This window comes from Arthrobacter sp. UCD-GKA, assembly GCF_001863355.1.
GTDB lineage: Bacteria > Actinomycetota > Actinomycetes > Actinomycetales > Micrococcaceae > Paeniglutamicibacter.
Genome location: NZ_MOLR01000015.1, coordinates 57672 through 113977, shown reverse-complemented (window position 1 = coordinate 113977; position 56306 = coordinate 57672). Strand labels below are relative to the sequence as shown.

Sequence of the window (56306 nt, the reverse complement as noted above, 5' to 3'; positions counted from 1 at the left end):
TCGGGAAGCGGGTCGAGAGGCGGGCGCCCCAGCCGATGTGCCCGGCATCCAGCACCACGTCGGAGGCCAGCAGGTACTCCATGCGCGCCAGGTAGTCCCGGGCATCGGCGAAGCGCGGGGGGATGCCGTGCACCGACCAGCGCAGGTACTGGATGGTGCGCCAGGAAGCGAAGCCGCTGTCGGCGCCGCGCCAGAACGGCGAGTTGGCACCCAGCGCCGTGAGCAGCGGAAGCCACGGGCGCAGCGAGTTCATGGCCTGGACACCGGCCTCGAGGTCCTCGATGCCCACGTGCACATGCGTGCCGCTGACATACTGGTCCGCGGCGATGCCGGGACAGAACCGGTTGATCGCGTGGTAGCGGTCCGAGGCGTGGACGGCCGCCGGGCCCGCGGGGATCCGCGGCGGGGTACCCAGCCCGACCAGCTGCAGCCCGGCTTCGTGGGCCACCTTGGACAGGCCGCGGCGGGCGCCGGCCACCGCATCGAGCGCCTCGGCACCCGTGGTGCAGACCGGGGTGCTGCTTTCCACCTGGCAGGCCAGGAACTCCGGGTGTGTGAGGGTGCCGCCGCCGACCACGGCCATGAGTTCGTTGTGGACGTGGCGACGGGGCACAGCCGGTTGCCCGGTGGCGGGGTTGATCAGGAAGAATTCCTGCTCGATTCCGAAGGTGCGCACCGCGGGCACCGCGCTACTCGAAGGCGCCGCTGAACCGGTCGGTGGACCGGTCGAGGAGGAAAGCGGCGACCGGCGCGGCACCATCAAGGCCGGGAACCAGCGTGCGCGCGTCCCGGGACACCTTGGTGCCGGCCCCGGATTCCGGCGCGGGCCCGGGGTAACTGACGTAGCGGGGGTTCTCGGAGGCCAACCGCACGGCTCGACGGTCATCGGGCACCTGCGTGGTGAGCATGCCGTAGAACGACTCGCATTTCCCGCACCAGAACTCGACGTCCCAGCAGGGAGGCTGGACGCGCCGCCGGTCCAGCAGCAGCTCGACGTGCTCGTAGACCAGGTAGTCGCCGGAGCCACAGGAACCACAGGTGGGTGCCTCGTTGGCCGGCACCCGAGAGGGGTGCACCGACAGCTCAAGCGCGGGAGGGATGTCCGGCGCGGAGCGCAGCATGGACGGGGAGGTGCGTTTGCCAAAGGACTTCTTCATGGGAGCACTTTCGACGAACCGGCCTGAAGGGGATGGGCAACGTCATCGCGTGCCCAAACCATCTTGCTCCGCGGCGCCGCACCGGCACAATAGGCCGCCGGTTTCATCGAGCGTCCTGCCATGAAGTTCCATGGCAGGACGTTGGGAAATCTGCAACGGAAACTTTAGGAATTGATGCCGATGCGCACCTTCCCGGCGTAGACCTCCCAGCGGGCATCGAGCCGGACGTTGTCCAGCAGCCGGCGGTCGTGGGTCACCAGCAGCAGCGCGCCCTCGTAGGATTCCAGGGCCTCTTCGAGCTGCTCGATGGCCGGCAAATCCAGGTGGTTGGTCGGCTCGTCCAGCACCAGCAGGTTGACCCCGCGGGCCTGCAGCAGGGCCAGTCCCGACCGGGTGCGTTCGCCGGGGGACAGGTCGCGGACCAGCGAGGCGCTCTGGTGCGCCTTGAGCCCGAACTTGGCCAGCAGCGTGCGGGCCTCGGCCGGGTTCATCTCGGGAACCGCGAGCTCAAAGGCATTTCCCAGCGCGGCGTCCTCGGGCAGCTGGCTGCGCGCCTGGTCGATCTCGCCGATCGCCACCGAAGACCCCAGCGAGGCCGAGCCGGCATCCGGGGCCAGGTGCCCCAGCAGCAGGTTCAGCAGCGTCGACTTGCCCGCGCCGTTGGGGCCGGTGATGCCGATCCGCTCCCCGGCGTTGACCTGGGCGGAGACCGGGCCGAAGGTGAAGTCCCCGCGGGTGACGGTTGCCTCGTTGAGCGTGGAGACAACGGAGGAGGAACGTGGTGCGGCGGCGATCTCGAATTGCAGCACCCATTCCTTGCGCGGCTCGGCGACCTCGTCCAGGCGCTTGATGCGCGATTCCATCTGGCGGACCTTCTGCGCCTGCTTCTCCGAGGACTCGTTGGAGGCCTTGCGCCGGAGCTTGTCGTTGTCCGGGTTTTTCTTCATGGCGTTGCGCACGCCCTGCGAGGACCATTCGCGCTGGGTCCGGGCGCGGGAGACAAGATCCGCCTTCTTGTCGGCGAACTCGTCGTAGGCCTCGCGGGCGTGCCGGCGGTTGATGGCCCGCTCTTCCAGGTAGGAGTCGTAGCCGCCGTCGTAGACAGCGACCTGGTTCTGTGCCAGGTCGAGCTCGACGATGCGGGTCACGCAGCGGGCCAGGAATTCGCGGTCGTGGGAGACCAGCACCACGCCGGTGCGCAGCGAGGAGACGAAGGATTCGAGGCGTTCAAGCCCGGCCAGGTCCAGGTCGTTGGTCGGCTCGTCGAGCAGCACCAAGTCGAAGCGGCTCAGCAGCAGCGCGGCCAGGGCCACTCGGGCGACCTGCCCGCCGGACAGCGCGGTCATCAGGGTGTCGGTGGGCAGGGTGAGGCCCAGCTCGGCCAGCGTGGCCGGGGCGCGGTCCTCGAGGTCCGCGGCGCCGGAGGCCATCCAGTGGTCGAAGGCCGCCGCATAGGCGTCGTCGGCACCCGGGGCCCCGGATCCCAGGGCCTCGGCGGTGGATTCCATGGCGTGCGTGGCCGCGGCGCAGCCGGTGCGCCGGGCCAGGTAGGCATCGATGGTTTCGCCGGCGATGCGCTCGTGTTCCTGCGGCAGCCAGCCGATGAATGCGCCGTCCGGCGCGGAGGAGACGGTGCCGCCCAGCGGCTCGTCGACCCCGGCGAGCAGCCGCAGCAGCGTGGACTTGCCGGCGCCGTTGGCCCCCACCACCCCGATGACGTCCCCGGGGGAGACGGTGAAGCTGAGGGAGGAGAAAAGGGTTCGGTGGGCGTGGCCGCCGGCAAGGTCCTTGGCCACGAGTGTTGCAGTCATTGTTCCAGTTTAGATTCCCCGGGCGCACTCCCGGTCATCGGGTCGCGGCACGGGCGTTCAGCGCAGGTACCGCAAGCTCATCCACCCGGTCGCGCCCCGGTGCGTCGCCTGGACCCAGGGCCCGGMTTTCTTGCCGGTCAGCCGAACCATCGAGTCCCTGGGGACGGTCTTGATGATGGTGGTTCCGGTGGACGGTCCGCGGCGCAGGTTCAGGTTCGCGGTGGTCGTCTTGGTGCCCTTCACTGTTCCGGATTTGGGTGCCGAAGGCTTGGAAGCGGTGGATTTGGGCGCCTGGGCCACGCCGTAGAAGTGCTCGAGGGTCTTGGACTTGGACCCAGCCATGGCCTTGGCCTGGGCGGTGCCGACGTAGCGGAAGTGCCACGGCTCGTAGGCGTAGCCGGTGGTCGATTCCATCCCCTTGGGGTAGCGGAGGATGAAGCCGTGCCTCGGGGCGTTCTTGGCCATCCACTTGCCGACCTTGGTGCTGGCGAAGCAGGCTTGCAGGGCGCATGCGCGGTTGCGGTTTCCCACGTCGATGGCCAGCCCGGTCTGGTGCTCCGAGGTGCCGGGCTTGGCCGCGATGCGCTGGGCGTAGGCCGGGCCGTAGGCGCGGGTGTATTTCTCGAGCAGTCCCTTTTGCACTGCATAGGATCGATATCCGGAGGTGAGCCTGATGTCCACCCCGTCGCGGCGGGCCGCGGCAACCAGCTTCTTGTAGGACTTGGCGGCCTGTGGCTGCAAGCGGATCCCCGTGCCCGGCACCTCGGTGAGCCTTGGCACGTACTTGCGGGGGATCAGCGGGTATTTCTTGTTGACCAGGACATCGGCCCTGGCGGGGTCCCGCGGGGGCTTGGGCTTGGTGGCCAACAGTGCCGTGGGGGTCAATGCCGGTGTGGCTTCATGCTGCGGTCGCGCCACCTGGTGCATGGGGGTTGGCGTGGCCAGCGCGGGCGGGCCCGCCAACGGGGAGATGGCCAATGCCAGTGCGAAGGCCGCGGCGCCGAATGCGACCGGGCGGCGGGACCGTTTGCTCATGTGGGCGAACTCCGTTGGCTGGGTGGTGGGTTTCCGAATCGGAACCGGGCCGCGGACGGGCAAGGAATCGATTGGCCCATCCTAGCCATCTGCCGGGGCAAAGAGAATGGAGCGTGGATTGAGCATTCCCGAGGAGATGTAGAAGACGTTGCTCAGCAGGATCAGGACGAGGTTTGTCGCCAGGTACATTGCGGTGGTCGCCGCGGGTACCGCGTCGGGTTCCAGCGAGTAGGCCAGGACCACACGCAGCACCGCGTCAAGCAGGAATCCGCACCCCCACATGATTGTGGAGATGCGCCACATCCGCCGGAAACGCGGTGCTTGCTCCCAATGCGTTTCCCAGCCCCCGGGCCAGTGAAAGCGGGCCTCGAGGACGGGCTTGGTCAAGGTGTAGACCAGGGGCCGTGCACCCCGCAGCGTGGAGATGAACCAGATGCCGGTTCCGGCGGTGATCAGCGCGTCGCGGGCCAGCAGGAATTGCGGGCTGCCCGGGACGAACGCCAGAACGACAGCGGCCACGGAGGCGAGGGAAAAGTAGGTAGCTATCACGTGCTTCTTCGGGCCGCGCCGGGCGAGCGAGCCCAGGGCCGGCAAACCGGTGGCCACCGCGACAACCACCAGGGACACGTAGATGGACAACCCGGCATGGCGCAGGAGGTAGAACAATAACGGGGGTGCCGCAATGGCCGCGACCATGCCCAGGAAACCGCGCAACCGGCCCGCGGCCCGACGACCGGCGTCCGGGGCACGCTTGCCGGTTTCCTTGCGTTGCCTTCGTGTCATTTCGGGACTGCCACCGAGGGCGGCTTATGCCTATGGCTGGTGTTCGGCGCGGTAGACGTGGACCAGGGAATTGGCATGACCGTGGCCGATCCCGTGTTCGGTCTTGAGCCAGTTCACCTGCTCCAGGTGCTTTTGGTCCGCCACCTGGTCCAGGAGTTCCATCCAGTGGCCAACGGGGTGGCCGTACCTTGACTCGATCGACGGGAAATAGGATTTGGGGCCCTTGACGGATTCGCTCATGCTTTCCATCAAACACAGCCGGGCGGGACGCCGCAAGGGTGGGTGCGTGCCTCACCCAAAGTGCTCGCGAAACACTACTGGTGCCTCACCTGGATTTGCTCGCGAAATTTCCGGTCGTCGAATGGGTACCGGGTTGGCGCCCGCATGCCTCACCACAAGTGCTCGCGACCGCTGGGAGGGCACCGCCATGGCTGTCGTTCTCGGCACCGTGACTTTGGACCCTACCCGAGGACGGGCGCTACGGGCACGATGGGATTACAGCCGAAGGGACAGCGCGGCAGGAAGGTTGGGGCCAGCTGGATCGTCGGTACGGCAAGGGCATCCTGTGCGATTGCGGAACATCCGCGATCGGGGGGTGCGTAGAAGACAAAAGGAGATCTGGACCATGAAGCGATGGACTGCATGGCAGAATTGGCTCGCCGTGGCTGCTGGCCTTTACACCGTCTTGGCCATGACGTGGACTACGGCTGTGGGATCCTCGGATGCCTACATGCTGACCGGCGGCATCGTCTTGATTGTCATCGGTGTAATCAACTTGGCGGCCCCGGGCATGCCCGTGGCCGAATGGGTGCAGCTGGTTGTGGCCGCGCTCGTTGTCGCATCTCCCTGGATGGGCAGCTTCGCCTCGGGTATGCCGGGCGTGGCATGGAATACCTGGATCCCGGGAATTGTGGCACTGATTGCCTCGATCATGGCAATTCAGCCCGCGATGAAGGTCTACCACGAGCATCACCCAATCGGCTCGCACTAGACAACCAAAATTCAAGGGCCCGGTCGTTGACCGGGCCCTTGGCCTGCTCCGGAAAGTGATCGTGTGCGGAAAGCTAGGCTGGGGAGATGAAGATTCGAAGCGAGGTTCCGGCCGATCGTCAGACTATCCGTCAACTGACCGTTCGGGCATTCGCCGACCCGGACTCGCATAGGGAGCCCGGGGAAGCCGTATTGCTCTCCGAGCTCTACTCCTGCGACGGATACCTGCCCGAGTATTCCGTGGTGGCTGAGATCAACGGCCACTTGGTGGGCCACGCGATTGCCACCCGCGGGTGGCTCGATGGCGACATCCCCCTGCTGGGCATTGGGCCGGTGTCGGTTGAACCCGGCCACCAAAGGCAAGGCGTGGGCACGGCGCTGCTGGACGAAATCCGGAACCGCGCGGCCAAGCATGGAGAGCGGGCGATCGTGCTGTTGGGGAACCCGGAGTACTACGGTCGATTTGGCTACGGGCCAGCCATTCCCGCTGGCATCATCCCCTCGGACCCGTCCTGGGGTGACTACTTCATGGTGCTGAATCTGTCGGACATGCCGCTGCCAAAGGGCAACTTCCGATACGCCGAACCGTTCGGGGTCTGAGCGGCCCCGCCGAGTTGATCCCTGGCACAGGCAGGGGCCCGCCGGCCAGGGAATAAGATCCTTGGTTGGCGGGCCCCTGCTTCGTGCCTGGGGATTCGGTGGTTAGCGCGCTTCCATGTGCAGGCGCAGCTTGGTCGTTAGCTCCGCCAGCGTTGCGAACTCTTCGGCCGTCAGCGCGGTGCCGATCAGGGCGTGGATGCCTTTGACGTGCTCGCGGCCGATGGCCTTCTGCAATCGGGTGCCCTCGTCCGTGAGCGTAAAGAGCACCGCCCGCTGGTCGGTGGGATCCGGCTTGCGGGTGACCAGGCCCTTGGCCTCGAGGCGCTCGGCCATGCGGCTGAGGCTTGGCTGGGAGATCAGCAGGTGCTGGTTCAGGTCCTTGAGGCGGCTGGTTCCAGCCTCGCAGCGCGAGAGGTTGAAGAGCACGTCGTATTCGCGGGTGCTGATTTCCTTGAACTCCGGCAGCTTCTGGATCTCGCGCATCACCGTGACCTGCGCCCGGAACAGCGCCTCCCAGGCGGCGTTGGAGGTGCGCAGCGAGGCCGGGCTAGGCATTGTCACTCCCGGCGGCCAGCTTCGCGTCGCGGGCGGCGACGCGGTTGGCGTGGGTCGGCGAATCCGGGTGGTCGGCCGGCTTGCGGCTGGCCAGTTCCTTGCGCAGCGTCGGCAGGACCTCTTCGCCGAAGAGGTCAAGCTGCTCCAGGACGGTCTTGACCGGCAGGCCCGCGTGGTCGACCAGGAAGAGCTGGCGGTGGTAGTTGCCGAAGGCCTCCTGGAAGGTGAGGGTCTTGTCGATCATTTCCTGCGGCGATCCCACGGTGAGCGGGGTCTGGTCGGTGAAGTCCTCCATGGAAGGCCCGTGGCCGTAGACCGGGGCGTTGTTGAAGTACGGGCGGAATTCGTTCTTGGCATCCTGGGAGTTCTTGCGGATGAAGAACTGTCCGCCCAGGCCCACCATGGCCTGGTCGGCGCGGCCGTGGCCGTAGTGCTCGTAGCGCTCGCGGTAGAGGTTGATCAGCTGGATGTAGTGTTCCTTGGGCCAGAAGATGTTGTTGGCGAAGAAGCCGTCGCCGTAGTAGGCGGCGATCTCGGCGATCTGCGGGGTGCGGATCGAGCCGTGCCAGACAAAGGGTGCCACGCCGTCGAGCGGTCGCGGGGTCGAGGTGAAGTTCTGCAGCGGGGTGCGGAACTTGCCCTCCCAGTTCACCGTGTCCTCGTCCCAGAGGCGGCGCAGCAGGTTGTAGTTTTCGATGGTCAGGTTCACCGAGTCCTGCATGTTCTTCCCGAACCACGGGTAGACCGGGGCGGTGTTGCCGCGGCCCAGCACCAGGTCCACGCGGCCGTCGGCCAGGTGCTGGAGCATCGCGAAGTCCTCGGCGATCTTCACCGGGTCGTTGGTGGTGATCAGCGTGGTGGCGGTGGAGAGGATGATCTTCTCGGTCTGCGCCGCGATGTAGGCCAGGGTTGTGGTCGGGGAGGACGAGAAGAACGGGCGGTTGTGGTGCTCGCCGATGGCGACGACATCCATGCCGACCTCTTCGGTCTTCTTGGCGATGGCCACGATGTCCTTGATGCGCTGTGCCTCGGATGGGGTCTTGCCGGTGGTGGGGTCGCGGGTGATGTCGCTGACCGAGAAAATTCCGAACTGCATGGTTGCCTCCTGTGTGCTGGTCTCTGGTATCCATTGTGCCAGAGTTGTATGCGTTTGCATGTAATAGCGCGTGCCGCAGTGGAATAATTCCCCGGCACCCGCGTGAGGTGCCTCACCCTCCGGTGCGGCTTCGCGATAGGCTCCCGCTATGGACACCCCGCTTTCCGCCCACGAGGACCCGGCCAGGGCGCAACCGGTGCGCTGGAGCGCGGTGGCGGGGATCGTCGGGTTCCTGGCCATCGTCGAACTGACCAGCGGGATCCTGCAGGGCTATTACACGCCGCTGATGACCGATATCGCCCGCCACCTGGGGATCCACGACGCGGACGTGAACTGGTTCGAGGCCGCCCAGCTGATGGTTTCCGCGCTGGCCGTGCCGCTGCTGGCCTCGCTGGGGGACATCTTCGGGCACAAGAAAATGCTCCTGCTCTCGGCCGTCGTCACCGCGATTGCCTCCTGGGCCGTGGTGTTCTCCGGATCCTTCACGACCTTCCTCATCGCGTGGGCGCTCCAGGGCTTCTACGCGGTGTGGCTCCCGCTGGAAATCGCGATCGTCTTCTCCCGCGCCCGAAAGCTCGGCGTGCCCGGGCCGATGACCAGGCGCGCCGCGGGCCTGCTGGTCGGCGCATTGGAGGTCGGGGTGATCGGCGGGGCGCTGGCCGGCGGCGCACTGATCGGGGTGTTCGACGGGAACATCGCACTGACCCTGGCCGTCCCCGCCGTCGCCACCACCGCGTGTATCTTCGCGGTGGCCTTCGGGGTGCCCGACGACGGGGACCGCAACGGGGCCAGGATCGACGGCGGGGGCTTCACCTACCTGGCCGTGGGACTGCTGCTGCTCACCAGCGGCCTGAGCTTCCTGCGCATCAACGGGCCTTCCAGCCCGCTGGTGTGGGCATGCCTGGTGCTGGGGCTGGCGGTGCTCTACGTGTTCTATCGCCACGAGAACAAGCAGAAGGACCCGCTGATCGACTTCAAGGTGCTCTTCGCCCGGGCGATGTGGCCGGTGCAGCTGACGGCAGGGCTCTTCGGGGTCTCGGTGTTGGGAGCCCAGATCCCGATGAGCACCTTCGCCCGCACCGATCCGGTCGTGAACGGCTACGGACTGGGGCTGAGCGCCTCCGGGGTCTCGGTCATCATCGGTGCCTACGTGTTGGCGCTGCTCATCGGCGCGCTGCTCTTCCCCGTCGTGGCCCGCTGGGCCGGGACCCGGATGACGCTGGTTGCTGCCAGTGCCCTGGTCGGGATCGGATACCTGCTCTTCCTGCCGTTGCACGATTCGCTGGCGCAGGTGCTGGCGAACATGATGGTGGCGGGGATCGGCTCCGGGGCCCTGGTTGCGGCCCTGCCCGCGGCGGCTGCTGCCGCCGCGCCGTTCAACCGAACCGGCATGGCCACCGGGCTGACAAATGCGATCAAGACCGTTGGCGGGTCCTTCGCCTCGGCGATCTTCGGGCTGGCGCTCATCGGGCAGGTGGCCGGTGCAGTCTCGGACGGGGCGGGCGAGAACTTCGCCGCTCCGCTGGCCGGCTACATGGTTGTGTGGGCGATCTGCGGCGGCACCGCGATCGTGTGTGCGCTGTCGCTCTTTGCGGTTCCGCGCGATGCACTGGAGGACTCAAAGACCTGAGCCTCGGTGCCAACGCGGGGATGGGCTGCAGGCTCGACGTGGGTCCGTGGGCGTGGGTTCCGGGACCGGGGCAGGACCTCGGGTCAGAACAGCGGTGGTTGTTCGCCCTGCCAGTGCTTGTTGCGGCGGGGAAGCTGTTCGGGGTCCTCGAACGGGGCAAGCTTCACCCACGGGACGCCGTCCTTCATGACGACCTCGAAGTCGCCCTTGTCGGCGCCGCGGTGCTCGGAGGGGCAGAACATGCCCAGGTTCCACACGCTCGTGGTTCCGCCCTCGGACCACGGTTTGATGTGGTGGTAGTCGCAGTGTTCGGGCGGCACGGCGCAGGCGGGCTTGAGGCAGCCGCGGTCGCGGGCACGGATCGCCTGTTTCATGGACTCGGGTGGATAGCGTCGCTCGCGCCCATAGTCCAGGATCTGGCCCTCGCCGCCGAGCGTGATGGGGATGAACCCGAACTCTGCGAGTCGTTTGCGCACCTCGGCGACCGAGATCTCCAGGCCGTGTGCGCTCCATCCGGCGCCTCGGGCCAGCCCCAGCAGGACTTCCAAGGTGATGTAGACGAAGAGCTTTGCCGTGGGCAATCCGGTGGCGCCGTTGGCCGAGGTCCTTGGAGTGCGCATCAAATTCAGCAGGGTTTGCAGGTGCCGTTGGGCCGGGGTCGGTTCCTCGAGGTCCGTGCCGGTGCCGGTTTCCAACGGCGGCGGATCGTCGAAGGTTTCCGCGTCGGGCGGGTGGTCGAACCAATCGGGTCCGTCCGCGGGTTCCGGTGGCAGGAACAAGGAATCCTGGGTGGAGTCGGGGTCCGTGGCCGGGAACGGTGGAGAACCGGGTGCCGGTTCAGGGTTGGAACCGGGGTTGTCAGGGGTTGACGGGGTGCCGTTTGCGGTGGGAGAGGCGCCGTCGGTTTCGACCGGCGTAGCACCTGTCCCTGTCTCGCAATCGGGGTCAGTGGCTGTGGCTGTGGAGGACGTTGCGCCGTCCGCGCTGCCTGTATCCCCATTGTCCGTAGTGCCGGTTCCTTCATCGTCTGTGCTGTCGGCAGGAGTGCTGCCGGGCTGGGCGGTGGAGGGGCCGGTGGCGGGTCCGCGGCCCGGGACCTTGGCGGCCGCGGCGATGGCCTGGCGGTTTCCGGCCAGGGTGCGGGCGTTGTCGGACTCGGCGAAATGCGAGAGAAAGAGCTCAGCGTCGGCATTGAGCATGCAGGCGGTGAAATAGGTGAAGTGCCGGGTGCGCTTGGTGACGGAGATGCCGGTCTTGTTGCGGATTTCCTTGGGCGTGGGGGTGGAGTCGGCGCCATCGAGCTCGTCGCTGATCTTGTCGAAGAGCTTGGTGGTGTTCTTCGCGTCGCCCTCGGCCAGGGATTCGGCCACGCGGGACTCGATCTGCTCGGCGAATTGTGCGGCGTCGGGTCGGGACTCGATGGCGGGGCGCAGCTTCTCCAGCTTGCGCGCCGCGGCGGCAACGGTGCTCGGCGCGCTCTTGCCGGTGGCAAGCTGCTGCGCCAGCTGCGGGTAACGGGGGCCGCGCGGCATGCCATGCTCATCAACGCCCGGCAGCAGGTCATCGCCCGCTTGCATGCGGTTGAGGGCCTCGAAGTAGTCGATGCCTGCCATGCCGGCGAGGCAGTCGGCCGGTGTCTTGAACTGCAGCTTGCCGGTGGGAACCGTGCGCGGGTCTTCGGGCAGCTGCGTTTCGCCGGCCATGAAGGCGGTGGGATCTTCGGCGATGGCGCGCAGCTCGGTGAGGGTGTTGGCGGGCAGCTCATGCACCAAGGATTGCCGGGCCAGCTGCGCGGTCTTGAGCTGCGCGACGGCGATGGCGTGCTTGGCCTGCTCAATGGTCATGGCGGTGAGCAGAGCCCGGGTGGGGGAAGCTGGACGGGAGGCGATCCGGGCGACGAGGGCGTCGATCTGGTGGATGTCCTCGATCAATGCGCGCAGTTCATCGTCCGGGGTCGGTGAGTACCCCGGATAGTCGCTGTGTCCAGCGAGGTTGGCGATGAAGGCGTCTGTTTGCATGCCTCCAGTGTGCGGGGCTCGGGAGTGCGATGGGGGCCGGGCCGGGAAATTGTGGATAACCGGGGGTTGGGTGATTCCGGGAGTGCCTTGAGGGAGGGTTCCGGCGGGGGCGGGTCCCCGGTGGGCCACGAGGTCGCACGCGTGCACGTGTGTACGCGTGCGCGTGTGTACGCGTGGGCGAGGCGCATGCGAAGGGGGCAGTTCGTGCGGGGTCTGGTCGGGGAAAGACCAGGGGTGTCTCGGGGCGGACCCTGAGGGATTTTGCTGTGAATGGGCCCGGCCCGGGCCTAGCGTGGAAAACAGGGAAAAGCACAAGGACAAACGGGCGGGGGACCGTCCGGGAAGGAGGGAGAACATGATCACGCTGGAGAACCTGGGCAAGGACTTCGGGTCGGTCAGGGCCGTGGATTCGCTGAGCGTCACGGTGGCACCGGGGAAGGTCACCGGGTTCCTGGGGCCCAACGGGGCGGGGAAAACCACCACCATGCGGATGCTGCTGGGCCTCGATTCCCCGAGTTCCGGCCGGGCGCTGGTCAACGGGGTGCGCTATGCGCAGCTTGCCGCTCCGCTGCGCACCGTCGGTGCGCTGCTCGAGCCGCGCACCGGGCACCGCGGGCAACGTGCGGATTCGCACCTGCGGGGACTGGCGCGCAGCAACCGGATCCCGGTGGCCCGCGTGGATGCGGTGCTGCAGGAAGTGGGGCTCGGGGAGGCCGGGCGCCGGCGCATCGGCACCTATTCGCTGGGCATGCGCCAGCGCCTGGGCATCGCCGCGGCGTTGCTGGGCGAGCCGGAGGTGCTGGTGTTCGACGAACCGGTCAACGGGCTGGACGCCGACGGGGTCGCATGGATCCGCGACCTGATGCGCGCGAAGGCCAGAGCCGGGGCGACGGTGTTCGTCTCCAGCCACCTGATGAGCGAGATGCAGTCCACCGCCGACCACCTGGTGGTGATCGGGCGCGGGAAGCTGCTGGCCGACCAGTCGATGGACGCGGTGCTGGCCGCCAGTGCGCAGACGGCGGTCGTCGTCTCCTCCCCGCAGGCAGGGGTGCTGGCGGCGGGTCTGGAGCGGGCCGGGTACTTGGTGGCGGTGGCGGGGCCGGACTCGCTGCGGGTCACCGGTGCCACGACGCAGGAGGTCGGCGGCGTCGCCCATTCATTGGGCGTGCGGATCAACGAGCTGGGCCTGCGGCGGGCGTCGCTGGAACAGGCCTACACGGAGCTGACGGCCCAGTCCCTGGACTACGTGCCGACACGGATCGGGGAAGAACCATGAGCGGGACGAAGGCAACACAGGTGGACAGCATGAAGCAGGCCGGGAGGGCCGGGGCAGGCGGTGCGCGCACGGTGGCGGCGGGGCCGAGGCCCGGCTTCCGGGCGGCGATGGCGTTCGAGTTCACAAAGCTGTGGGCGGTGCGTTCCACCCGCACCACGCTGGCCGTGGCCCTGGCCGCGCAGCTGGCGATGGCGTGGCTGATCGGTTTCTCCGCGTGGGCCAGCGGGGTCAACGGCTACGAGTCGGCGATGCCCGCGCCGTTCATGGCGCTGGCCTGTTTGCAGCTGGCGCAGCTGTTCATCGCCACGCTCGCCGCCCTGGCGATCACCTCGGAGTATTCGAACGGGACGATCATTTCCTCGCTGCAGGCCGTGCCGGTGCGCTCCCGGCTGCTCGGTGCCAAGGCCGCGGTGCTGGGCATCGTCGGGCTGGGAAGCGGCGTGGTGCTGGTGGGGTCCGGGACGCTGGTGGCGGCGCTGGCGGCAGGGACCTATGGCGCCTTCACGGTGTCCGACCTGCTGCTCGCGCTGGCCGGCGGCGGGGCGTACCTGGGGATGCTCGCGGTGGTGATGCTGGGCATCGGGGCGCTGCTGCGCAGCACCGCCGGGGCGATCACCGGCGCGTTCGTGCTGCTCTTCGGGCTGCCGCAGCTCCTGCCGTTGTTCGCCGTCGACTGGGTGCAACGCGTCGTGGTCTACCTGCCGACGACGGCCGGGCAGGTGCTGGGCACCGGGGCGGTGGAACCCTACGGCGCGGCGACGGCGATCGCCGTGCTGGTGGCCTGGGCCGGTGTGCTGCTGGGTGCCGGGATGTGGGTTTTCACGCGCCGGGACGCCTGAGCCAAGGGGACGGGCATCGACCCGGGCATCGACTCCGGTCGCGGCGGCTTAGCCGTGGCGCATGTGCTTCCACCAGGTCAGCGGGTCGGCGACCTTGAAGCGCCGGCCCGTCATCGAGGTCGGGACGATGCGCACGAACTGGTCCTTGGGGCCGGACTCCCACGGGAAGAGCATCAGGTTGAAGGAGTCCAGGGTCTCCTCGATGCCGCCGAAGAGCTCGGCCTTGCCCTGGATCATGACCGACCAAGCGACGCCTGTCTCCTGGTTGACGCCGTCGGCCTGGAATGCGACCTGGGGCTGGGCACGCAGCGTCTTGAGCTTGGTGCCCTCCCCGGTGCGGAACACCACGGTCCCGTGGTCGACGGTGAAATTGACCGGGAAGATCTGCGGCATGTCATCGTGGCTGACGGCCAGATGGCCGAGTGAAACCGCCCGCAGCAGTTCCAGGCACTGGTTCGATTCGAGTGCTTCGACGTCCGTGTGGGTCTGGTTCTCTTCCATGGATTGAGCGTACGTCGGCGCGCGCCATGTGGCCAGAGCTGGACTGCGCCTCTCGGGGGCCCTGCCCGGCCGGGCGCCCGGAATGGATGGACCCGGTTGCGTCGGGGCCGATACCGAGACGGTTTTTCGTGGGTTGCCGGCGCGAACATCGTGCGCCCCTGCCTGCAGGGTTCCCGATGTTGGTTGGTAGGGCCACAGCGTCTTCCCGAGCGGTCCCGACATCCCCAAGGATACGTCGCGCGCGCGGGTGCGCGCACGCGCACGCGAGAAATCCGGGGTGGAGTGGTGTTGGGGAATCCGTCCGCCGCGCGTGGATGGGGAAAAGTTGCCAAGAAAATACGCGGGGAGGCCGGAACCAATGGTTCCGGCCTCCCCACGTGGTGCCCGCGCTAGGAGTTCTTGGGCTTGTGCTTGAGCTCGCCCTCGATTTCCTTGCGTTCCCGGCGGGTCAGCGGAATCGATCCGGTGGCCGGGTTGATCAGCACCCCGGGTGCCGGTGCCGGTGCCGGTGCCGTGGGATCGGTGGGTGCCGGCGCCGGGATGGCTCCCGCGCCCGGCCCCGAGATCGGGGTCGAGGTCACCTTGGGGGCAGCCTGCGCCGCGGGCACCTCCATGCGGGCACCCACCACCGCCATGACCTCCTCGGTGACCGGGTGGGCACCGTGCTTCTCGGCCCGGTGCGCGGCGGCACGCTCCTTGGCGCCCTCCACCAGGTGGTAGAGCACCGGAACCAGGATCAATGTCAGCGCGGTGGAGGAGACCAGCCCGCCGATGACCACCACGGCCAGCGGCTTGGAGATGAACCCGCCGCCGCCGGTCAGGCCCAGGGCCATCGGCACCAGGGCGAAGATGGTGGCCAGCGCCGTCATCAGGATCGGGCGCAGGCGCTGCCTGGCTCCGTGGTAGATCGCGTCCTGCAGGTTCATGGCCGGATGGCCGTCGCGCGGCAGGCGGTACTGGTTGATCAAATCGATCAGCACTATCGCGTTGGTGACCACGATGCCCACCAGCATCAGCATGCCGATCAGCGAGGGCAGGCCCAGCGGGACATTGGTGAGCAGCAGCAGCCCGATGGCGCCGGTGGCGGCGAACGGGATGGAAACAAGCAGGATCAGCGGCTGGATGAGCGACTTGAAGGTCGCGACCATCACCACGTAGACGATGGCGATCGCGGCCAGCAGCGCCAGGTAGAGCTGGGCGAAGGAATCGGCCTGCTCGGTGGCGGCCCCGCCCAGCTCGGCGGTGGCGCCCTCGGGCAGGGCGAGTGCGTCGAGCCGCTTGGCGACCTCGGCGGAGACCGAGCCGAGGTCGTTCTCGCCCGGGGTGATCGAGACCGTGGCGATCCGCTCCCCGTTCGAGGAGGTGATGGTGGCCGGGGACTCGGAGCGCTCGACCTTCGCCACGTCGCCCAGTCGCACCGTTCCGGTGGCGGTGGGCAGCTTGAGGTCGCGCAGCTGGTTCAGGTTGGTCAGGTCGGTTCCCTCACCGATGCTCACCGGATAGTCGGTGTAGCCCACGCGCACGGTGCCGGCGGGTACGGGGGAGAGCGTGCCAGCGGTGAGCGCGCCGATCTGCGCCTCGGAGAGCCCGGCGGCCGCGGCCTTGGTCCGGTTGATGGACACGGAGACCTGCGGGCGGGCGGTGGACAGGTTGTCGCTGAGGTCGGTGGCACCCTCGATGCCGGCCATGGCCTCGCGGGTGGCCTCGGTGGCCTCGGTGAGGATCTCGGGGGTGGGAGCGCCGACCTGCACGGTGACGGCGGAGGATCCGCCCATGCCGCCCTCGGAGGCGGAAATGGAGATCTCGGAGTCCTTGGCCAGGGGCTTGACCGCGGCGCGGGCCGCGTCCTGGATCGCTTCCTGGTCGGCATCGGCATCGGTCATCACGGTGAAGGAGGCCGAGTCGGTGCCGCCGGCCAGGAATGCGGCGAACCCGCCCGAGGGGGTGCCGGCGGTCAGCTGCACGTCGACCACGGAATCGAGGTTGCGCAGGGCCTTCTCGACGGGGGCGGCGGCCTTCATGGTGGTTTCCAGCGAGGATCCGGCCGGAAGCTTCTGCGTGACCGAGAAGGTGTTTTGCCCGGTGCCGCCCAGCAGGTTGGTGGGCACCAGCGGGACCATGATGACGGTCAGACCCAGCAACGCCACGGAGGCGACAAGCGTGATCACCGGGTGCCTCTGGGTGCCCTTGAGGACGGGGGAGTAGCCGCGCTGCAGCCAGGAAGCCGCTTCCTTCTTCTCCGCCTTCGCGCGCGCGGCGGCGAGGTCCGCGGCGCCGGGCCGGGTGTGGCCCAGGAACCAGTAGGCCAGCACCGGGACGATGGTCAGGGAGACCAGCAGCGAGGCGAGCAGCGCGATGGTCACGGTCAGCGCGAAAGGCCGGAACAGCTCCCCGGCCATGCCGCCGACCAAGGCCACGGGCAGGAACACCGCCACGGTGGTCAGCGTAGCGGCCGTCACGGCGGTGGCGACCTCGCGCACCGCGGTGAGGATGGCCTTGGACTTTTCCTCGCCGTAGGCCAGGTGCCGCTTGATGTTTTCGATGACCACGATGGAGTCGTCGACCACGCGGCCGATGGAGATGGTCAGCGCGCCCAGGGTCAGCATGTTCAGCGAGTAGCCGCCCATGCGCAGCCCGATGAAGGTCACCAGCAGGGACAACGGGATGGAGATCGCGGTGACCAGGGTGGAGCGCACCGAAAGCAGGAAGATGAGGATCACCACGACGGCGAAGCCCAGGCCCAGCAGGCCCTCGACGGTGAGGTCGTGGATGGACTGCTCGATGAACGGGGCCTGGTCGAAGACCGTGGTGAACTTCGCGTCCGCGCCGAGCTGGTCGGCCAGGGCCGGCAACGCGGCGGCCACGGCGTGGGAGATGCCCACGGTGTCCCCGGCGGGCTTCTTGGTCACCGACACGGCCAGGGTCTCGACCCCGTTGGTGCGGGTGATGGAGGTGGCGGTGTCATCGACCATCTTCACCTCGGCCAGCTGGGAGAGGTCGTACACCCCGGAGGCCCCGCGCACCGGCAGGGACTTGACGGCGTTCAGCGAGTCGACCAGCGAGCCGGAGGTGACCGGCAGGTCCAGGCCGTCGGTGTCCAGCCGGCCCACGGGCATCAGCCCCGAGCCTTCCTCGATGACGGTCTTCAGGTCGTTGACGCCCAGGCGCTCGGAGGCCAGCGTGGCGGCGTCCGGCAGCACGGCGATGTGCTGGGAGGTGCCGCCCGAGACGTCCGCGGTGCGCACGCCGTCGATCTTGGAGAGCTTGGGCAGCACCAGGCGCTCGACGTCGGAGCGCAGCGAGTTCAGGTCCTTGCCGCCGGAGACCGCCAGGTAGACGATGGGGAAGTCGGAGATGGAGCCGGCGAACGCGGAGGGTTCCACGTCCTCGGGCAGCGTGGCCTTGGCGTTGGAGATGGCCTTGTCGACCTGGGCGCGGGCGCGGTCCAGGTCGGTGCCGTAGGCGAAGGACAGAGAGATCGTGGTGAAGCCGGTCTGCGAGGTCGAGGAGGAGGATTCCAGGCCCTCGACGGCCTGCAGCGCGCCCTCCAGCGGCTGGGCCACCTGCTTGTCGATGACCTCCGGGGATGCGCCGGACTGGGATGCCACCACGGAGATCCGCGGGAACTCGAGCGCGGGAATGAGTTCCTGCTTGAGTTGCCCCATGGTGATCACGCCGAAGACCGCCACAAACACGGTGATCAGTGCGATGAGGGCACGGTTGCCCAGGGAAAGTGCGGCCAGCCGATGCATCTGCCATCCTAGAAAGATTGTCTTGTTCGCTATTGCTCCGCAACCCACTCTAGTTGGCGCCGGAGGCCGCCGGGTCCATCCAAAGGCGTACCTTGCCCCGGGAGGGCACCGGGTGTCAAAAGGGTGTACTTGGCGTGCGCGTCCGTGCAACGATAGGCCAACGGCCCGCAGCTGCCGCCGCCGTCCGGGACCGGCCCGCCGCCGGGAACCCGCGGCACGAACGAGCGTCAACTCCCACCAGCAGAGGAGAAAGCATGTTCCAGAATTCCCCCGATGGATCCAGCCCCCGGATGGTGCCGGTCAGCGACTCCACCATGCCGCCCGAACACGCCCCGTCCCCGGAACCGCCGCCGGGCCCGCCGCCCGGGCCGGATCCGGACTATCCGCCCGCACCGCCGTCGACCCCGGAGCCTGAACCGGATCCCGGGCCGTACCCGGTTCCCCCTGGCCCCGGGCCCGATCCGTATCCGCCGGACCCCGCCCCGTTCCCGAACCCGGTGCCGGGCCCGGACCCGATGCCCCATCCGGATCCGACCACCAGGCCTCCGGGCTGAGCAAACTGCGCGTGGGTCCGCTCCCCTTGCGGAGCGGACCCACGCGCAGGTCTTGGTGTATACCTTCGCGGGTGCCGGGAATCCCCCGATTCGAGTATTCTTTCCCGGCACCCGCGAAGGGGGCATGGCTGGTTCATGTTCCCGGCGGTGGCCCACCGTGGTTGGCGCGGACGGCCAGGGAACATGCTCTTGGCTAGGTGGCGGCCTGCCCGGCCCGGCCGCGGGGCCGCCGGCGCTCTCGGTGCTGGATCGTTCGCGGATCGTTGACGGGAACCCCCATTGCCGTCAACGATCCGCCGCGCACACCGGGAACGGCCTTGTCGACCGATGCGAATCCTGCCTGGGCCATGGGCCGCCCCTCCTGGTTGGTGTGCTACCCGAGAGGTTACCGAAGAGGCAGGTCAGGCGGGAGTGGAAGGCGGGTTTCGGGGAGGGATTTCTTGGGACGCTGCCCGGGGTGTTGGGAAAATCCAGACAGTCGCCGCTTCGCGCTTCGGGTTACGGCGCCTCTCCGGTGCGCAGGTCGATGGTGGCGACATGGATCCCGCCGACGTAGACGTTCAGGTCCCCGACGGCCGCCGGGGCCTCTGTGCCAAGGCTCGCGGCGGAGATCGAGAGGCGAAATCCCGGGGCACGGGGCGCCGGGAAATCGAGCATCCGGTACATGCCGTCGCTGGATTCGGCTTCCGGGGCCGGGGTCATGGTCAACGTGCCCAGCCGATCCAGGTAGTCCTGGTCGATGCACAGCGTGAGGGGTTCGTTGATTCCCGCGGTCGAGCGGATTTCGATGGCCAGCGTGGCGGGGCCGCCGGGAAGGTCGGTGCCGTGGGTGTGCACGGTGACCGCGTAGCCGCTGCCCCGGCTGGCCTCCATGCCGCCCAGCCCGTCGATCCCGGGGAGCTCCGGATCCAGCGGGGTCGAGTCTGGCAGTACGGGCTCCTGCGCCGGAGGTTCGGGGAACGTGTCCATCGTGCTTCCTCTCGTTCCCGCCCGCGGGGGCTTCGATGCGGTTGGTGGGTGGATTCCCTCCCTGCCACCGTCTCGCTCCGCGCCCCGGGCGTCAAGTGCCCGCGACGCCGAAAACTCGCTCCGGATTCCGTCCCGGAGTGCATGGACCGGCGGGGTGCAGGGGGACGTAGGGGTGGTGGCCTTCCTTTACACGCCGCCGGTGGGTGGTGAATGCTGTCCCTAGTGCCGCAACGGCAATTCCGCCGGCCACGGACCGAGGCCGCGGGCCGCAGGACGAATGCATGAGGGGTGTGAAGACTTGTGGAAGGGATCCGCTTGCGCGTCCAGGACGCCATGCAGTCGCACAACGACGGCCTGACGCAGGCGAAGGTCGCCCGGCAAATCGGCATGAGCCGCGATGCGCTCAGCCGCTCCCTGAGCGGGCAACGCAACTTCAGCGCCACCGAGCTGGCGAAACTTTCCAAGGTGCTCAAGGTGTCGCTGAGCTGGCTTATCACCGGGGACCCGCGCCCCGAGGGCGCCACTGGCCGGGACGGACAGGGCGCCGGCTGGAAGCACGATTCCGTGGCGGAGACCGTGGCTTTCCCCGCCGGGGCGTATCGGGAGGTGGGGCTGGGCACCGGGACGGTGCCGCAGCTTGAGCCCGGCCTGGACCCCGAGGAGGGTGCGGCGCGGGTTGCGAGGGTGCTGGATGAGGCCCTGGGGCAGGCGTTCGTGCATGACCTGCCCGCGGCCATTGAACAGGCCTACGGGATCGGGGTGTTCGTGGCCGCCGAGGGACCGGCGTTCGACGCCCGGGCCATGCGGACGGACGAGGTCACCTACATCATGGTGCGAGGCACCGGGGCCTGGTACCAGGCGAACCTGGCGCTGGCCCGCGAGCTGGGCGCGCTGCTGGGCGGGCGGCACGAAGGCATCGGCATCCGCACGCAGGCCGAGGACGGCTGGGCCCTTGACTTCGCGTTGGCGCTGCTGCTGCCCGCCGCCCGGTTGAGGTCGATCGACTGGAACAGGCAGACCCCGCGCGAGCTGGCCGGGTTCCTGTGGGAATCCGGGGCCCCGGCCAAGGCGCTGGCGCACCGGCTCGACGCACTGGGCATCGCCCGCGGCCCGGCGATGGTGCATGCCGACGAGGGAACCTTGCAGCTGCTGGTCTGGCAGGATCCCGAGTGCCTGAGCCACCACCGGGCCAGGGCGTATCGCGCCCCGCGGATTCCGGCGGACCTGTTCGGCGCGCACCTTTCGGGCATGCGCCGCGGCGTGGTCGACGGGTCATCGCTGGCCTGGATGCTCGACACGCCGCTGGCGGAACTCTGAGCTCCCGGCCCGTTGCCAAAAGGTTGGAAACCGGCGGCGCGGGCAGTAGCGTGGCACACACGGACACGGGCGTCCGGTGCGCATTCAGGCAATGCGGAACCGGTGTCGCGCCCGGGCCCGCAGCAAGGTGCCGGCCCGCCTGCGGCCTCGTGCGCGAGGCCCCGGACCGGCACAAACCATTGGGAGGGGAGGAACACCATGCCCAGGGACAAGACTCCGCAGATCAAGGACGACGAACTCTACGAGAAGCTGCGCGATGAAGGGAACTCGAAGCAGAAGTCCGCACGGATCGCCAACGCCGCCGCCAAGGACGGTCGTTCGGCGGTGGGAGAACGGGGCGGGGAATCCGGAAAATACGAGGATTGGACCGTTCCGGAATTGAAGAACCGGGCCAAGGAAATCGGCCTGCACGGGTATTCGAAGCAGACGAAGGACGAACTGATCGAGTCCCTGCGCAATTCGTGAGGGCAGGGCACGGAAGGAGGAAACCACATGGCCGATTCGAAGCCCGGGCGGCAACCCCCTGAACAGCCCGGGGGATACAAGAGACTCGACAGCTTCGATCCGTTGCGGGACGCTGAGACCCTGGTGGACGACGAGGAAACCCAGGATGCCTCCACCCCTGTTCCGGGGGAGGCCTCCGGCGACCAAGCCGCCGGGCAGGACCCTGCGGCGGCACCAGGCATGGAGGGAGACCAGAACCAAGACGAGCGCTGAACCGCGGGCCGCGGCCGGCGGCCACGCCTGTGCCATCGGAGCAGGGGCCCCACGTCAACCAGTCGCGGCCCCGAACCCCCGCAGGTGCGCAGCGCAGGTGGCGGCGGGGAAGCCACCGGCAAGGCGTTTCCATTCAACGAGTTGTTGTTCCACCACGTCGTTGAGCAAGGTCATTCAAAAAGGTCATTCCACCATGAGTGCGGCGGCACGGCCGACCACGCCTTCCAGGCCGCCGAAGGCGAGGCTGTTGCGCTGGAGCCGCGCACCATTGCCATCGGCCAGCAGGCGGCCGAACGCCGTTTCCACCTCCTCCTTGTCCCCGTTTTCCTCCAGGGCATCGCCGATGCGCCGCAGCAGGGCCCCCACCATCTGCTCGGGGGATACCGACCGCCCGGACTCGGGGTCCAGCTGGCTTCCGTCCAGGCCGTGTTTGGCTCCCTGCCAGTAGGCGAGATCGAGCATTTCGCTGCGCAACCCGGATTCGGGCAGAGGCTGGTGGACGCATGTTTCCACCAGTGCCCTGAGGGCCAGGGCCAGGGCCACCGAATCCGCGGCCCTCAGTTGAGCATCGGCGACGCGGATCTCGATGGTTGGATAGTTTTGGGACAGGCGCGCCGCCCAGCCGATGTGGCCGGCATCCAGGACCACGTCGGAACCCAGGACCTGGGAAAGGAACCTGTAGTAGTCCTCGGGATCGGCGAAGTGGGGCTGGATCCCCTGGACCGACCACATCCGGTAGTGGATGCTGCGCCAGGAGGCAAAACCGGTGTCCATGCCCCGCCAATATGGAGAGTTCGCACCGATCGCCACCAGCATGGGCAGCCACCTGCGCACGCCGTTCAACGCCAGGACCCCGGCCTCCGAATCGGCGATCGACACATGCACGTGCATGCCCGAGACATATTGCTGGCTGCTGATTCCCGGCAGGTAGCGGTGTATCTGCCGGTACCTGTCCACCGGGGCGATGGTTGCCGGGCCTTCGGGTATCAGGGGAGCTGCGCCCACCGAAACCGCCACCAGGTTGCTGGCGGACGCGGTGGTCGCCAGGTTCCGGCGGAACCCGCGCAATGAGGCCAGTGCCTCGTCGGATGCGGAACATACCGGTGTCGCCATTTCCACCTGGCAGTCCAACAGCTCATGTTGCGGTGTGCTGGCCCCGGCCCGGATCGACATCAACCGCTCCCGGGTGTCTTCGTCGGGGACGGCAGGAAGTCCCGAGGCGGGATCCAGCAGGAAGAATTCCTCTTCGATGCCAAAGGTGCTCATGGGCTATGCCTTTCCTTGAAACGAGGCGTGAAGCCGCTGTCCGCCGTCTGCCACCGCGTGGCAAAGGGACCTGTGGCACGACGGGGCCCGGCGGGCCCGCGTCGGCCCGTCGGTGTCGTGGATGCAGCCTATGCGCCGCATCGATCAATGACACCGGGGGCGGAGACGGGCCGGTGCTCCTGGCGCCAATGGTGGTTCATGCTGTTCTCCTTCGCCGGGACCGCCGGCACCCATATGGCCAATGCCGGGCCGGATCTCTCCGGCATGGTGCTACTGTGCCGCGTCCCGGTGGCACCGTCAAGGATTTCGACACCCACCTGCCTGACCCCGGGACCGACGCTGCCGGCGCAAAGCGGCAGGAGGGAAAAATGCCTTTACATGGAGGCCCTGGTGCGGCAATGCTGTGCATGGGACGTGAGCGGCGCGTGCACCAAGGTGGCCGCTCTGCCTGGAAACCATCCAGAATTGGGGAAGGCAGGGACAATGGAACAAATCCGTCTGCGGGTCATGGATGCCATCAGGTCGAACGACGGGGGACTGAAGCAGGCGGCGATTGCCCGACAGGCTTCCATGACGCAGGATGGCTTGAGCCGGTCGTTGAGTGGACAGCGGAATTTCAGCGCGGGGGAGCTGGCCGCGTTGGCCAAGATCCTGCGGGTTTCGTTGCAGTGGCTGGTCACGGGCGACCCGCGAGGCACCGGGCACGAGCCGGCGGACTGGGACCGCGGAAGTCCGCCCATCGGCACCGAACGCCCGGACCGGGTGGCCGAGACGGTGGCGTTTCCGGCAGGGGCCTACCGTGAGGTCGGGTTGTCCACCCCGTCGGTGCCCGCCGTCGAACCGGGAACGCCGCCGGAGGTCGCAGCTGCTGAGGCGGTTCGCGGGCTTGCCGCGAATTCGCCGGGCCCCTTCATCCACGATCTTCCCGCTGCGATCGAGCACACCTACGGCATCGGGGTGTTCGTGGTGGGCGAGGGCCCGGCCTTCGACGCCCGGGCCATGGCCACCAGCAAGGTGACGTATGTGGTGGTGCGCGGCACGGGTGCGTGGTACCAGGCCAACCTGGTGCTGGCGCGCGAGCTTGGAGAACTGGTCGGGGGCAGGCAGTCGGACATCGGACGCCGCCGGCTCTCCTCGGACAACTGGTCCACCGACTTCGCCTATTCCCTCCTGCTGCCGGAAGCGGGGCTGCGTTCGATCGACTGGAACAGGCAGACCCCCCGGGAGCTGGCCGACTTCCTGTGGGAAGCGGGGGTCTCGGCCAAGGCGCTGACCCAGCGGCTGGAGTCCCTGGACATCCAACCGGGGCCGGCCCTCGTGCATGCGGACGAAGGAACCCTGCAATTGCTGGTGTGGCAGAACCCCCGGTGCCTCAGCCATCCCCGGGCACGGGCCTACCGGGCGCCGCGCATCCCCTACGACCTTTTCAACGCCCACCTCAAGGGCATGCGCGAGGGCCACGTGGACGGCACCTCCTTGGCCTGGATGCTGGACACGCCGCTGTCGGAACTCTAGGCACGCCGGCCAGATGGGCCGTGTGGTGCACCGACACCGTCGACCGGGGCCGCGTGCTTCGGGTGGCTGCAGGGGAAGGGAACCGTAGGTGTCCGGACGGCAAGGGGAGCCGGCCCGGTGACGGGCCGGCTCCCTGCCGTGCGCCGGGGCCTACTCGCGGTTGATGTCCTTGGCTGCGTCCTTGGCCCGTTCTGCGGCCTGCTTCGCCTTGGCCACCGCCTGGTCCTTCAGGCCCTCGGCCTGCATTTCTTCGTTGTCGGTCGCGTCACCGGTCTTTTCCTTGATCTTGCCGGCGGCTTCCTTGGCCTTGTTGCTGATCTTGTCTCCGAGTCCCATGGGGATTCCTCCTTGCTGTGGTTCAACGGTGGAATGCCGGGCCGCTTGATGCGTGCACCGGTATGGGCCCGCACATCCCGGGTTCAGTGGTGGGGCCTTTCGTATCCCTCCCTTCCCGGGGTGGCGGAATTCTTGGCGGCCAGAGCCGGTTTCGGCTCGGCCGGACTAGAAGCTTCTGTCGATGCGGCGGTGGTAACGCATGCCCGCGTGTCCGCCTAGGACGGCGGCAATCAACGGGATCACCAAGGCGATGGCGAGCACGATCCACCCCAGCAACCCCATGTTCCATTGCTGCGGAACCAGTGGGCTGCCGTTGAGCTGGCGCCAGGCGTCGAAGTTGATGTCGGGAGCCATCGTCAGGGCGGCCACCACGATTGCGGCGACTATGGCCCAGACCCATACAGCCACGCCCTGGCGGCCACCATGGAAGCGGGCCATGCGTCCTGCCACGTAGCCGCCGCAGAAGTAGGCGATGAACAGCACCAGGACCAAGGCCGCTGCGGAAATCCACGCCGCCGCGTCCGGGTTGCGTGCCATGTTTTCGGCCGCGGAGCCCAAGTCGTTCTTCGTGGCAAGTCCGACGCCGGCACCGAACGCGGTGAGGAGCGCTGTCAGCAGCACGCTCATCCCCATCGCAACGACCCAGCCAAAGAAGGTGCTTCCGACCTTGACGCCACCGAATTCCTGGCTCTCGCGGGAGAGCCGTTCATTGCTGCGGTAGTCGGCGGTGCTTGATCCGGATCCTGTGGTTTCCATCGAACGACCTCTTTCTCAAGTGAAAACGGACAATGGCTGGTGGTTGCGCTCTCGCCGGTTGCTGCGGCGGGTGCGCGCTCAGGGGTCCATGCGGTGCAGAGGGCCGGGACCCCTCGCCTCGGGTCCCTCTTCGGTGGTTGCGCGCGGCCCCTCGGCCAGCTGCTCTTCCTCGACCCTGGCCTTCGTGTTCCGGGCCTTGTCCCTGGTCCCCTGGAAATCTGCGTCGCCAGGTGAACCGGGACCTGCCTCGCGGCCGGGGTCCTCCACGTTTTCCTCCCGGCGATTCGCCTCCGCGGCGTCGTACCGGCGGATGCGGGAGGTCGTTGGCTCCCGGTGCTCCCGGGCCAGGTACGGCTCTGCTTGCCCGGCGTCCGCCGCGCGACCCTGGCCAAGGCCTGCCTGGGAATAGTATTCAAAGAGCCGGTCTTCGTCTTCGGGGCTCAGATGGCCGGTTGGGCCGATGTCCGGAGCGTCCTTGACGAAATGCTTGGTGTATTTGACGTAGAGGTTGCCATTGGTGATTTCCGCATCGGTGAGCGGAACGAAGTTCTCCTTCGAGCCGAAAAGCCCGGTGTTGACGGTGGCAAAGTGCGGAAGATCGGTTCCGTCGTCAAGATAGATCTGACCGAGCGTGCCAATCTTTTCGCCGTCGGAACCAAACACGTTCGTCTTGGATTCCAGCAAGGGCTTGAAGTTTTCGTGTTGCAACATGGTGTTTTCCCTTCCTTGCAGGCTCCGGAGGAACTTGGCGCCTGACCCGGCACCGGGCTGGCCCCTCCAGCGATGTGCCCCTGGGCAGCGCAGCTGCCGGTACCTCCTGGCCGGTCCGCTGGTGTGCGGCGGCCGGCGGAGGCATCCGAGCCATCCCTGGCCTCCTTCCGGTCCCGGCACCGTGCCCCGGCACCGCTGCAGCAGCGTCGGTTCGGCCGGTTGTTCCTGACAATMGCTAAACACCGCTGCCGATCCGGTTCAAGTAAGTGTCAAGCCGTTGGGGGCAAGCCGGCGCGTCGGGCGGACCTGTATCGCGAAAATACCAAGACTTGGTGCCGCAGCCCTTCGGAAACGCATGATTTCGCGGGCCGGCCCGGTGCCAGCCCGGGACGACGGGGACCAAGACGCGGTGCATGGGCGGCTTGCGGGTGAAGCCGGGTGTTGGCGGGCGCTACGAACCGTTATCGGGATCCATTGCCGCATAGTATTCATCGAGCATGGATTTGGCCTCGTCGCCAAGATCCGCGGCGGGATCGATGTTCGGGGCGTGCTTGATGACGTCCTTGGGGTAGCGGACCTGGAGATGTCCGTCGGTGAACACGGCGCCGTTGAGTGAAACCAAGGCTTCCTCGGAGCCAAACAACCCCAGGTGGACGCTGACGAAGTCCGCATCCCCGGTGCGCACATCCATGAAGATGTTCCCCAGCGTGCCGACCTTCTCCCGCCCCGGCCCGTAGACGGTGCTCTTGGCCTTCTTCAACGCGTTCAGGTAGCCGTGTCCCAGCATGACGTTGTCCTTACCGGATGGTCCTTCCGGGTGCTGTTCACCGACGGACCGGATTGGCTGCCTGCCGTCGCGTCGGTCCCCGTGTGTGGGCGCAACGTCGGCGGGCAGAGGCACCGGGCATCCACAACAAGCAAAGCACCCGGGCACGTGCCGTTCAAGGGAATTGCGCGACGGACAACGACGGCCCGGACTCCCTTGCGGGAATCCGGGCCGGAGCGTGCACGGGCCTTATGTCAGCTTGAGCAGCCTGTCGGTCTCGGCGCGCACCTCTGCGTAGAGGGAGGGGTTCTCGTTGAGCTTCACGCCGTAGGACGGGATGATCTCCTTGAGCTTGGACTCCCAGCCGGAGAACTGCTTGGGGAAGCAGCGGCCCAGCAGGCCGATCATGATCGGGGTCGCGGTCGAGGCACCCGGGGAGGCTCCGAGCAGGCCCGAGATGGTGCCGTCGGCGGAGGTGATGACCTCGGTGCCGAACTGCAGCACGCCGCCCTTCTTGGCGTCCTTCTTGATGACCTGCACGCGCTGTCCGGCGGTGATCAGTTCCCACTTCTCACCGGTGGCCTCGGGCAGGTACTCGCGCAGCGCGTCGTCCTTCTTGGACCGGGACTTGAGCACTTCCTTGATCAGGTACATGGTCAGGTCCAGGTTGTCCTTGCCCACGGCGAGCATCGGCAGGATGTTGTGCGCGCGGATGGAAAGCGGCAGGTCCAGCAGCGAGGAGGTCTTGAGGAAATTGGTGGAGAAGCCGGCGTAGGGGCCGAACATCAGCGAGCGCTTGCCGTCGACGAAGCGGGTGTCCAGGTGCGGCACGCTCATCGGCGGGGCGCCGACCGAGGCCTGGCCGTAGACCTTGGCGTGGTGCTGGTCGATGATCGCGTCGTCGGTGCAGCGCAGGAACTGGCCGGAGACCGGGAAGCCGCCGAAGCCCTTGATTTCCTCGATGCCGGCCTTCTGCAGCAGGCCCAGGGCGCCGCCGCCGGCGCCGACGAAGACGAACTTGGCCTTGACGGTGCGGGCGGCCTTGGTGGCGTTGTTGCGGACCGTGACGGTCCAGCCGGCGCCGTCGCGCTTGATGCCCTTGACGCGGTGGCCGTAGTTGACCTCGGCGCCCTTGGCGGCGAGGTCGTCGGTCATCTGGCGGGTGAGCGAACCGAAGTCCACGTCGGTGCCGGAGGTGACGCGGGAAGCTGCCACGCGCTGGGACTCGTCGCGGCCGTTGGCCACCAGCGGGGTCCAGGACTTGATGGTGTCCAGGTCCTCGGTGTGCTCGATCTCGTTGAACAGCGTGTTCGGCTTCAGGGCCTCATAGCGTGTCTTGAGGTACTTGGCGTTGTCCTCGCCGATGACGAAGCTCATGTGCGGCAGCGGGTTGATGAAGCTGGACGGATCGCCGACCTGCTTGTTCTTCACCAAGTGGGAGAAGAACTGGCGCGTGACCTGGAACTGCTCGTTGATGCCGATGGCCTTGGCCGGGTCGACGGTGCCGTCGGGGCCCGCGGCGGTGTAGTTCAGCTCGCACAGGGCCGAGTGGCCGGTGCCGGCGTTGTTCCAGGGTGAGGAGGACTCGAGGCCGGCCTGGTCCAGGTTCTCGAAAAGTCCAATGCTCCACCCCGGCTCCAGCTGCTTGATCAGGGTACCGAGCGTTGCGCTCATGACACCGGCGCCGATGAGGACGACGTCGAATGATTGGCTGGTGGATTCAGAAGGCACGAGGGGTTCTCCATTGAAAGTTCTTCTAGACTCTACGCAAGGCTAGCTTGATGCGGGGGTCTGGATGAAATTGGTGGCTTGACACCAGTGGTATTAAGTGTTGAGTTTCACATCCGAGAAGACTTCATCCAGCACCGGGGAGGAAGGATAGTTCTTCACGGTGTCGTTGAAGGCCAGCGCGGAGATCGGGAAGGCCAGCGGCAGGGCCGGCAGGTCCCGGGCCAAGGTGTTGGACAGATCCTCGTAGGCGGCCACGCGTTCCTCGCCGGCGGGCATGGAGCGGGCTAGCAGCACCTGGGCGGTGAGGATGGGGGAGTCGTAGTCGAATTGCCGGTTGTTCGAGGCGAACAGCGCGCCCATGAAGTCGTCCGGGTCCCGGTAGCCGCCGTTGAAGCCCAGCAGGTGCAGCCCCGGGATGTTCCCCGAGCGGACCTTGGACACGTAGCCGTCCGTCCAGTCGATGGGCACCGGCCGGATCTTGATGCCGACCAGGGCCAGCTGCCGGGAGAGCTCGGCATAGATGAGCTCGGGCAGCGGCAGGTAGGCCCGGGAGATGTTCAGCGGGTACAGGAACGGGATGGGGGTCCCGTCGTAGCCGCAGGATTCGAGCAGCTCCTTGGCGCGCTTGGCGTCGGGCCCGTAGTACGTGTCGGAGGTCTTGATGCCCAGCGAGGCCGGCAAAAAGCCGCGGGCCTCCTTGGTGCCGGAGATGAAGAACTGCTCGATGATCCTGTTCCGGTCGATGCCGTGGGCGATCGCGCGGCGGAACTCGTCCTTGGCCAGCCACTCGTTGGACCGGTTCATGCCCAGGTAGGTGACCGAATACGGGTCGCGCTGCACGATCAGCTTGCCCTCGCGCACCAGCTCGCGCAGGCCCGTGACGGTGACCATGTCGAAGCCGTCGATTTCCTTCCGGCCCAGCGCGCCCAGGCGCCCGGCCGGCGTGCTGATCTCCTGGAAGACCACGATCGTGGGGGCGGTGGTGTTGGCCGCGACGGCGTCGGCGTCCCAGTAGTCGGGGAAGGAGCGCAGCGTGATGGCCCCGTCCTTCCAGGCCATGAACTTGTAGGGCCCGGTGCCCACCGGTTGCGCGGAGAGCGCCGAGTCCGTCCGCCCGGACTCCGGCGCGGTGGCCAGTGCCCGGGGCGAGGCGATGGCCAGGCCCGGCAGCGTTAGTGCCTCGATGAGCCCGGTGATGGGCTTGCGCAGCGTGAGCACCACGGTGTGGGTGTCGGCGGCCTTGATGGATCCGAAGTAGCTGGCTGTCCCTCCGGTGTTGGCGCCCACGAAGGGGTCGTCCTTGAGTTGCTTGCGCAGCGACTCGAGCAGTTCGAGCTGGGCGGCGTGGTGCGCAGCCTGCTGCGGGTCGACAATTTCGTCGCCGTTGGCATCGAGGGTCGGCTCGGGCTTGGGGATGGTCTTGGGCAGCACCGGCAGCTGGTCGTTGTGCCGGAAGACCTGGGTGAAGCCCTGGTCGGAGTTGGCGCGCACGTCGGCGGGCAGGGCCACCCAGTGTTCGAAGTTGGTGACCACGGCCGCCGCGTTGAAGTCGGCGCCGTCGTGGAACTTGACCCCGTGGCGCAGGACGAAGGTGTATTGCAGCCTATCGGGGCTGACGATCCAGTCGGTGGCCAGCAGCGGGATCGGGGCGCCGGTCTCGCGGTCTACCCCGATGAGCCCCTCGTAGATCTGGCGGGTGACGCGGAAGGTCTCGTTGTCCCCGGAGATTGACGGGTCCAGGGTCACCGGGTCGGCGGCGGAGCCGAAGTGGAAGGTGCGGATGGCCGGTTCGGCACTGGCGGTGGGGCTGGGGGGCACCGGGGCTTCCTTCGGGACGCAACCGGCCAGGGCCAGGGCGCCAAGCCCCAGGCCCCCGGCCAGGAAGGCGCGGCGGCTGGCGCTCGGTGGTTGAAGGCTGTGCGGCTGGCTTGGCACCAAAGACTCCTCGTCAGTGTTTTGGGCTCCACGGTCGTGGCTGGCCGCTGCAGGTTGTTAACGAGCAGGGCCCCCGAAATCATCCGGGGGCCCTGCGCGATGCCGCTGGTCCCCGAGGGGAGGTCTGCGGCTCAGGAGTGCGAGCGGGGGGACTTGAACCCCCACGTCCGAAGACACTGGAACCTAAATCCAGCGCGTCTACCAATTCCGCCACGCTCGCAAGGCAGCGAACCGCTTTCGAAGTTCGGCAGGAATCAGTCTAGCGGAGATTTTCGGCCCGATTTATCGCTTTTGGGCTGAGGGCGAAACTTTATTTGGGGTCGATTCCCAAATCACGACGCAATTTCGCCACGTGCCCTGTGGCTCGCACGTTGTACTGCGCCACCTCAACGATTCCGTTCTCGTCAACCACGATCGTGGAGCGGATCAGGCCCTCGTAGGTGCGGCCGTAGTTCTTCTTCTCGCCCCAGGCGCCGTAGGCCGCGGCCACGGCGTGGTCCTCGTCGGCCAGCAGCGGGAAGGTCAGTTCTTCCTTCTCGGTGAACTTGGCCAGCTTGGCCGGGGCATCGGGGGAGATGCCCACGACCTGGTAGCCGGCGGAGGCCAGGGATTCGAGGGAATCACGGAAGTCGCAGGCCTGCTTGGTGCAGCCCGGGGTGGAGGCGGCCGGGTAGAAGTACACGATGGTCTTCTTCCCGCGCAGCGAGGACAGGGCCAGTTCCTGGCCGCGGGCGTCGGTCAGGGTGAAGTTCGGGGCGGAGTCGCCGGCTGACAGGCGGACGGCTTCGGCAGTGGTGTTCTCGCTCATCGGTGTGGTGCTCCCTAAGGTTTTGGGGTGTCGACGGGTTCTGCCTATGAGCCTATCTCGAATGGGTGATGACAAGACCGTGGCTGGCTGCCGGCAGCATTCCGGTGGTGCGGGTCCGTGGCAGGAAGGCAAGGTCCGCGGAATCCGGCGGCGGCGCGAAGTCCGTCGCTGGTGTTGTGGGATCAAGGCCCCTAATATGAGTGATTGAGAGATGTCAATCATTCACGTTAGGGCCCGTTTCATGTCCAAGAAAAAATCTTCCGCTTCGTCCGCGGGCTTCGCGCTGCCCGAGGAGCTCGTTGCCCAGCGCGTGGCGTTCGCGGCATCAGGTGCCGCGGGGACGCATGAAGACCAGCTGGCCCGCATCCACCGCACCGGCGCGACCAACCGGGTGGGCTCGCGCTCCGCACGCACGCGTGCGGCCATCCGCAACAACGGATGGTGACCGCGTGGGGTTGAAGCTCAGCGGCGGCTCATGTGTTTAGGAATGCAACGGGACCGTTCCAATGCCGGCGTGGCGAGGGATAGCACCTGGGAGGCCGGGCTACGGTGACAGGCATTCGCGAATGAGTTTCGCGGAACGTGCAGTGGAACCAGAAGGGGGAAGCATGCCGAACAAGGCTATGCAGGAAATCACCGACACCCAAGCTCTGCGGTACCTGGAAAGGTACTTCGGCAATGGGGCGGGTCAAAACGGGTTTCTTGGCTTGAACTTTGAAACCTTTGGCGAGGGCGGCAATGGTGATCCCTTCGCCATCACCGCATCGGATCTATTGGCAGTCTCCATGCTGAGCGTGCACGTCCCTGCAGAAGCGGCTCTCGCAATCATTGGCCAGGACGCAGCGAGGATTTCGGGTCTCTTGCGGAAGCTGGACCCCTCCGTCAAGTTTGAGGAGCTGAGCCAGGGAGAATTTGACGACCTTTTGGGTCCGGCGGGCCCTGCCCAGGAATTATGGGATCTACTGAGGCGCAATGGCTCTGAGCGCTGGGGAATTGGTGCAACGACCGCGAGCAAGATCATGGCGCGAAAGCGGCCGCACCTCATTCCGATCTATGACTCGGTGGTTGCAGATGCCACCGGCATGAAATCCAGCAGGCATCATTGGTCGTTGTGGTACCAGGCCCTGACGCCGCACGCAGCACAAGATGCAAACGTATCTGCCACGTTGACGCTTTCACAGCGCCTGGGTGTTTTGCGTGAACAGTCCGGATTGTCCGACAAGTCGTTGCTGCGCATCCTCGACGTGGTGATCTGGATGCACCACCGAAAGGGCGAACGCAAGAAGTCTTCTGGCAATAGCAACTGACGCTGCCGTCGACCAACGGGCATTCGCCGGGGCCTGCTGGGAAGGCTGGAAGCTCRGGGAACCGGGGCGTCAGGACCAGCCCATGGTTCCGGGTGCTTCCGGAGCGATCCCGGGCCCGGCCCCAAAGTATCCCTGGCTCGATTCGGGATCCGGCTCCGATCCGTTCTCCCCGGTCCCTCCCAGCAGGCTGCGTGTCAGCGACGCGGCATCCGACATGAGCTCGGTGGCAGCCGCCGACAAATGCGCATCTGAAGGCTCCTCGCCGGCCAGGGCCGCAAGCAGGATGGCCCGGCGGGTCAGCTCCTTGGCAAATGAGGCGGTCGTTCCCTCGATCTGCCCGGCGATGTCCTTGATGGTGCGTGCGGAGGGGTTGAGCCTGGATCCGTAGAGTTCCAGCAGCGCGCGCCGGGCCGCCGTGTCGGGACGCGGCACCGCGACGGCAAGATCGACGCGACCCGGCCGCTGCACCAGGGCCTCCTCGAGCAGCTCAACCCGGTTGGTGGTGAGCAGGAACGCCACATCCGCATCGGTGTCCAGCCCGTCCATGGCATCGAGCACCTCGAAGAGCAGCGGCTGGGGCCCATGGCCGAAGCTCCTGTCCTCGGCCACGAGGTCGCAGTCCTCGAGCACCACGATGGCCGGCTGCAGGGCCCGTGCCATGCGCGCTGCCTCGCTGACAAAGGCCAGGGTGTTGCCCGAGAGCAGGATGATGGTGTGCTCGGCCGCTGCCGAGGCCAGGTAGCGCACCGTGTGCGTCTTGCCGGTGCCCGGAGGACCGTAGAGCAGCACCCCGCGCTTCAGGTGCGCCCCGTGCGCCAGGAGCTTCTCGCGGTGCTTGCCGACGCCCAGGACCTGTGCCTCGATCCGCTCGAGGGTCCCCGGCGGCAACACCACGTCCCCGGCCGCCACGTTGGCCCGGCGGTGGAAGGTGATCCCCGCGGCGGACGAGGAATAGTCGTTGGCGGTGAAGGAGATGACGTGGCCGCGGAAGATGCTGTTTTCGCGAAGGGACGTCTTGAAGTGCTTGAGGAACTCATCCACCGCATCCGGGCTGGCTCCGAGGACTTCCACGGTGGCGCGTTCGCGGCCGTACTGGGGATTGGCTTGCCGCATCAGCACCGCCATGGGGTTTCCGGCGCGAGKGAAGAGGAAGAGTCCGAAGGAGACGATTCGGCGTTCCTCGTCCGGGCCGACCGAAACTGTCTCGTAGTCCGGCTCGCCGAGCCACCCGGCATGCATGCCGTTGCTGGAGACCAGGTCCGAAAGGTCCATGTGGTGGCGCTGCTGGCCGGTCAGTCCGTGGATCCGTGCGCCGGAGTCGGCTTCAACCAGATCGTTCAGGATTCCCGAGGCGTCCGCCAGCCGATGTGCGGGAAAGGATTCGACCACTACGGGCAGTCGCCCCGGCTCCGTGCCGAGGTGCGCCGCGACAGCCGGCAGCAGCGGGGTGCCGCCGGTGACGTCGGAGGCCATGGAGGCCAGGGTTGTTAGCTTGGAGAAATCGCGAAGGAAGGATGCCAGCTGTTCGTCCATGAGCGGAGCCTATCAGCGGGCACCAATGATTTGGGCGACGTCAGCGGGAAAACGAAAGACCCGATCTGTCGAAACAGATCGGGTCTTTCTCACCGTGCACCCCTCGGGACTTGAACCCGAAACCCATTGATTAAGAGTCAATTGCTCTGCCAATTGAGCTAGAGGTGCTTAGTCGCTTCGGTCAGCGCCCCGTGCGGAGCCCGTCCTTGCGACGCAGATAATCATAACCAGAAAGTGCCATGGAAATAAAATCCGTGATTCCATGAACGCGCGGCATGCCAAATGCCTTGATTTCATGCGGATTTCAGCGTCTTTCCAGGTGTGAAACGTGATGCTTTGGCACCTTGGGGGATGAAATGGGGTTTGTGATGGTGGGCACAATTCGCGATTCGGGCCTCTTTCGTGGCGGAGCAGCCCAAGCGCGGCGCATCCGGGGCGTGGTCCGAGGACGCGTGTTTCGCCCACGTCCCCGGAATCTTGGACCCCGTCACCTCGTTTCTGCTCTTCTTCATTGTCCGTGAATAATTCGTTACTAGTCAGCCGATGAAACCGCCGGAGATTGTAGTAATGTTCGTGACGGCTGTCCTAGGGATAGTGCTCGTGCGGGCCAACCGACTCGCAGGAACAGTTCGGGGCCACGGCCTCTTGGGGGGAATCATCTTGAGAAAAATGACCGCAATTTTGATGGCGATGTTCGTCGCTTTGGCGGGGGTTCTTGCCGCCGGCGGACCGGCCGCCGCAGTGACGGGCTCGTTGAGCCTGAGTGTCCAGCCGGCTTCGCCCGGAGACAGCTGGGTGCAATTGACGGTCACGGCAAAAGGCGTAATCGGCAAAAAGGTCATCCTGCAGATGCAGTCGGGGGATACCTGGAAAACGGTTCAGAGTTCGGATTGGACGGTGGATTTCGATGGTGAAGAAATCGTGTTCGATCGTGAATTCACCGATTCCGGTTCCAAGACGTTCCGGGCAGCGCTCAGCTCCGGGACAACTGTCTCTAGGGCAATCACTGTCGCATCACCGATTCCGGCGCCACATTTGAAGCTGACCGCCTCGGCTCCGGGCCCCGGCGAAACATCTGTTTCGTTCAACGTGCTCGGCAACGGGTTGGAAGGACTTCCGGTCAGGCTGCAGGTGCTGCGCGGGTCCACGTGGGCGACCGTCGCCACGAGTGACCCGTTCTATGGCCACTTTGACGAGGAAATCGACCTGGAGCACGAGCTGACTTCTTCGGGAAAGTTCACCTACCGCGTGGTGGCTCTCTCCGGGAGCACGGTCGCAGCGGTTTCCAAGAACGTCGTCGTCCTCTCGTCGATTCCGATGCCAACCCTGAAGCTCTCATCCGCTCCCCGCCAGAAGTGGGAAAACCAAGCCACCTTCACCGTGGTTGGGTCGGGCCTGCTGGGACAGGCCCCGGTCCTTCAGCGGCTCGTCGGCAAGACCTGGACAAAGGTTGGAGTCGGGGAGAGGTTTGGCGACCACTACGCGGAAGCCGTGGAAATGGCCTATAAACTCACCGGCAACGGCACTCATTCCTTCCGGGCCGTCGTCCTGTCCGGCACGAGCGTGAAGCACGCATCGCCGATCCTGAAGCTCGCCTACGATGCGCCAACAAAGCCTAAGCTCCAGCTTGTCATCCCCGACAAGAAGGTCAACGTGGCTTTCGTCAAGGTGACCGACGGACGCGGACTGACCGTCAGGTTGAAGCAGGTCGCCGGAAAGGACGTGACGCTGTGGAAGGCTTCTAAGCCCGCCACCGCAAGCAGCTACACGCTGCGCATCCCTTTCAAGCTTGCCAAGACAGCGAACATTGAACTTCGGGCTGAAGGCGCCAGGCCCGGCCAGGGAACTGCCTATTCGTCGGATATGGGGTACCGCGCCGTCGCCGGCAAGGGGCCGTCGAAGCCCTTCGTCAGTCTCCAAGCCAGCGGGCAGCAGCACAACCCCAAGAAGACGTTGAAAATTCTAGGCGACCTGCCCAAGGGCAGCGTTCTGTCCGTCCAGGCACTGAAGGGCAAGACCTGGAAGCAGGTATGGACGCGCAAGATTGCCGCCGAGGGATATTCCGCCACCGCCAGTTTCACCGTTGCGAGGGAAGGCACCGTTGCCCTGCGCGCGGTAGTCACTCGAGCCGGAAAAATTCAGGCCACATCCAAGGCAACGACCGCGAAGTACGCGCGGAAGGCCACGAAGGGCTACCTGGGCGGATGGGGAAACCTGTTCCAGGATGCCGAGGGGCACATTGCCTCCGGCGATCGGCGTTCGGATTCGGTGCAACTCAGCTACGTCCTCTCCACAAGGACCGCCTACCTCCAGCAATATCGAGGCGGCAAGTGGAAGAACGTGCAGAAGGTGATCCTGAAAAAGGGCAAGTATGGCGATGCCGCCGGCCGTTTCACGACTCCGAAGGAATCGGCAACGGTCTCCGTCAAGTACCGGGTCCGGGTGTCCGAGACTGCCTACGAAAAGGCCTGGACCAGCCCGTCCACGAAGATCAAGCACATGAACCCGAAGCACTACAAGGGGTACATCAAGACCGCCCATGACTACATGAAGCGCTATTGCCCGAACCAGGTCGTGGTCTACGCGCCGAAGAGGTACGGGGGACAGCTGAACTACTCCAGCACCGCTTGGTACCCGTCCTACCGCATTGAAATGTCCCCGAACTATTCCAAGGGCGGCGGCATGAAATTCGTGGCCCTGCACGAATGCGCCCACATCCGGACATTCAAACTCGCGGTCAAGCTTCACGGGGTAAACGGCATGGGGAAAATGGAGGCCCGGCTGAACAAGATCTACGGCCGGAACAATGGGGGCGGCACCGAGCAGGTGGCCGACTGCATGGCCAAGGCCATGGGCGGAGACATCCGGAACGGCGGCTACACCAAAAAATGCTCCGGGAATCGCGGGACCGCCGCCAAGAGAATCCTTGCCGGCAAGATGCCGTAGCCAGGGGGTGCCGTGAGGCCCGGAGCGGTGTGCTGGAGCCCGAGGCGACCCGGAGCCGGCACGGCCAAAGGGAAACCCGTCACGTACCGACCGGAGCGTCGAGGTCACCGACACTGCCCGGTACACCGGGGAGGCCGTTTCATCCTCGGCCCTGAAGATCCGGCAACAGGCCGGTTCTGGATTGAAGCCGGCCCTGAAACCGCGCAAAACGCGGTCTGCACCCCCGCGACGGGCCGAATCCCGGGCGGCATTCGATCCCGCCGGGGGATCGGCAGCGCCGTCGATACCGCGTAGAGAACGCCTTGCCGCTGCGCCTATTCCTGACCGGGGATTCCATCGCCGCGGATCTTCCCGATGTCGACGCGACCGTCGCGGAACGGGACGCCTTCGGCCTCCAGCAACGCCCGCGCGCCTCCGTCGTGGCAGGTGGCCGGCGTGCCATCGGCATACACCACCCGCCACCACGGCACATCCTCGTCGAGCCGGGCAACCAGGCGGCCGGCCTGGCGCGGACCGACGCCCGCCAAGCGTCCGATCTCGCCGTAGCTGGCCACGGATCCGGCAGGGATCGACACCACGATTGCGCGGACAACCTCCACCGGTTCCATGCTCATTCCCCTTCGGTTGCGGGATAGGTGATCTTCCCGTCCTGCACCTGGGCAAAGGACGTCAGCTTCGCGCGCCGGGTGGTGCCGGGCGACATGATGTCCAGGACTTCGACCCCCGCAACTATCAACGCATCGGTGACCAGTCGGCGGTGGCAGCGCCACGGGACCGCTTCGCTGCACATGATTGCCGGCACCGAGCAGCTCGCGACGGCCAGGAGTTCAGCGAGCCCGGCGGCGAAAGCCTCGGTGGACATGTAATCGGCATAGTCGCGGAAGGCCTTGACCTTCCACCCATCGTTGGGGGTTTCTGTGCCGGCGGGCGTGTGCCGGCGCCCGCCCAGGTCCCTGATCCAGCGGTAGCCGATACCTGCGGGTAGCGCCCCTTCGATGGTTGCCTGGTTCCACTGAGGGAACTTCCGCGAGTTCGGAAACGAACGCACGTCCACCAGTTCGGTGACGCCGTTTGAACGCAGCATCCGGACCACTTCGTCAAACTCCCGGGTTGAATGGCCTATCGTCATCACCCGGGGAGCAGCCTGCCCCATGCCGTCCGTTCCCATCGCTGCCCCCTGTCGCCGGTCGTCCCGAAAGCGTCCTTCAAGGCAGCGTCGCATGCTGCCGGGCCTTCCGGGACAGGGGCCGGGCCGGAAAAACCCCGTCATCCGGAGGCCAGGGGACCGCAGCCCACGCCGTGTCGCGTGCCGCGGATGCCTCGTGCGGGTTCCGGGGAAAGCAGAAGGCCCGGTTCGCTTTGGCGAACCGGGCCTTCATGACTGTGCACCCCTCGGGACTTGAACCCGAAACCCATTGATTAAGAGTCAATTGCTCTGCCAATTGAGCTAGAGGTGCGGCTGTTGTTTCGCTGGGAGTTCGTGGCTCCCGCGCTCTGCAACGACATGAAACTCTACCAGCTTGACGGCCGAATGCAAACCGAAACGGTGGTTTGCGATTGACGTCACAAACAACGGCTTGAGTTGGGTCGTTGCAAGGTTCCGGATGTCGGTGGCGATGCCGCGTCACATGCGCACGCATTTATGTCCATGCAGCGTTTCATCCTTGGGCCGGCCCCGGCGGCGACCTACGCTGATGGACATGAAGCCGATACGCGTTGTGACCTTTCCCAGTTCCGAGCTGCTCGAGGCCGTGGGCCCGTTGCCCGAAGGCCTCGTGGCCGGCGTCTGGGACATCGGCGGGGAACCGGTGGGCGTGGAGCTCGAGGACATCGACGCGGCGATCTTCCCCTACATGGCGAACTTCTCGAAGCTGCAGGGAATCCGGAAGGCGAAGAACCTGACGCTGGTCCAGACCCAGACCACCGGGTACGACGGCGTCCACGAGCTGGTGGGCCCGGGCGTTGCCGTCGCCACCGCGGCCGGGGTGCATGCGGCAGCGACCGCGGAGCTGGCCGTGGGCCTGGCCATCGCCTCGCTGCGCGGCATCGGGGAGTCGGTGCGCGACCAGGCCGCCAACCGCTGGAACCCGGCCCGCTGGCCCGGACTGGCCGACCGCAAGGTCGCCATCGTGGGCGTCGGGGGAATCGGGGAGGAGATCCGCAGGCGGCTCGATCCCTTCGAGGTCGAGCTGAGCCGCTTCGGCACCCGCGCCCGCACCGACGAGCACGGCGAGATCCTGGCGGTCGGCAACCTGCTGGAGCATGCCAAGGACATCGAGGTGCTGATCCTGATCGTGCCGCACAACGCCGGAACCCACCACCTGGTGGACGCCGAGCTGCTCGCCGCCCTGCCGGACGGTGCGGTCGTCGTGAATGTCGCCCGCGGCCCCGTCGTGGACACCGACGCCCTGGTGGCCGAGCTGCAGACCGGGCGGCTGCGCTGCGCCTCCGATGTGTTCGACCCCGAGCCGCTTCCGGCGGACCATCCGATCTGGCAGCTGCCCAACGCCCTGGTGGTCCCGCACAATGGCGGGAACACCGAGGCGTTCCTGCCGCGGATGACAACGCTGCTCAGGCGCCAGCTGCGTGCCTGGGCGCAGGGGGAACCGGGGGAGAACCTGGTCCCGGCGCCGTAGCGCCTTCTCCCCGCCGGGCGGCAAGATCCCGAGAGTGAAGGCGGCAGGGGCCCTGGCCGCGGATGCCACGGTGCGGCGCGCGGCGTGCGGCGTGCGGGGTGCAGATTCCTTGACTAGTGCCCGGTGCCGCGGCCTACGGTGGAGGTGCCGGCCCCGTCAGGGACGTGCCGCAATCGCGGGTCCATGTTTGGTGCGGGCCGGCAAAGCCCTTGTTCCATCGATCGTGCCCGCTCGGGCGGGCGCCCGAGCGAAAGCGAGTCTTGGCATGAAAAGCAGCAACCCGGAACCAGTCGTCCCCGAGCCGGTGCAGGGCCCCAAGGCCAATTCGAACGCCGATCCCGACCATCCGCAGGGAACCGCCCTGACCACCAGCCAGGGCACGCCGCTGCGCGACACCGACCATTCGCTCAAGGCCGGGCCGCGCGGACCGATCCTGCTCCAGGACCACCACCTGCGGGAAAAAATCACGCACTTCGACCATGAGCGCATCCCGGAGCGGGTGGTCCACGCCCGCGGGGCCGGGGCCCACGGCACGTTCACCGGCTACGGAACCGGATCGCGCATCTGCAGCGCGGGGTTCCTCGCCGAGGGGGCCACCACCCCGGTCTTCGTGCGCTTCTCCACCGTCGCCGGGTCGCGCGGCTCCGCCGACACCGTCCGCGACACCCGTGGCTTCGCCACGAAGTTCTACACCTCCGAGGGCGTCTTCGACCTGGTCGGCAACAACATCCCGGTCTTCTTCATCCAGGACGGCATCAAGTTCCCCGACGTGGTGCACGCGGTCAAGCCGCACCCRGATTTGGAGATCCCGCAGGCGCAATCGGCCCACGACACCTTCTGGGACTTCGTCTCCGAGCACACCCAGGCCCAGGCCCACACCATGTGGAACATGTCCGACCGCGGGATCCCGCGCTCCTACCGGATGATGGAGGGATTCGGGGTGCACACCTTCAGGATGAGCGGCCCGGACGGGTCGACCTCGTTGGTGAAGTTCCACTGGAAGCCACGGCTGGGCGTGCATTCGCTGGTCTGGGAAGAAGCGATGCTGGCAAACGGCGCGGATCCCGACTTCCACCGCCGCGATTTGGCCGAGGCCATCAAGGCCGGGGCCTTCCCCGAATGGGAGCTGGGCGTGCAGGTGTTCGAGGACAACGAGGAACAGATGTTCCAAGGCATCGACCTGCTCGATCCGACCAAATTCGTGCCCGAGGAGCTGGCACCGGTGATGACAGTGGGCAAGATGGTGCTGGACCGCAACCCGTCCAACTACTTCGCGGAGACCGAGCAGGTGGCCTTCCACCCGGGGCACCTGGTGCCGGGCATCGACGTGACCAACGACCCGCTGCTGCAGGTGCGCCTCTTCTCCTACATCGACACCCAGCTCACCCGCCTCGGCGGACCGAACTTCTCACAGCTGCCCATCAACCTTCCCCATGCCCCGGTCAACGACATGCTGCGGGACGGCATGCACCAGGGCTACATCCACGAGGGGATCGCGCCCTACCACCCGAATTCGCTGGACGGGGGCTGCCCGTTCATGGCCGGAGAGGGATCCAACACGTCGCTGCCCTTCATCGACGTGCCCGAACGCGTCGCCGAATCCGTCAAGGAACGCGCCAATCCGGTGTCCTTCGACGACCACTTCTCCCAGCCGCGGATGTTTTACCGGAGCCTGTCGACGCTTGAACAGCTCCATGTCCAGCAGGCCTACGCCTTTGAGCTGGGCAAGTGCGCCAGCGAGGCGGTGCGGACCCGCCAGCTCCAGGCCCTGGCCAATATCGATGCGCAGCTCTGCGCCGCCGTGGCCCGGGAACTGGGGCTCCCCGCAGCGGAAGCGGACACCGAAGTGCAGGACGCGGAGTTGTGCCCGTCGGTCTCGCAGATCGGGAAAAGCTGGCCGGTGGACGGCCGCGTCGTGGGGATCGTGGTCGGCCACGCAACCGAGGCCGCGGTGGTCGAACGGCTGGTCGCCGAGACCAACCTGGCGGGCATGACCCCGCTGCTGGTGGCCCCCATCGGCGGCTCGCTGGCCGACGGGTCGCCGGTGGACCGGACGCTGCTCACGGCCCGGTCCATCGAGTTCGATGCATTGGTCGTTGCCGAGGCGCTGGCTCCGGCACCCGGGGCACGGGTGGACCGGGACACCAAGGCGGGTGCCGTGGTGCCTCCGGAGGCCGCCGGCCTGGATCCGCGGCTGGTGCTGCTGCTGCAGGAGGCCTACCGCCAGTCCAAGGCCATCGTGGCGGTGGGGCAGGCGGCAAAGGTGCTCGAACGGTCGGGGTTGCCCGCCTCGGACTTCGGCGTGGCCACGGCCGCAGTGGAGGAGGCGATAGCGGGGGTGGCCGAACTGCTGGCCGGACACCGCGCGTGGGCCCGGTTCGACACGTCCACTTCCTGAGGGCCATCGCCTCGGCGGCGGAGAGCCATTGCAGAGGGCCGGCACCGGAGCGATTCCGGGGCCGGCCCTCTGCATGGGTGCTGTCCTCAGGTGCCTTGCAGCGGCGCCCCGTTGCAGAACGCCGACTGCGTCCGAAGCTGTCCCTGTGCGGGGACCCCGGACCAGACGGCTACCCGCGTTCCTTCGCCCTGGTGCTTGGCGGTGCTGCGCCGCTTCGGGGAACCGGTGTAGCGGACCCGGTCCATGGGCCGGTGCGGCACCGTCGAGCGAACCAGCAAACGGTCCTGCCACAGCTCCGGCACGAGACAGGAATACTCCGGTCGTTCAAGCATGAAGATACGCATTGCCGGACAGAACGGCATAATGGCAAGACGCCGCCGTAGGACGTCTTCGAGGATGTGCAGGAGCAGGTACTCGATGACTTCTTCGGACTTGTACCGGCGCTTGAGTTGGGTGTAGTGCAACCACAACTCTTGGCCGCGCATGCTGTACTGAACGAATCCGGCCAGGTCGCCGCGCTCGTAGAGTTGGTAGCGACGCAGTTTCTGGTTGTTTTCAATGACCCGCATGCGGATCACCGCCCAATGTAGTTGCCGGGATGGCAGGCTGGAACCCCGCGACGTGCGGTCGGAGTTCGTTTTTTCCCCATTGGAGATGGGAGACGGGGGCACATGATGATGGGCCAAGGTGCAGCTTCATGGAATGCTCCATTCAAGATAACCATGGCCCGCTGCTGAACCGATTTCAGCGTATCGACAAGTCTGGAAGGCGACAAGGACTCATTGTTCCGAGTCGGCTTCCGCGGGGAAGACAACCAAAGCGCCTTGGCAAAAAGCCAAGAAAGGGGCGCGACAAGGCACGCAGTGGGTACCCTGTCCCGCCCCTTCGAAGATTCTCCGGGGGTTAGTCGAAGGAGATGAACTTGACCAAGTCGCCGACCCTGTCCTCGGGATAGTTCTTGGCGATATCCCCTTGGCTGAGCATGCCGACCAATGTGTGGCCGTCAATCACGGGCAGCCTGCGAATCTGGTGCTCTTGCATGGTCCTGATTGCTTCCTCGACGCTGTCGTCGGCCCCGATGGTGACAGGTTTCCCTTCGCCGAGCTCACCTGCCCGGGTGTTCCGCGGGTCCCCGCCCTGGGCCAGGCACTTGGTGACGATGTCGCGGTCCGAGACAACGCCCTTGAGCCGGTTGTCCTCCCCACAAATGGGCAGCGATCCGACGTCGAGTTGGAGCATCTTTCGTGCCGCTTCATCGAGGGTTTCATTCTCGCCGATGCATTCGGCCGAGCCGGTCATGATTTCGCGTGCGGTTGTCATGGTTCCTCCTGCGTGGCTTGGATTGGATTTGCCTGCCTCGGGTCCGCATTCGCCCCAGGCCTTCGGGGGTCCGGCCGGCAGGGCGGGCCGGGTTTCCTTCCCCCTGCCCGGTGGGCGGATGCAGCGCATGAATCCCGGACCGGCCCCGGAGGGATGGTTTGCTCCTCCTGCGGGGACCGGGTCCGGTCGGAAACCTCCGGCGTTTCCCACGCTACGGACGGGCCACAGCGCTGTCCAGTGATTTGCACGCCACGGCGAGAACAGGCTGGCGATGCGCCTACGGCCGGGAACCCCCGGTGCCAAACCGGGCGGCAGAGCCACCAACGATGAGGTGCCGGGATGACAAACACTGGTCTTCGGCCCCGGGCCGCGGCACAGTGGTAGAGAACCGAAGGGAGGCACCCATGGCACCGAGGAATTCCGAGGAAACGGTATCGATTGCAGGACGGGTGCTGCGGGTCAGCAATCTCAGCAAGGTTCTATACCCGGAGACGGGGACCACCAAGGGTGAGGTGCTGGACTACTACGCCCGAGTTGCGCCGGCGCTCGTTCCCCTGGCGGCCCGGCGGCCGGCGACCCGCAAACGCTGGGTCAACGGGGTCGGAACCCAGGAAAAGCCGGGCAAGGTGTTTTTCCGCAAGGATCTTGAGGACTCGGCCCCGGACTGGATCCCGCGGGGAACCATCAAGCACAAGGACCACGAGAACATCTATCCGCTGGTGGACGATGCGGCGGTGCTCACGTGGCTGGGACAGCTGGCGGCACTGGAGATCCATGTGCCCCAGTGGCGTTTCGACAGGGAGATGGCCCCGGCGAATCCCGACCGCATGGTGCTGGACCTGGACCCGGGTCCGGGCGTCGATCTGGCCCAATGCGCCGTTGTTGCGTTGCTGTGCCGCGAGGTGCTCTCCGGCATGGGACTTGAGGCCTATGCCGTGACGTCCGGCTCCAAGGGGATCCACCTGTATGCCGGCCTCGATGGAACCCATACCTCGGACCAGATCTCACAGGTTGCCCGCGAGCTGGCTCGACACCTCCAGCAGGATCATCCGGAACTGGTCGTGGCGGAGATGAAGAAGTCCTTGCGCGAGGGCAAGGTGTTCATTGACTGGAGCCAAAACAACGCGGCCAAGACCACCATCTGCCCGTATTCGCTGCGCGGACGAACGCGGCCAATGGTTGCCGCACCACGCACCTGGGCGGAGATCGGGGAGCCGGGCCTTCGCCAACTCGACTTCCACGAGGTGCTCGAACGCGTGGAAGCGGGACTCGATCCGATTTCGACGCTGGGCCGGGCGGTGCCCCCGACATCCGATCGGCTGGAGACCTACCGGTCCAAGCGGGACGCGGCATCCACTCCGGAACCAATTCCCGAACCGGCCGCATCGGCGCGTGCTTCCGGGGGCGAGGTGGGCTTTGTGATCCAGGAACACCACGCCCGGGCCCTGCACTGGGACTTCCGGCTGGAGCACGACGGCGTCCTGGTTTCCTGGGCGGTACCCAAGGGCCCGCCCCTTCAGAGCGGTGTCAGCCGCCTGGCGGTGATGACCGAAGACCACCCGCTGGACTACGGAGAATTCGAGGGGACGATCCCCGCTGGCCAATACGGTGCCGGGACCGTGGAGATCTGGGACAGCGGTTCCTGCCGGATCGAGAAGTGGAACGAGGGCGCAGAGGTCATCGCCGAGCTGCGGGGGAGACCGGACGGAGGGCTCGGCGGAGTGGCCCGACGCTATGCGCTGATCCATGCCCCGCGCATGGGCAACGAGAAGAACTGGCTGCTGCAACTCATGAAGGAGCAACCCCGCGAGAACGGCACCGGCCACGACGCAGATGCAGGCCGTGGAACGACCAGGCACGCCGAGAAATCGCCCAGCGCAGCCAAATCTTCCTCGCAGTCCCCGGAGCGCGCGAAACAGGACCTGCCGCGCGCCATGTTGGCCACCGCCGGAAAACCCGGTGAGCTCGATGAAGACGAGGCCTGGGCCTACGAAATGAAGTGGGACGGGTACCGGACCGTGGCCGGCGTCGCGGACCGGCAGGCCACTTTGCACAGCCGAAACGGCAACGATCTGACCGCCCAGTACCCGGAGCTGCAGGAGCTTGCCGACCGGGCTCCGGAGGGTGCGGTCCTGGACGGGGAGATCGTGGCATTGGACAGCAACGGCCGACCGGATTTCGGCCTGCTGCAGACCAGGAGCGAAGCCGGAAAGAAGAACGGTGGAGGTGCCAAGGCACCCATGGCCGAGGTGCACCTGATGCTGTTCGACGCGCTTCGGCTGCCGGCCATGGATGGGAAGCGGGGCAAGGCCGGGGACCGCCCAGGCACGGTGGAGGATTTGATGTCCCAGCCCTACGTCGAGCGGCGGCGACGGCTGGCCGAACAGGTCGCCGAAGGCAAACACATCCATGTACCCCCTGTCCACGATGGAACGTTGGAAGAGGCAATGGAATCCAGTGCCGAGTTGGGCCTGGAAGGCGTGGTGGCCAAGCAAGCGTCCTCGACCTACCGCCCGGGCAAGCGCAGCAAAAGCTGGGTCAAGTTCAAGAACGAACTGCACCAGGAGGTGGTGGTCATTGGCTGGCGGCAGGGCAACGGCGCACGCAGCGACACCCTTGGCTCGTTGCTGCTGGCGGTGAATGAAGATGGTGCGTTGCACTATGCCGGGCGAGTGGGAACCGGGTTTTCCGCCGACGAACTGCGTCGAATCCGTAGTGAACTCGAGCCACACCGGCGCAACACCCCTGCTGCCAAGGATGTGCCCGGCATCGACCGCGCCGATGCCATCTGGGTCTCACCCAAGTTGGTCGGCGAGGTCCGGTACACCGAACGCACCCGGGACAAGAGGTTGCGCCACCCGGTGTGGCGCGGGTGGCGCATGGACAAGGAACCAGCAGCGGTGCGATGGGAAGCTTGAACCGGTGGCTGCGGAGCCCTTGAAATTGGTTGCGGCAGTGTCCTCGATGAAGTAGGACTGGCCCAGGAAGAACTTTCGTGGCCTCGGGCAGGACGGCGGGCGTACTGGCCGCGACGACGAGGTCCCGGTGCGGGTTTCCCGCAGAGCCGTATTGGTTTGACCATGGCCTTGAACCCGCCAGGAACGATGGAGGTACTGAGCCGCAACCAACCGGTGAACCGACCAGCGTCGCGGCGACGGCCGCCACGGGCGCGCTGAAGACTCATCGCTCCTGCAAACAACGGCGATTGGCTCCGACGTGTGTTCGTCCGTCCCGAGTTGGCCCGGGACACGGCAGACTCAGCGGTGCGATGGGTGTGGCCTAGAACTGTTTTCGGGCGACGCGGCTCCTTCCGGTTCGGTCACGTCGTCGAGCCCGGGCGTCGGGCCGGAGGAACCCTGCAGGTTCTTGGGGTTCGCGTCCGTCATGCGGCCTCCCGCGCGGAACCCATGCGTGTTCGCCCGGGCTTGGATGGGCACGAAGAATCCGTGGTGCCGCAGCAGCCCGGCGGCGCTGGTCGGTTCGTCGCTGCGAACCAGGGGTTCCTAGAGCTCCGCACAATCCCGGCAGATCATCACGCCGTCCACGACCTTGGCAACCTGGCTTCGGTGTCGAACGGCAAAACATTCCCCGCACACGAACTCATCCGAGGCCTGGGGAACGACCTCCACCACGAGCTCGTCGAGCACGATTGCGCCCGGGGGCTCAGTTCCTTCGGAAAGGTCCGCTTCCTCCAACTCGGCCTGGACCCTCTTGGCATCGGGCGCATCCATTTGCCTGACGGCTTTCAAGGTGCGCTCGGACGCCTCGGCCACATCGGGGCGGCTTTCGTCGTAGTCCTGGCTCATGATCGATCCTCTTCGCTTTTCCGGGTTGGCCGAAATGCCAGACGCCGCCGGACGGTGGAACAAGCACGGGTACCGGACCAGGCCACTGCATCGCGCCGTCCTGAAACGGCTTCTGCGGCAATGATTGTCCGCTCAACTGCGGCAGGCATGACGTTGTGCACGGGGATCCCCTTGCCGACGGAGCACGGCATGTCTTGCCGGACCTCAGGAAATGAGTGTCTGTGTCCGTTCGGCGGCATCGAAGACGGTGTCCCGAAGGTTTTCATTGGCTTGGAAGGCCCTTCGTTGGCGATCGGCACCCGTTCCGGTGCGCTTGATCCTCTGGATCGCTTCCAGGACGTAGCGGAGGTCGCCATATTCCTCCAGGACCGGGCGTGTGTGGCTCAACAAGGCCGCAAGGGCTGCATCCACGGGGCAGAGGCGATTTTCGAGCGGGTGGAGCAGCGATCCCTGCAGACCGAGGCGGCTCGCCCTCCAGGAGGCCAGCCGCAGCACCTCGGTGGGGCAGGGCAGCGGAGGTTTGCCGCTCTGCCATTCCCTGCTGGCGCTTTCCACCAAGGCCCGGACCAGGGCGGCGATGGCAGCCCCGTCGCCGGCCTCGAGGCAGACATCCGCGATGCGGACTTCAACGGTCGGGTGCCGGGAAGAGAGCCGGGCATCGAAGTAGACCATGCCCTCGTCGAGCATCACGTCGCATTGGAGGAGGATTCCAACGATGTGCCGATATGCATCCGCCGAACCAAAAATGTCCGTGGGGCCGGCCGTCGGCCAGCGCCGCCAGGCCTGGTACCTGAAGCTTGCATATCCGCTGTCCGCCCCCTGCCAATAAGGCGAGTTGCTGCTCAACGCCAAGAGCAGGGGAAGCCACACGCGGATCCGGTCAAGCACCGCCACGGATTCCTCGTCCGACATCACCGAGACGTGGACATGGAACCCGCAGGTGAGTTGCTCCTTGAGGGTGATGCCGAACTTTCCTTCCATGGCGAGATAACGGGGCAACGGCACCAGGCTGGAGGCTGCCCGCATCGGGTATGTTCCCAGCGCCACGGCACGGCACCCGGACAAGCCCGCCAAACGGTCGGCTTCCTGCCGTCCCTTCACCATGGCTGCCAACAATGCCGACAGATCGCCGAAGGGAGCGGAGACCAATTCAACCTGTTCCTGCTTCAGTTCGTGGGCCAGCGAGGCGGCATCGACGTMTTGGGCGTCATGGCCCCCGAAATGGGTGGAGGTGCCGGAGGAACGCAGCACGTCTGCCGCCGTCGGGGCAAGCATCCCGGTGGCGGCATCGATGAGCAGCAGCTCTTCCKCGACCCCGAAGTTGCGCATGGCCCTAGTTTTCCCGAACGCGGCCGCGATGAAAACAGTTTCGCATAGGGCGGAGGGATGAATCGGTGAATTGGTCTCGGCGTCTCACCATCTCGAGATGGACGGACCGAGACCAGGAAAGACGAACACGGGACTTGGGAGTGTGCCCAACGATGCCGACAGGTCCCGTAACGGTCGTCGGATGACACCAGGCGAAACCACCGACTAGATGCCCCTTCCGTGTGGACGGTTGCCGGGGAGCGACCTCCAACTGCGTCCGGACTGGTCCACCGCCTTGGAGACTACCCGCACGGCGGTTGGCGCCAAGCACCGGAACATGATGGTCCAACACAGGCAAGGTAAATTGCGCGTCCAGCGTTCGGGGAACAGTCCAGGGTGGTGCATGGCGTGATAAACCTKATTGAGGAGTCACTTAACATCGACGGGTTTCGGCGTCGGCCCAGCGGCCATCTGCCGGGACATGCGGGGCACCCCCGGTGGCGCCGGCGTGGTGCTCATGACTACTGGTCACGCCGCCAACTTGCTACGAAAGGAACACCCTATGGCAGACAAAGAAAACGACACGTCCCATCCGAACACCCCGGCCTTGGCATGGACCACCCTGATGGAGGGAAACAAGCGGTTTGTTGAGAACATCGCTTCCCATCCCAACCAAGATGCGGTCCGTCGTACTTCCCTGACGAGCGGGCAGCATCCGTTCGTGACGATCTTTGGTTGCTCAGATTCCCGTCTGGCCGCGGAGATCATCTTTGACATGGGTCTGGGCGACGCCTTTGTGGTCCGCACCGCTGGCCACGTCATTGACAACACGGCCTTGGGATCGATCGAGTTCGGTGAGGAGTACCTGAAGGTGCCGCTCATTGTGGTGTTGGGCCATGACAGCTGCGGTGCCGTCACCGCCACCCAGGCGGCCGTGGAGACGGGCAGCATGCCGGCCGGGCATGTCCGGGGCATCGTTGAACTCATCACCCCGTCCGTGCTCGCGGCCTTGCGGGAGGACAGCGCCAGTGACATCGATTCCATGGTGACCGAGCACGTGAAGCAGACAGCCGCCCGCCTGCTGGAAGAATCCCCGATCATCGCCGCCGGCGTGTCCAGCGGAAAAACGGCTGTCGTGGGGCTGACGTACCACCTCAACGACGGCCGCGCGGAACTCGTATACGACAGCGGCCCCATCGCTGCCTGAGCCGGCCGCAGCGCCAGCCGGCATGGCGGCGGCACCTCGGACCGCCGCCATGCATCCGCAGCCACACCACCGTGAAGGTGCCAGATGTCAGTCGAGGGTGCTGTCCGGTCGGGGCGGCACCCGTCCGTAGCGGAAGCTGGTGTTGATGCATTTTCGGTGCCTCTTCGACCAGGTATCGGCAGCCGTGTGGATCGCGTTGCCGCTGGAAACCCCGTTCAGCCCTTGAGGCCGGTGGTGGCTACACCCTCTATGAAGTGCCGCTGGCCGATGAAGAACATCACGATCATCGGCAACGTGGTGATCACGCTGGCCGTGACAATCAATTCCCAGTGCCAGTTGCCGGCGAAGCCGAACTGGTCCACCATGGCCTTGAGCCCGCGGGGGACCGTGAACGTGCTCGAATCCCGCAGGTAGATCAGCGGACGCATCAGGTCCGTCCACGCCGCCTGGGCCTCAAAGAGCAGGGTGACGATCAGGGCCGGCTTGCACAGCGGCAGGGCAAAATGGCGGAAGAGCTGCCAGTCGTTGGCGCCGTCGGTGCGGGCCGCCTCGAAGATCTGTCGGGGCACCCCGAGGAAGAACTGGCGCAGCAGGAAGATGTAGAAGGCCGAGCCGAACAAGTTCCCGGCCCACAGCGGGGTGAGCGTGCCTACCTGCCCCAACGCGTTCCAGATCAGGAACGTGGGGATCAACGTGACGGCCCCGGGCAACATCATCGTGGCCAGCACCAGGAAGAACAGCGCATTGCGGCCGCGGAAGCGGTAGTAGGCAAAACCCCAAGCCACCATGGAGCTGCTCAGCGTCACCGCCACGGCCGCCAGCACGGTGACCAGCACGGTGTTGCCCATCCACAGCGCCAACGGCGCCGCGTTCCAGATTTCCACATAGTTTGCCAAGGTGGGGGTTTGCGGGAACAGCCGGTTGTCGAAGACCTCGGACTGCGGCTTGAACGATGCCGAAACAAGCCAGACCAGCGGGTAGACGAATACCGCCGTGGCCGCCAGGAGCGCAAGCCACAGCAGGAGTTTGAGCGGCGAGCGTCTCTTGGGCCGCGTCCTGCTCAACTCCGGGACGGGAACCGGCCCGGGGTCCGGCTCGACGGCAGGGACTGGCTTCAGGATCGGGGTGCTAGCCACCGTCTTCTCCTTCGTAGAAAACCAGCTTGCGTCCCACGACGTACTGGATCGCGGTGATGACCATGATGATGGCGAAGAGCAGCCAAGCCATGGCCGAGGCGAAGCCCATGTTCAGGTATTCGAACGCCTGCCGGAAGAGGTAGATGACGTAGAACAGAGCGGCATCGTTGCTGTAGGTCCCGTTTCCTGCCCCGAAGTACGCGGTGTAGGCCTCGGTGAAAGACTGCAGTGCCGCAATGGTGTTGACAATGACCAGGAAGAACAACGTGCCCGAGATCATCGGCACGGTCACGGACGTGAAGCGGCGCAACGGACCGGCACCGTCCACCAAGGCCGCGTCGTAGAGGTCCCGGGGCACGTTGTTCAACGCCGCCAGCAGGATGATGGTGGACCCGCCCAGGGTCCACAGGCTCATCAGCACAAGCCCAGGCTTGATCCAGGTGCTGTCGGTGGTCCAATCCGGCCCCGGGATACCGACGAAGCCCAGCACCGCATTGACCAGCCCGTTGTGCCCGTTGAAAAGCAGCAGCAACAAGATGCCCACGGCCACCGGGGGCGTCATGTTGGGCAAATAGAACACGGTGCGAAAGAAGCCGGTGGCACGCCTGGCCCGCATCAGCAGCATGGCCAGCAGCAGCGCGATGCCGATGTGCAGCGGCACCGACAATGCCGCATAGAACATCGTGTTGCGCAACGAGAGCAGCACCCGGGGGTCCTCCCCGAGCTGGCGGTAGTTTTCCAGTCCCACGAAGTTCGGGTCGTTGAGCACGTCGTAGTCGGTCAGCGAGAGGTACCCGCTGTAGAGGATCGGCCACAGCGTGAAGACCAGGAAGCCGAGGATCCACGGGGAGATGAACAGCAGCGCATTCCGGGTCTGGCGCCGGTTGCGCTTGCGCAGCCTATAGGTTCTTGCGGTGTCCACCGACTGCCCCGCTATCCGGCGCTGCCGTCGGCGTCGGCCTTTTCCAGCGTTGACCACGCCTTGTCCAGGGCCGCCTGGGCCTCCTTCTGGGCAGTGGCCATGGATTCGGCCGGGGAGGCCTTGGAGTTGAGCACGCGGTTGACCCCGTCCAGCCAGGCCTGCTTGAACTGGGCGTCCGCCGGGTTGGCCGGCAATGAGAACGACGCTTCGTTGGCCTCGTAGGAGGCCTGCACCGCTTCCTTCCACGGGCTTTCCAGGGCGGTGGAGGAGTCGACGTACTTGGCCTTGATTTGTTCATCGGCATTCTGGTTGGCGGTGAACAGGCCGGTGAACGGCTTCTTTTCCTTCTGGCGCGCCGTGGCCCGGGCCTCGGCTGCGGCCATCCACGAGGCGGTCTCGGAGATGGTCTTGATGTAGCGGCAGGCGGCCTGCGGATTCTTTCCGGCCGCCGGAATCGCCCAGGCGGATCCCGAGCCGAAGCTCAAGGGTTGCCCGGAGGTGGTCTTGAAGGTGTCAAAGGCCATGGGGGCCTGGGCAGAGACGTCGTTGAGGATGTTGACGTACCACTGTTCCATGGGCATGGCCCCCAGCACCCCGGTGGCGAACTGGTTGCCCTTGCCGAAGAAGTCGGCCGAATCGCGGAATGCCTTCACCGAGCCGAAGCCTCCCTGGTCGGTGTAGATGCCGACGCCGAATTCCAGGGCCGCCACGACCTTCGGGTCGTCGAGCTGGGCTTTCTTTCCGTCGGCGGAGATCATGTCCGCACCGTTGGCCTTGGCCCACAGCGGCAGGAACTCGGGCAGCTTCGAGTCGAAGCCGATGACCGAGGGCTTGGATCCCTTCTGCTGCGCCAGCTTCTTGTTGGCCTCGGTGACCTTGCTCCAGTCCGATCCGTCCACATCGGTGGTGTCCAGTCCCGCTTTTTCCAACAGCGTGCGGTTGGCCATGACGATCTGGACCTGGTTGAACTCCGGGATGCCGTAGATGTGTCCGCCGAAGGTGACCTGGTCGAGGGCGGGCTTGCGGAAGTCGTTGAGGGAGATCGCCTCCCCGGTGATGCAGGTGTCGATCGGCATGATGGCCTTGCGGGCGGCGAAGGTGCCCAGCTGGTCGCGGTTGGCATAGATCAAATCCGGGGCATCCCCTGCCGCCACCGCCGAGAGGAATTGCTGGACATCCAGCTCGCCCTCCACGGCCTTGACGGTCGCCGGGGCGATGGCCTTGCCCGCGAGGTCCGCACGGGTGCGGGCGACTTCGTCGGCGTCGGCGTTGTAGCCCATGATGTTGAGCACCCCGCTGAGCTCGGCGCCGGCCGGGAACGGATCCGGACCCTGCGGCGTGACGTTGGGCTGGGTGCCGGTGGCACAGCCGACCAGAAGCATCGAGCCGGCTGCGGCCACCGCCACGGCAGTCCTGCTGCGGCGGGCCAGCCCTGGCGCGAGGGACGGGGGGCACGAATCCTTGAAGTACATGGTTCCTCCTCATTGCCGGTCCGGTGCGGGTGCAGCGCCGGCTGGCCGGCCCTGAGGTCCGCTATGAATTGCTTCGATGGCCGAAGCGATTGGTGCATGAACCCAACGCTAAGACGGGCCACCGAGGCTGTCCATGGTTTTGCACCTCGTGCCGCAGGGGGCAGCCTGGCACGGACCGAACACGGTCCCGTGGCCGGGGTGGAGGTGCCCGGGGGGCCAGAAGGCAGGGCCAAGCCTTGGCGCTGGCCCAACGACAAGGGGCCCCGGGTCCATCGTTCCCGCGGCGGGAACGATGGACCCGGGGCCCCGGGAAATACGAGCCGGATCAGGTGCCCAGGTCGGGATCCACGGGCCGGGTGTGGGAGGCGGGGTTCGGGCCGGCCGGGCCGGGGTTCCGGCCGTGCGGTCCGACAGCCTTGCGGAGCACCACCGCCGCCGCCAGGCCGATCAGGGCCACGATGCCCAGGACTGCAAGCGTGCCCGATCCGCGGGCCCGCTTGGTCCCGATCCTGCGCTGTGCCGTGACCAGGGCCTGCTCCACGGACTTGCGGGCGCGCCGGGCGGCCTTGCGGTTTCCGGTGACGGTGGCGACCACTTCCTCGGAGGCACGGGCCAGTCCCGCGGGGTCGAGTTTGTCCACCGCGTGGCGCACCGAGTCCTCCAAATGCGCCGGATATTCCTGCTTTGCCTTCTTGGCCCATTGCCCCAGCTGGGCCCGGACGGTCTTCATCTGTTTGTCGAGCTCATGCATCATGGGCCCCTTTCTCTTCGGTTTGGCTATTTTGCGTGCCGTTCCAGGCGCCGGGAGGCGGCCCCGGCACGGCTGCGCAGCTGGATGATGCGCACCGCGGCGACGATGGCCACGACCACGGCGCCTCCCACGGCGGCCAGCAGCATCGAGATGCCCAAGGCCATCTGCCCCTGGAATCCGAGGAAGTAGATGGTGGCCTGCGCCTGGTTTTGCATCATGAAGATCACCAAGAGGATCAGCACCGCGATGCCGACGATGGTGAAGGCCCACACGACCGCGGCCCGCGTGCTGGCCTTGGCGTCCTTGGGATCCTTGGCTGGCGGGGTGCGGGCAGGCGGCCGGGGCACCGGGTCGGGTTCCGGCGTGGACGTGGGTTGTTCGACCATGGGACACCTCCAATTTCGTGTCGCGGGGAAACCGCCACAGGGGCGGTCCCAGGCGCTGGACCGGGACGTTCCGTCCGGTGTTGCCAACCTATGCGCTTCGACCACGTGGGGCAAGGCTCTGCACCCGTGCGGCTCAGGGGCCGGGCCTGCCGACGTGCGACAGGACTCCGGGGTCCAGTGCCCGCAGGTAATCGGCAAAACCGGCCTCCAGCCGGCCCCGCAGGCGCCCGGAGGTGACGGCGTGCAGCCGGGCGGTGGCCCGGATCCGCGCACCGCTGGCGCGCAGCTTGTGGACCAACAATGCGTCTTCGTGCACCGGCACCGGATCGAAGCCGCCGACAGACACGTAGGCCGAGGCCCGGACCCCGAGGTTCGCCCCGTGGACGTGCCCGTGGCCTTCGGTCCGGACATGGGACTGCTGCCACAATCCAAAGAGGTGTTCCCCCAGTTCCGCCCGGTCCGGTTCCACCGTCCCGGTGACCACGTCGACGCCGGATTCGGCCAATTCCAGCTGCCCGGTCAGCCAATGCCGCGGCACCCGGGTATCTGCGTCCGTGCAGGCGATCCAGGTATGCGCGAGCCCGCTGCGGCCCGCCGCGGATGGTCCGCCCAATGCCTGCGCCACGCCGGCGGCCCGGGTGGCTCCCACGGAACCACAATCCACGGCAAGCACCTCGACGCGGCGATCCCGGGCAACGGCGGCCTCGGCGATTGCCCCCGAGCCATCGCGGCAGCCGTCCAGGACCAGCGTGAGCCCCACCCGGAGGCCGGGACGTGCGTCGCCCACCTGGTTCATGGCTGCCTGCAGGTGCCGCAGGCAGCCGCCGAGCAACGCCTCCTCGTTGCGCACCGGCACGACGATGGCCAGCCTCCGGATCACGTCACTCATCGCCGTCGCCGGGCCTTTCGAGGACTTCCAAAATGAAGTCGGTTTCGCGATGCAGCAGCTTGGGTTCCAGGCCCAGGTCCCGGGCGGCGGCATGCACCCCGTCGCCATCCAGGGGCCATCCCTCCACCGGATGCAACCAGTGGCACAGCAGCAGCTGCCCGCCGGGGGACATGGACTGGCGGCAGCGCAGCAGCAACTGGTCCAATTCGTCGGCGGCCAGGAAGTACCCGATCTCCGAGACCACCACGAGGTCCTGGGAGGCCGGTCCGATCGCGGGCCACTGGTGCGGCAGCACCGCCCGGAGCAGGGAAACGTGGGGCTGGTCCGCCACACGCTGCGCGGCGTCCCGCAGGGCCACCTCGCTGGCGTCCAACGCCAGCAGCGACCGGGCCCGCGGTGCCAGCTCGCGGGTCAGCACCCCGATGGAACAACCCAGTTCCAGCACCGTTCCGTACCGCCGGCGCGGCAAGGACGCCAGGGTGATGGCACGCTTGCGTTCCTCGTACTCGCTGCCCAGGTAGTGCCACGGATCGGGGCGCCGGGTGTAGAGCGCGTCAAAGACCTGAACCGCCGTTCCGGAGTCCCGCAGCCCCGCCGGCGTGTACCGGTAGGTTTCGGCGGGGCGGGTGAAATGCCGCAGGAAGGGGCCATGCAGCAGGGCCGCGTCCTGCGGCGCGGCAGAGAGCGGGGCGACCTGCGAGCGGTGGGATTCCATCGCTGCGGCCTTGGCCGCCGCGGTCTGCGGATCCAGGGCCAGGGAATGCCAGCGGGTCCAGGCCGGATTGCCGTCGGGCCGTGCCCAGTGCCAGAACCAGATCGGGTATTCGAGCAGTCCCAGCCCGAGTTCCTGGGCCAGCCGCGCGGC

Annotated in this window: 51 protein-coding genes and 3 tRNA genes (2 of these 54 cut by a window edge); 16 read left to right on the top strand and 38 right to left on the bottom strand. The window is 66.6% G+C overall.

From position 1 onward, the window contains the following. The 6 genes from BLJ79_RS20300 to BLJ79_RS20275 all read right to left on the bottom strand — a co-directional run. Window positions 1–676: the 5' portion of a carboxylate-amine ligase gene (locus BLJ79_RS20300; protein ID WP_071216677.1), read on the bottom strand. 407 nt of this gene lie to the left of the window's left edge; only the first 676 of its 1083 coding nucleotides appear in the window; the start codon lies at window positions 674–676; its stop codon lies off the left edge, out of view. Between the two features lie 13 nt (window positions 677–689). After that, window positions 690–1157 (bottom strand): hypothetical protein, encoded by a 468-nt coding sequence (locus tag BLJ79_RS23480; RefSeq protein ID WP_071216610.1) that lies wholly within the window; start codon window positions 1155–1157, stop codon window positions 690–692. Between the two features lie 164 nt (window positions 1158–1321). Continuing rightward, window positions 1322–2968, bottom strand: coding sequence for a ribosomal protection-like ABC-F family protein (abc-f, locus tag BLJ79_RS20290; protein ID WP_071216609.1), 1647 nt, complete (start codon window positions 2966–2968; stop codon window positions 1322–1324). Between the two features lie 57 nt (window positions 2969–3025). Continuing rightward, complete coding sequence (locus tag BLJ79_RS20285; RefSeq protein ID WP_071216608.1) at window positions 3026–4003, bottom strand: D-alanyl-D-alanine carboxypeptidase family protein; 978 nt, start codon at window positions 4001–4003, stop codon at window positions 3026–3028. Between the two features lie 81 nt (window positions 4004–4084). Further along, entirely contained in the window at window positions 4085–4786 is a 702-nt protein-coding gene (locus tag BLJ79_RS20280) for a VC0807 family protein (protein ID WP_071216607.1), read from the bottom strand. Between the two features lie 30 nt (window positions 4787–4816). Continuing rightward, window positions 4817–5026: a DUF4287 domain-containing protein gene (locus BLJ79_RS20275; RefSeq protein WP_071216606.1), complete on the bottom strand. Its 210-nt coding sequence runs from the start codon at window positions 5024–5026 to the stop codon at window positions 4817–4819. A gap of 385 nt (window positions 5027–5411) precedes the next feature. On the opposite strand from BLJ79_RS20275, the gene BLJ79_RS20270 reads away from it, so the two are divergent. After that, window positions 5412–5777: an SPW repeat domain-containing protein gene (locus BLJ79_RS20270; RefSeq protein WP_071216605.1), complete on the top strand. Its 366-nt coding sequence runs from the start codon at window positions 5412–5414 to the stop codon at window positions 5775–5777. An 86-nt stretch (window positions 5778–5863) separates the two neighbouring features. Further along, a complete protein-coding gene (locus BLJ79_RS20265) occupies window positions 5864–6376 on the top strand; it encodes a GNAT family N-acetyltransferase (RefSeq protein WP_071216604.1) in 513 nt (170 codons plus the stop codon). Between the two features lie 102 nt (window positions 6377–6478). On the opposite strand, the gene BLJ79_RS20260 is transcribed toward BLJ79_RS20265, so the two are convergent. Continuing rightward, window positions 6479–6931, bottom strand: a complete 453-nt coding sequence (locus tag BLJ79_RS20260) for a MarR family winged helix-turn-helix transcriptional regulator (protein WP_071216603.1) — start codon at window positions 6929–6931, stop codon at window positions 6479–6481. Further along, the gene (locus tag BLJ79_RS20255; RefSeq protein WP_071216602.1) at window positions 6924–8027 is read right to left on the bottom strand and encodes an LLM class flavin-dependent oxidoreductase; all 1104 of its coding nucleotides are present in this window, start codon (window positions 8025–8027) and stop codon (window positions 6924–6926) included. Before BLJ79_RS20255 ends, BLJ79_RS20260 begins: the two co-directional genes overlap by 8 nt. A 148-nt stretch (window positions 8028–8175) precedes the next feature. Here BLJ79_RS20255 and BLJ79_RS20250 point away from each other — a divergent pair, with 148 nt between their 5' ends. Beyond that, a complete protein-coding gene (locus tag BLJ79_RS20250) occupies window positions 8176–9657 on the top strand; it encodes an MFS transporter (protein ID WP_083411509.1) in 1482 nt (493 codons plus the stop codon). Window positions 9658–9740: 83 nt separating this feature from the next. On the opposite strand, the gene BLJ79_RS20245 is transcribed toward BLJ79_RS20250, so the two are convergent. Next, entirely contained in the window at window positions 9741–11675 is a 1935-nt protein-coding gene (locus tag BLJ79_RS20245) for an HNH endonuclease signature motif containing protein (RefSeq protein WP_071216601.1), read from the bottom strand. Between the two features lie 355 nt (window positions 11676–12030). On the opposite strand from BLJ79_RS20245, the gene BLJ79_RS20240 reads away from it, so the two are divergent. Together BLJ79_RS20240 and BLJ79_RS20235 are read left to right on the top strand one after the other, a co-directional pair. Beyond that, the gene (locus BLJ79_RS20240) at window positions 12031–12951 is read left to right on the top strand and encodes an ATP-binding cassette domain-containing protein (protein ID WP_071216600.1); all 921 of its coding nucleotides are present in this window, start codon (window positions 12031–12033) and stop codon (window positions 12949–12951) included. Window positions 12952–12980: 29 nt separating this feature from the next. Beyond that, window positions 12981–13790, top strand: coding sequence for an ABC transporter permease (locus tag BLJ79_RS20235; RefSeq protein WP_286135765.1), 810 nt, complete (start codon window positions 12981–12983; stop codon window positions 13788–13790). Window positions 13791–13838: 48 nt separating this feature from the next. Here the strand turns inward: BLJ79_RS20235 and BLJ79_RS20230 are convergent, their stop codons facing one another. The 4 genes from BLJ79_RS20230 to BLJ79_RS20220 all read right to left on the bottom strand — a co-directional run bounded on the left by BLJ79_RS20230 (window position 13839) and on the right by BLJ79_RS20220 (window position 19566). After that, entirely contained in the window at window positions 13839–14291 is a 453-nt protein-coding gene (locus BLJ79_RS20230; RefSeq protein ID WP_071216598.1) for a pyridoxamine 5'-phosphate oxidase family protein, read from the bottom strand. Between the two features lie 389 nt (window positions 14292–14680). Next, on the bottom strand, window positions 14681–18043 hold the full coding sequence (locus BLJ79_RS20225; protein WP_071216596.1) for an efflux RND transporter permease subunit: 3363 nt from the start codon (window positions 18041–18043) through the stop codon (window positions 14681–14683). A 747-nt stretch (window positions 18044–18790) separates the two neighbouring features. Further along, the gene (locus BLJ79_RS23475) at window positions 18791–18946 is read right to left on the bottom strand and encodes a hypothetical protein (protein ID WP_175475553.1); all 156 of its coding nucleotides are present in this window, start codon (window positions 18944–18946) and stop codon (window positions 18791–18793) included. 149 nt (window positions 18947–19095) lie between these two features. Continuing rightward, window positions 19096–19566 (bottom strand): hypothetical protein, encoded by a 471-nt coding sequence (locus BLJ79_RS20220; RefSeq protein WP_071216595.1) that lies wholly within the window; start codon window positions 19564–19566, stop codon window positions 19096–19098. A gap of 315 nt (window positions 19567–19881) precedes the next feature. Between BLJ79_RS20220 and BLJ79_RS20215 the strand changes: the two genes are divergently transcribed. The 3 genes from BLJ79_RS20215 to BLJ79_RS20205 all read left to right on the top strand — a co-directional run bounded on the left by BLJ79_RS20215 (window position 19882) and on the right by BLJ79_RS20205 (window position 21600). Then, window positions 19882–20883, top strand: a complete 1002-nt coding sequence (locus tag BLJ79_RS20215; RefSeq protein WP_286135720.1) for a helix-turn-helix domain-containing protein — start codon at window positions 19882–19884, stop codon at window positions 20881–20883. Between the two features lie 198 nt (window positions 20884–21081). Then, window positions 21082–21348: a DUF7218 family protein gene (locus BLJ79_RS20210; RefSeq protein ID WP_071216592.1), complete on the top strand. Its 267-nt coding sequence runs from the start codon at window positions 21082–21084 to the stop codon at window positions 21346–21348. 27 nt (window positions 21349–21375) lie between these two features. Beyond that, complete coding sequence (locus tag BLJ79_RS20205) at window positions 21376–21600, top strand: hypothetical protein (protein ID WP_071216590.1); 225 nt, start codon at window positions 21376–21378, stop codon at window positions 21598–21600. A 183-nt stretch (window positions 21601–21783) separates the two neighbouring features. On the opposite strand, the gene BLJ79_RS20200 is transcribed toward BLJ79_RS20205, so the two are convergent. Further along, a complete protein-coding gene (locus BLJ79_RS20200) occupies window positions 21784–22866 on the bottom strand; it encodes a carboxylate-amine ligase (RefSeq protein ID WP_071216588.1) in 1083 nt (360 codons plus the stop codon). Between the two features lie 483 nt (window positions 22867–23349). Between BLJ79_RS20200 and BLJ79_RS20195 the strand changes: the two genes are divergently transcribed. Then, window positions 23350–24381 carry a helix-turn-helix domain-containing protein gene (locus BLJ79_RS20195; protein ID WP_071216587.1) on the top strand — a complete coding sequence of 344 codons (1032 nt, stop codon included), beginning with the start codon at window positions 23350–23352 and terminating at the stop codon, window positions 24379–24381. A gap of 150 nt (window positions 24382–24531) precedes the next feature. On the opposite strand, the gene BLJ79_RS20190 is transcribed toward BLJ79_RS20195, so the two are convergent. The 8 genes from BLJ79_RS20190 to bcp all read right to left on the bottom strand — a co-directional run bounded on the left by BLJ79_RS20190 (window position 24532) and on the right by bcp (window position 31424). Beyond that, window positions 24532–24717, bottom strand: a complete 186-nt coding sequence (locus BLJ79_RS20190) for a CsbD family protein (RefSeq protein ID WP_071216585.1) — start codon at window positions 24715–24717, stop codon at window positions 24532–24534. A 165-nt stretch (window positions 24718–24882) separates the two neighbouring features. Next, a complete protein-coding gene (locus BLJ79_RS20185) occupies window positions 24883–25473 on the bottom strand; it encodes a hypothetical protein (RefSeq protein WP_071216583.1) in 591 nt (196 codons plus the stop codon). A gap of 78 nt (window positions 25474–25551) precedes the next feature. Continuing rightward, the gene (locus BLJ79_RS20180) at window positions 25552–26184 is read right to left on the bottom strand and encodes a PRC-barrel domain-containing protein (protein ID WP_071216581.1); all 633 of its coding nucleotides are present in this window, start codon (window positions 26182–26184) and stop codon (window positions 25552–25554) included. Window positions 26185–26635: 451 nt separating this feature from the next. Further along, window positions 26636–26971 carry a hypothetical protein gene (locus BLJ79_RS20175; RefSeq protein ID WP_071216580.1) on the bottom strand — a complete coding sequence of 112 codons (336 nt, stop codon included), beginning with the start codon at window positions 26969–26971 and terminating at the stop codon, window positions 26636–26638. A 228-nt stretch (window positions 26972–27199) separates the two neighbouring features. Next, window positions 27200–28681, bottom strand: coding sequence for a malate:quinone oxidoreductase (locus BLJ79_RS20170; protein WP_071216579.1), 1482 nt, complete (start codon window positions 28679–28681; stop codon window positions 27200–27202). Window positions 28682–28774: 93 nt separating this feature from the next. Next, a complete protein-coding gene (locus BLJ79_RS20165) occupies window positions 28775–30616 on the bottom strand; it encodes an ABC transporter substrate-binding protein (protein ID WP_139194992.1) in 1842 nt (613 codons plus the stop codon). Between the two features lie 138 nt (window positions 30617–30754). Continuing rightward, window positions 30755–30836, bottom strand: a tRNA-Leu gene (locus BLJ79_RS20160). Window positions 30837–30926: 90 nt separating this feature from the next. Continuing rightward, a complete protein-coding gene (gene bcp, locus BLJ79_RS20155) occupies window positions 30927–31424 on the bottom strand; it encodes a thioredoxin-dependent thiol peroxidase (RefSeq protein WP_071216576.1) in 498 nt (165 codons plus the stop codon). 241 nt (window positions 31425–31665) lie between these two features. Between bcp and BLJ79_RS20150 the strand changes: the two genes are divergently transcribed. Both BLJ79_RS20150 and BLJ79_RS20145 read left to right on the top strand, forming a co-directional pair. After that, the gene (locus tag BLJ79_RS20150; protein WP_071216575.1) at window positions 31666–31869 is read left to right on the top strand and encodes a hypothetical protein; all 204 of its coding nucleotides are present in this window, start codon (window positions 31666–31668) and stop codon (window positions 31867–31869) included. 163 nt (window positions 31870–32032) lie between these two features. After that, entirely contained in the window at window positions 32033–32731 is a 699-nt protein-coding gene (locus tag BLJ79_RS20145) for a DUF6308 family protein (RefSeq protein WP_071216573.1), read from the top strand. A gap of 69 nt (window positions 32732–32800) precedes the next feature. Here BLJ79_RS20145 and BLJ79_RS20140 read toward each other — a convergent pair whose 3' ends face one another. Further along, the gene (locus tag BLJ79_RS20140; RefSeq protein ID WP_071216572.1) at window positions 32801–34264 is read right to left on the bottom strand and encodes an AAA family ATPase; all 1464 of its coding nucleotides are present in this window, start codon (window positions 34262–34264) and stop codon (window positions 32801–32803) included. A gap of 95 nt (window positions 34265–34359) precedes the next feature. After that, window positions 34360–34432: transfer RNA gene (locus tag BLJ79_RS20135), tRNA-Lys, on the bottom strand. Window positions 34433–34831: 399 nt separating this feature from the next. Between BLJ79_RS20135 and BLJ79_RS20130 the strand changes: the two genes are divergently transcribed. Next, window positions 34832–37210, top strand: coding sequence for a hypothetical protein (locus tag BLJ79_RS20130; protein ID WP_139194991.1), 2379 nt, complete (start codon window positions 34832–34834; stop codon window positions 37208–37210). 314 nt (window positions 37211–37524) lie between these two features. On the opposite strand, the gene BLJ79_RS20125 is transcribed toward BLJ79_RS20130, so the two are convergent. The 3 genes from BLJ79_RS20125 to BLJ79_RS20115 form a co-directional block, all read right to left on the bottom strand. Then, on the bottom strand, window positions 37525–37824 hold the full coding sequence (locus BLJ79_RS20125) for an MGMT family protein (RefSeq protein ID WP_286135710.1): 300 nt from the start codon (window positions 37822–37824) through the stop codon (window positions 37525–37527). Then, a complete protein-coding gene (locus tag BLJ79_RS20120) occupies window positions 37821–38432 on the bottom strand; it encodes a DUF488 domain-containing protein (protein ID WP_286135708.1) in 612 nt (203 codons plus the stop codon). The genes BLJ79_RS20125 and BLJ79_RS20120 overlap by 4 nt, the downstream gene beginning before the upstream one ends. Window positions 38433–38594: 162 nt before the next feature. Next, a tRNA-Lys gene (locus BLJ79_RS20115) sits at window positions 38595–38667 on the bottom strand. Window positions 38668–38910: 243 nt separating this feature from the next. Here BLJ79_RS20115 and BLJ79_RS20110 point away from each other — a divergent pair. Together BLJ79_RS20110 and BLJ79_RS20105 are read left to right on the top strand one after the other, a co-directional pair. Continuing rightward, on the top strand, window positions 38911–39846 hold the full coding sequence (locus tag BLJ79_RS20110) for a 2-hydroxyacid dehydrogenase (RefSeq protein WP_071216568.1): 936 nt from the start codon (window positions 38911–38913) through the stop codon (window positions 39844–39846). Between the two features lie 265 nt (window positions 39847–40111). After that, window positions 40112–42244 (top strand): catalase, encoded by a 2133-nt coding sequence (locus BLJ79_RS20105; protein ID WP_083411506.1) that lies wholly within the window; start codon window positions 40112–40114, stop codon window positions 42242–42244. An 86-nt stretch (window positions 42245–42330) separates the two neighbouring features. Here BLJ79_RS20105 and BLJ79_RS20100 read toward each other — a convergent pair whose 3' ends face one another. Further along, a complete protein-coding gene (locus tag BLJ79_RS20100) occupies window positions 42331–42813 on the bottom strand; it encodes a GNAT family N-acetyltransferase (protein ID WP_071216566.1) in 483 nt (160 codons plus the stop codon). A gap of 334 nt (window positions 42814–43147) precedes the next feature. Beyond that, window positions 43148–43564 carry a CBS domain-containing protein gene (locus BLJ79_RS20095; protein WP_071216565.1) on the bottom strand — a complete coding sequence of 139 codons (417 nt, stop codon included), beginning with the start codon at window positions 43562–43564 and terminating at the stop codon, window positions 43148–43150. A gap of 404 nt (window positions 43565–43968) precedes the next feature. On the opposite strand from BLJ79_RS20095, the gene BLJ79_RS20090 reads away from it, so the two are divergent. Beyond that, entirely contained in the window at window positions 43969–46482 is a 2514-nt protein-coding gene (locus BLJ79_RS20090) for an ATP-dependent DNA ligase (protein WP_071216564.1), read from the top strand. 585 nt (window positions 46483–47067) lie between these two features. Here the strand turns inward: BLJ79_RS20090 and BLJ79_RS20085 are convergent. Further along, window positions 47068–47370 (bottom strand): DUF4193 family protein, encoded by a 303-nt coding sequence (locus BLJ79_RS20085; protein WP_071216563.1) that lies wholly within the window; start codon window positions 47368–47370, stop codon window positions 47068–47070. A gap of 204 nt (window positions 47371–47574) precedes the next feature. Then, a complete protein-coding gene (locus BLJ79_RS20080; protein ID WP_071216562.1) occupies window positions 47575–48699 on the bottom strand; it encodes a glutamate--cysteine ligase in 1125 nt (374 codons plus the stop codon). Between the two features lie 541 nt (window positions 48700–49240). On the opposite strand from BLJ79_RS20080, the gene BLJ79_RS20075 reads away from it, so the two are divergent. Next, on the top strand, window positions 49241–49885 hold the full coding sequence (locus BLJ79_RS20075) for a carbonic anhydrase (RefSeq protein ID WP_071216560.1): 645 nt from the start codon (window positions 49241–49243) through the stop codon (window positions 49883–49885). A gap of 215 nt (window positions 49886–50100) precedes the next feature. Here BLJ79_RS20075 and BLJ79_RS20070 read toward each other — a convergent pair whose 3' ends face one another. From BLJ79_RS20070 to BLJ79_RS20040, 7 genes are all read right to left on the bottom strand, one after another. Further along, window positions 50101–51021, bottom strand: a complete 921-nt coding sequence (locus tag BLJ79_RS20070; RefSeq protein ID WP_083411505.1) for a carbohydrate ABC transporter permease — start codon at window positions 51019–51021, stop codon at window positions 50101–50103. Beyond that, window positions 51014–51943: a carbohydrate ABC transporter permease gene (locus BLJ79_RS20065; RefSeq protein WP_083411504.1), complete on the bottom strand. Its 930-nt coding sequence runs from the start codon at window positions 51941–51943 to the stop codon at window positions 51014–51016. Before BLJ79_RS20065 ends, BLJ79_RS20070 begins: the two co-directional genes overlap by 8 nt. A gap of 11 nt (window positions 51944–51954) precedes the next feature. Then, entirely contained in the window at window positions 51955–53415 is a 1461-nt protein-coding gene (locus tag BLJ79_RS20060; RefSeq protein WP_083411503.1) for an ABC transporter substrate-binding protein, read from the bottom strand. A gap of 325 nt (window positions 53416–53740) precedes the next feature. Then, a complete protein-coding gene (locus tag BLJ79_RS20055; RefSeq protein WP_071216559.1) occupies window positions 53741–54169 on the bottom strand; it encodes a hypothetical protein in 429 nt (142 codons plus the stop codon). 23 nt (window positions 54170–54192) lie between these two features. Then, window positions 54193–54552 (bottom strand): lipopolysaccharide assembly protein LapA domain-containing protein, encoded by a 360-nt coding sequence (locus BLJ79_RS20050; protein WP_071216558.1) that lies wholly within the window; start codon window positions 54550–54552, stop codon window positions 54193–54195. 133 nt (window positions 54553–54685) lie between these two features. Continuing rightward, window positions 54686–55441: a glycosyltransferase family 2 protein gene (locus tag BLJ79_RS20045; protein WP_071216556.1), complete on the bottom strand. Its 756-nt coding sequence runs from the start codon at window positions 55439–55441 to the stop codon at window positions 54686–54688. After that, window positions 55434–56306 carry the 3' portion of a bifunctional PIG-L family deacetylase/class I SAM-dependent methyltransferase gene (locus tag BLJ79_RS20040; RefSeq protein ID WP_071216555.1) on the bottom strand. The gene runs 501 nt beyond the window's last position, so only the last 873 of its 1374 coding nucleotides appear in the window; its start codon lies beyond the right edge, outside the window — the gene reads right to left on this strand; the stop codon is at window positions 55434–55436. The genes BLJ79_RS20045 and BLJ79_RS20040 overlap by 8 nt, the downstream gene beginning before the upstream one ends.

Bases quoted from the DNA above. Each gene is read 5' to 3' on its own strand.
- BLJ79_RS23480 (WP_071216610.1), bottom strand. From the start codon at position 1,157: ATGAAGAAGTCCTTTGGCAAACGCACCTCCCCGTCCATGCTGCGCTCC.
- abc-f (WP_071216609.1), bottom strand. From the start codon at position 2,968: ATGACTGCAACACTCGTGGCCAAGGACCTTGCCGGCGGCCACGCCCAC.
- BLJ79_RS20280 (WP_071216607.1), bottom strand. From the start codon at position 4,786: ATGACACGAAGGCAACGCAAGGAAACCGGCAAGCGTGCCCCGGACGCC.
- BLJ79_RS20275 (WP_071216606.1), bottom strand. From the start codon at position 5,026: ATGAGCGAATCCGTCAAGGGCCCCAAATCCTATTTCCCGTCGATCGAG.
- BLJ79_RS20270 (WP_071216605.1), top strand. From the start codon at position 5,412: ATGAAGCGATGGACTGCATGGCAGAATTGGCTCGCCGTGGCTGCTGGC.
- BLJ79_RS20265 (WP_071216604.1), top strand. From the start codon at position 5,864: ATGAAGATTCGAAGCGAGGTTCCGGCCGATCGTCAGACTATCCGTCAA.
- BLJ79_RS20260 (WP_071216603.1), bottom strand. From the start codon at position 6,931: ATGCCTAGCCCGGCCTCGCTGCGCACCTCCAACGCCGCCTGGGAGGCG.
- BLJ79_RS20255 (WP_071216602.1), bottom strand. From the start codon at position 8,027: ATGCAGTTCGGAATTTTCTCGGTCAGCGACATCACCCGCGACCCCACC.
- BLJ79_RS20250 (WP_083411509.1), top strand. From the start codon at position 8,176: ATGGACACCCCGCTTTCCGCCCACGAGGACCCGGCCAGGGCGCAACCG.
- BLJ79_RS20245 (WP_071216601.1), bottom strand. From the start codon at position 11,675: ATGCAAACAGACGCCTTCATCGCCAACCTCGCTGGACACAGCGACTAT.
- BLJ79_RS20240 (WP_071216600.1), top strand. From the start codon at position 12,031: ATGATCACGCTGGAGAACCTGGGCAAGGACTTCGGGTCGGTCAGGGCC.
- BLJ79_RS20235 (WP_286135765.1), top strand. From the start codon at position 12,981: ATGAAGCAGGCCGGGAGGGCCGGGGCAGGCGGTGCGCGCACGGTGGCG.
- BLJ79_RS20230 (WP_071216598.1), bottom strand. From the start codon at position 14,291: ATGGAAGAGAACCAGACCCACACGGACGTCGAAGCACTCGAATCGAAC.
- BLJ79_RS20225 (WP_071216596.1), bottom strand. From the start codon at position 18,043: ATGCATCGGCTGGCCGCACTTTCCCTGGGCAACCGTGCCCTCATCGCA.
- BLJ79_RS23475 (WP_175475553.1), bottom strand. From the start codon at position 18,946: ATGGCCCAGGCAGGATTCGCATCGGTCGACAAGGCCGTTCCCGGTGTG.
- BLJ79_RS20220 (WP_071216595.1), bottom strand. From the start codon at position 19,566: ATGGACACGTTCCCCGAACCTCCGGCGCAGGAGCCCGTACTGCCAGAC.
- BLJ79_RS20210 (WP_071216592.1), top strand. From the start codon at position 21,082: ATGCCCAGGGACAAGACTCCGCAGATCAAGGACGACGAACTCTACGAG.
- BLJ79_RS20205 (WP_071216590.1), top strand. From the start codon at position 21,376: ATGGCCGATTCGAAGCCCGGGCGGCAACCCCCTGAACAGCCCGGGGGA.
- BLJ79_RS20200 (WP_071216588.1), bottom strand. From the start codon at position 22,866: ATGAGCACCTTTGGCATCGAAGAGGAATTCTTCCTGCTGGATCCCGCC.
- BLJ79_RS20195 (WP_071216587.1), top strand. From the start codon at position 23,350: ATGGAACAAATCCGTCTGCGGGTCATGGATGCCATCAGGTCGAACGAC.
- BLJ79_RS20190 (WP_071216585.1), bottom strand. From the start codon at position 24,717: ATGGGACTCGGAGACAAGATCAGCAACAAGGCCAAGGAAGCCGCCGGC.
- BLJ79_RS20185 (WP_071216583.1), bottom strand. From the start codon at position 25,473: ATGGAAACCACAGGATCCGGATCAAGCACCGCCGACTACCGCAGCAAT.
- BLJ79_RS20180 (WP_071216581.1), bottom strand. From the start codon at position 26,184: ATGTTGCAACACGAAAACTTCAAGCCCTTGCTGGAATCCAAGACGAAC.
- BLJ79_RS20175 (WP_071216580.1), bottom strand. From the start codon at position 26,971: ATGCTGGGACACGGCTACCTGAACGCGTTGAAGAAGGCCAAGAGCACC.
- bcp (WP_071216576.1), bottom strand. From the start codon at position 31,424: ATGAGCGAGAACACCACTGCCGAAGCCGTCCGCCTGTCAGCCGGCGAC.
- BLJ79_RS20150 (WP_071216575.1), top strand. From the start codon at position 31,666: ATGTCCAAGAAAAAATCTTCCGCTTCGTCCGCGGGCTTCGCGCTGCCC.
- BLJ79_RS20145 (WP_071216573.1), top strand. From the start codon at position 32,033: ATGCCGAACAAGGCTATGCAGGAAATCACCGACACCCAAGCTCTGCGG.
- BLJ79_RS20130 (WP_139194991.1), top strand. From the start codon at position 34,832: ATGTTCGTGACGGCTGTCCTAGGGATAGTGCTCGTGCGGGCCAACCGA.
- BLJ79_RS20125 (WP_286135710.1), bottom strand. From the start codon at position 37,824: ATGAGCATGGAACCGGTGGAGGTTGTCCGCGCAATCGTGGTGTCGATC.
- BLJ79_RS20120 (WP_286135708.1), bottom strand. From the start codon at position 38,432: ATGCGACGCTGCCTTGAAGGACGCTTTCGGGACGACCGGCGACAGGGG.
- BLJ79_RS20110 (WP_071216568.1), top strand. From the start codon at position 38,911: ATGAAGCCGATACGCGTTGTGACCTTTCCCAGTTCCGAGCTGCTCGAG.
- BLJ79_RS20100 (WP_071216566.1), bottom strand. From the start codon at position 42,813: ATGCGGGTCATTGAAAACAACCAGAAACTGCGTCGCTACCAACTCTAC.
- BLJ79_RS20095 (WP_071216565.1), bottom strand. From the start codon at position 43,564: ATGACAACCGCACGCGAAATCATGACCGGCTCGGCCGAATGCATCGGC.
- BLJ79_RS20090 (WP_071216564.1), top strand. From the start codon at position 43,969: ATGGCACCGAGGAATTCCGAGGAAACGGTATCGATTGCAGGACGGGTG.
- BLJ79_RS20085 (WP_071216563.1), bottom strand. From the start codon at position 47,370: ATGAGCCAGGACTACGACGAAAGCCGCCCCGATGTGGCCGAGGCGTCC.
- BLJ79_RS20075 (WP_071216560.1), top strand. From the start codon at position 49,241: ATGGCAGACAAAGAAAACGACACGTCCCATCCGAACACCCCGGCCTTG.
- BLJ79_RS20060 (WP_083411503.1), bottom strand. From the start codon at position 53,415: ATGTACTTCAAGGATTCGTGCCCCCCGTCCCTCGCGCCAGGGCTGGCC.
- BLJ79_RS20055 (WP_071216559.1), bottom strand. From the start codon at position 54,169: ATGATGCATGAGCTCGACAAACAGATGAAGACCGTCCGGGCCCAGCTG.
- BLJ79_RS20050 (WP_071216558.1), bottom strand. From the start codon at position 54,552: ATGGTCGAACAACCCACGTCCACGCCGGAACCCGACCCGGTGCCCCGG.
- BLJ79_RS20045 (WP_071216556.1), bottom strand. From the start codon at position 55,441: ATGAGTGACGTGATCCGGAGGCTGGCCATCGTCGTGCCGGTGCGCAAC.